This window comes from Paenibacillus ehimensis NBRC 15659, from assembly GCF_004000785.1.
GTDB classification, from domain to species: Bacteria; Bacillota; Bacilli; order Paenibacillales; family NBRC-103111; genus Paenibacillus_G; species Paenibacillus_G ehimensis.
In genome coordinates, this window is the sequence record NZ_BILX01000033.1 from 1 (window position 1) to 55778 (window position 55778).

Genomic DNA, 55778 nt, shown 5'->3' on the forward strand with positions numbered 1-55778 from the left:
GCCGCCGTGCCAGCCGCTCCGCAGGAGATCAGCACCGAGCCGGAAGCTTCGGCCGATGGGGAAGCTGCTGCGGCAAGCGACGGCGCGAGTGTCCTGGTCGATACCAGACCACCCATTGACACGAGTATCCCGCTCCTTACCGTAACGGGAGTGGAGCGTTCATTTCCTGTCGGAGGACAGCAGCTTCATGTGCTCAAGGGAATTAATATGGAGCTGTATCCGATGCAGCTCGTTATGCTGAAAGGCCGGTCCGGCTCGGGGAAAACGACCCTGCTTAACATGATCGGCGGCCTGGACCAGCCGAACCGGGGACAAATCATGTTCAAGGAATACCCGTTCCATGAATGCAGTGATGATCAGCGGACGTACATAAGAAGAAAAGAAATCGGTTTTATTTTCCAATCTTTTGCATTAATGCCTCTTTTGTCTGCTTGGGAAAATGTGGAATTGTCACTGCGCATGGCGAAAGTTCCCCGATCCGAGTGGAAGTCCCGCGTCACCCATTGTCTGGAGCTGGTGGGTCTCGGCAAGCGGATGCACCATCGTCCGTTCGAGCTGTCGGGCGGGGAGCAGCAGCGTGTCGCGATTGCCAAAGCCATCGCGCACAAGCCCAGTCTGCTGCTTGCGGACGAGCCGACGGCGGAGCTCGATTCGCAAATGGGCGCGCAAGTCATGGCGGTATTCCGCGACATTATCCGTACCGAACGCATGACGATTTGCATGACAACGCATGATCCGACAATAATGGAGGTTGCCGACCGTGTATTCGAAATGGTGGATGGAAAATTTATCAGTGGTTAAAAAAACGGGCAGGCCGTTGCTGCTCGTTTGCATCGCCGCATCCCTGGCATTGTCGTCCGGATGCTCGCTGCTGCCAAAGGAGGACGAGGAGGAAGTATTGCCGGCCATTACCCCGCCCCAGCTGTCCAAAAAACCGGAGTATGTGGTCAAAACGGAGACGCTGGAGTTTGACGTTCCTCTCTCCGGGAAGCTGATGTCGACTGTAGAAGAAGATTTATATTTTACGGATGATGCCAACCGGCGGATTAAATCCTTCCTGGTCAAAACCGGAGACAAGGTTGAGCAGGGGCAATTAATCGCCGAGCTCGACGTCACGGAGCAGGAAAACAAATTGAGGCAGAAACGGCTGCAGACGCGCCAGGATGAGTTAAGTATGATCGAAAAGCTGCGCAAAGCCGACGAGACAAGCCCCGAGCAGCTGGAGCGGGATAAAATCGAATTCGAATTGAAAAAAGAAGAAGTTACCACGCTTGAAAAAACGATTGCCGGCGCCAAGCTGACAGCTCCTTATGCTGGTACGATTATCTCGGTTTACATGAAAAAAGGGGATACGGCCAAGGCTTACGATGCCGTCGCCACGATCGCGGATCTGTCTCAGCTTACGGTGGCTGCAAGCATTAGCGCGGATAACTTGACGAAGGTTGCCGTCGGCATGGAGGCTGTTGCGGACATCAACGGCGTAGGCAAGGTCAAAGGCAAAGTGTCGAAGCTTCCGAATCCGAAGGCCGAGAACAACGGCAACAGCGACGGCGGGTTCCCGGGCGGAGGCCAGCAGAGAAAGCCGGATTCGATCGACAACTATTTGCTGATCCAGCTTGACCAATTTCCAGAGGGGCTTGCCCACGGAACGCCGCTCGGAGTGAAAATCATTACCCAGCGCAAGGAGAACGCCGTAACGATTCCGCCAGCCGCTCTTCGTTCGTATTCGGGCCGCAATTACGTGCAGGTTGTGGACGATAAAGGCAACAAGCGCGAAGTGGACGTCGAGATCGGGCTGCAGACGTCAACGTCTGTGGAGATTGTGAAAGGTCTCACGCCAGGGCAGAAAGTAGTGGGACGCTAATGGCGATGCTCCGGTTTTTATTCCGTAAAATGTGGAACACGCGCTGGCTGACGCTCAGCACGCTCGCCGGCCTCATTATGGCCGTCGCTTTTACGACCAGCATCCCGATGTATTCCGACGGCTCGCTCAAGCGCGTCGTGTCGAAATCGCTGGAGGAGAAAAACAACGGGCTTTCCGCCGGTGCCGTCTTGATCCGTTTTCAAGCGTCCGGCAACGAAAAAGCCGATCTGAACGGGTTGAGCGACGTTGATCAATACATAAAGGAAGATTTGCCTAAAGACATCGCGTTTCCGTACGATGCTTATGTGCGGACGTATTCGATTCGCGGCTCGCAAATTACGCCGGAGGATAAGAGCAAGGTCGATCCGAGCAAACGCCGGCAGATGACGCTGATGGCCCAGAACGGCTTGAAGGATCAAGTCGAGCTGACGCAGGGGCAGTGGTTCTCCGAGCAGCCGAAGGACGGAATCATTGAAGCCGTTATTCACGAGGAAGCGATGTTCCGCAACGACCTCCATATCGGCGACGTCTTCATTTATCCGATTAGCGGCGGGAACGGCATTGCTCCGCTCAAAGTGAAAGTGACGGGAACGTTTAAGCCGAAGAACGAGACCGATCTGTACTGGTATCAGGGCATGGAAGGCCTGCTTACGTCCTTTTTCATGAGCGAAGCCGGCTTTAACGATTACGTGCTGAAAAGCAAAAAAATCCCGCTTAGCTTGGCCAACTGGTACTACGCTTTCGATTTGCGGGAGATTAAGACGAGCCAGCTGTCCTCGCTCGAAACGAAGCTGGAACGCTTGGATATCGTCTTGTTCCAAAAGCTCAAGAACACAAGGGTAGATATTTCGTTTATCCCGCTGCTGCAGGAATTTAAGGTGCAGAGCTTGCAGCTGCAAATGCTGCTCTTTACCTTGGCGGCGCCGATGATCGCGATGGTATTCTATTATATCGTCATGAACGCGAGACAATCGCTCGAACGTCAGCGCACCGTCATTGCGGTTATCCGCAGCCGGGGCGGCAGTACGAATCAAATCATCTGGATTTATTTGCTTGAAGGGCTGCTGCTTGGCGCGGTTGCGATGATCATCGGACCGCTGCTCGGCTGGTTTATGGCGAAGAGCATAGGCTCGTCCAGCGGGTTCCTGACGTTCGTCGACCGCAAGGCCGTACCGGTGGGGGTGTCGACCGAAGCGCTGCTATACGGCGTGGCCGCAGTCGTTATTGCTTTGATGGCCAGCGTCATTCCGGCCATTGTCTACGCCAAAGCCTCCATCGTCAGCTATAAGCAGAAGCTGGCCAGATCGGATCGAAAGCCGTTTTGGCAGCGCTGGTTTTTGGATGTGGTGCTGATCGGTCTGGTGGGCTACGGGTACTACCTGTTTCACGACCGGCAGGACTTGTTTAGCCGGACCGGGCTTACGACCGACCAATTAAGCGTGAACCCGCTGCTGTTTTTTATTCCGGCCTTGTCGATCATTGCGCTTGGATTGTTTTTCCTGCGCATTTTCCCGTGGCTGCTTCGCTTTGGCAACTGGCTGGGCAAAAGGCTGCTTCCGGTTCCCGTCTATCTGACGCTGACCCAGCTTTCGCGTTCGTCCACGGCATATTATCCGCTCATGCTGCTGCTCATTTTGACGCTCGGGCTCGGGATCTACAACGCTTCTGCGGCCCGGACGATCGATTTGAACTCGACGGAGCGGGTGCTTTATGCCTACGGTACCGATGTTATTATGAGAGCGGAATGGATCTCCGTATCCGAAGAGCTGCCAGCAACGTCCAACCCGAACAAGGGCGGGCAGGGCCAAGGGCAGGGGCAAGGCGGAGCCGGAGGGAAGAATCCCGGACAAGGAGGCGGCGGTCAGCCTGGAGGTCCGGGCGAAGGCCCTCCGCCGAAAACGCGCTTCATCGAGCCTCCGTTCGAAGTGTTTCGGGAGCTGGAAGGCGTCGAACACGTTGCCCGTGTGCTGCAATCGAAGGGGAACGTGGTCGTTTCCGGCAAGTCGCTCGGACAGGGCATGCTAATGGGCATCGATAACGTCGATTTTGCGAAGGTGGCCTGGTTCCGCAAAGACTTGTACAAAACGCATCCTTACAACTACTTGAATTTGTTGGGGCAATACGAGCAAGCGGTCATCATTCCGACCTCTTTTGCCGATAAACATCATATCAAGGCGGGGGATTTGATCAGTATTTCGGTTTCCAGCCAGCCGGTCGAATTCGTCGTGGTTGCCACCGTGCCGTACTGGCCGAGCCAGTATCCGGATCAAACGCCGTTTTTCATCGCCAACCTTGATTATGTATACGATCAAGGGCCTGTCACACCTTATGACGTATGGATGAAAATGAAGGACGGAGCCAAAGTGGCGCCGATCATTGATGCGCTCAAAGCCAAAAATATCGGTATTGCCAGCGTCAAAGACGTCCGCAACGAACTGATCACGCAGAAAAAGCACCCGGCGCGCGGCGGCGTCTTCGGCATCTTGAGCCTCGGCTTCCTCGTATCCGTTCTTGTCTCGTTGATCGGCTACATTTTATACTGGTTTTTCAACTTGTCCAGCCGGGTCGTTCAGTTCGGCGTGCTGCGCGCCATGGGATTGTCGCGCCGGCAGCTTACGGGCATGCTGCTGCTTGAGCAGCTATTTACCGCCGGGCTGGCCATTGCACTTGGTCTCGGCATCGGCAAACTGACGAGCTACTTGTTCCTGCCGTTCCTGCAAACCGCGGAGAACGTCAAGACGCAGGTGCCTCCGTTCCGTGTTATATTCGATGCGAGAGATACCGATCAGCTGTATGTCGTCATAGCCGTTATGATGCTGACCGGTGCCGGGTTGTTGTTCCTCCATATCAGGAGGCTGCGCGTACACCAGGCCGTGAAGCTGGGAGAGGAGAAATGATGCAGTGATTCATTGCGACGGACTCGTCAAAATATACAAGACCGACGATATCGAGGTCGTTGCGCTTCAAGGGCTGAACATTTCCGTCGCCCAAGGGGAAATGATGGCGATCATCGGAAACAGCGGCAGCGGCAAGTCGACGCTACTGAACATTCTGGGGGGGCTGGACCGCCCCTCCGCCGGCCAGGTGCGCGTAGGCGAATGGAACCTGCTGAAAATAACGGATGATGAGCTGGTACAGTATAAGCGCAAAACCGTCGGGTTCATCTGGCAGAACAATGCGCGTAACCTCATTCCTTACTTGACAGCGCTCGAAAATGTGGAAATGCCGATGATGCTCAGCGGCCAGTACGACCGCGCCTATGCGAAGCAGCTGCTGGAGTGGGTCGGCCTCAAGGAACGGGTCAACAACAAGCTGCAGCAGTTGTCCGGCGGTGAGCAGCAGCGGGTGGCGATTGCCATTGCGCTTGCGAATCGCCCGTCCTTGCTATTGGCCGACGAGCCGACCGGTTCCGTCGATACGCGTACGTCGGATATGATCATGGACATTTTCCGTCATCTGAATTCCGAGCTTGGCGTGACCATCGTTATCGTAACCCACGATATGGCGCTCGCCGGTAAAGTGGACCGTGTCGTCGCTATCCGCGACGGGATGACGAGCACTGAATTCGTCAAGCGCAACCCGAACCTGGACGCCGAAGGCGAAGCGGCGGCATCGCACGGATCGATTCACGATGTCCATGAAGAATATGTCGTGCTCGACCGGGCGGGAAGGCTTCAAATTCCGAGGGCGTATTTACAGGCGCTCGGAATCGAAGGAAAAGCATCGATGGAATTTGACGGCGAGAAAATCATTATACGTACGCCGAAGTCACTGGATTAGGCGTTGAAGCGATGGCAAAGCGAGGGGGATGCCATGCTTCGGAAGATGAAAGACAATCCGAATGCGCCTGTCGATCATTAATCCTGTTGAAACTTCCTTGATTGATACATAGAAACTAATCCGGAGGGATCCTGAGAATGCAAAAATATGTTAAGAAGACGGTAGCTGCATCGCTCTGCGTCGGCCTGATGGCACCGACACTGGTGGCTTGCACGAAATCTGACAGCGGGGACAACAAAACCGAGAAAGTGCTTCGGATCGCAACCAGCATGGGATATGGCGGCGACAACGAGTATTTCCGCCAACGCTTTACCGAATTGTTCGAATTCGCGAATCCGAACATTAAGCTTGAATTCATCTCGACATCGGACGACCGTTATATGTATGGAGGCCGGCCGGATCCGAAAGAGAAGCCGAAAGACCCGATGGATAAACTTAAGGAAGTAATGACAGGCGACAATCCGCCAGATGTCGTAATGGTTGGCTACGATCAGCTGCCGGAGCTGATCAGCAACAATATGCTGAAGCAGCTTGATCAGGACATCGCGAAGGACAAATTCGATACGTCCGATCTCGTTCCTGCCGTCATCGAGGGCATCAAAAAGGCGGGTGACGGCAAAATTTACGCGCTGGCGCCGACCTTTTATTCTTCCGCAATGATCTACAATAAAAAAATATTCGATGAAGCCGGAGTTCAGTACCCGACCGACAAGATGACTTGGGATCAAACGTTCGATCTGGCCCGCAGATTGACGAAAGGGGAAGGGGAGAACCGCAAGTACGGTTTCTCATTCTCACCGCATAACATGGGCGATGATATTTTCTATGCGACACAAATGTATACGGCGCCGCTTGACCTTAAGACTTTCGACGATAAAGGCGAGAAGATGACCGTCGATTCCGATCAATGGGAAAAAGTGTGGAAAACGCTGCTGCAGCTGAAAACCGAGAAAATTTTGCCTGAGCCGGTCGACTTCTCCAAGCGGCGCAACCCTGGGCCCAACGAAGACTTCAACCCGTTCATGGACGACGATTTCTTATCCGGCCGTGTAGCTATGTCCATTATCAGTTATGGCCAAATTAGCCAGTATACGAACGTCATGAAAAATTCGGCGAACATCAAAGGCATCACTCCGTTCGAGTGGGATGTCGTTACGGTGCCGGTACATCAGGAAGCGCCGGAATACGGCGGCAATATCGGTTTGGAAGGGCTGATGGGCATTAACGCCAAAGCGCAAAACGCCGAGGATGCCTGGAAATTCATCAAATTTATCAATAGCGAGGAATGGGCCCGTCTGAAAGCCAGCAGCACCTACAATCTGGTGTCCCGCCAAAAGTACATCAAGCCGAAGGACGGTGCGGAGTTCAATATCAAGGCGTTCACAACATTGCTTCCTGCGCCAAGCCGGGACTACAAAGTTTATCGTGAAAAACCGGGCTTGTACGATGTAGAGCGCCTCGGCTCCCAAAAATTCCAGCAAGTCGTCCAGAATAAGCTGCAGGTGCGCGATGCGCTCAAGCAATGGCAAACGGAAGGCGATGCGATGCTGCAAAAAATTAAAGAGAATCCGAATGCTCAGTTTGATTCGATGATGCAGGGGGGATAAGATGTCCCGTCTCAGCAAGAATGCGAGCAGTACGTTCGGAGTGAAACTCAACAAGGAGGAACAACAAGATGAATTCCAAACGCAAACGTTATAAAACTTGCATAGTTCTGCTGGCCGCCGTACTTGCCTTCGGGTCCGCGCTCCCCGCCTTTGCGGCGGAGAGCGGCGGCACGACCCCGCCATCAGGAACAACGGCATCCATCTCGACGGGGACCGCTCCGGCGATCGGACAGGTAGCTCTTAATGCGACCAGCTATTTCGAGCTTAAAAATGTGGTCATGATGCCGGAGCAAGGCAACAAAACCGTGACGTTCACCGTAGGTGTCCACAATGGAGGGACGACCGACCTGCAGTTCATCGACTACTGGCCGCGGCTGAGGACGAAAAACGGCAACCAAATTTCCGTACGCGTCCTGCCGCAGGACAAGGATAAAAACCGCATACCTGCCAAATCGAGTCAAGACATCAGCTTTTACGCAACGGTGAACGAATCGACGGACCTGAAGGATCTTATTTTTGAAATTATCAAATGGGACTTCAGCATGCCGGAGGCGGATTTCGTGCGGAAAATCGGAGAGGTGAGCGTTCCCGATGATTATTCCGTCGTTACGCCGGCCGGAACAGCGCATACGATTCAAATGGCCAACAATCCGGTCAAAGGCGTCATCAAAAAAGTGTTGATGAGCAAGAACGAGAAAAATTACACTCCGACCATCGTTCTTAATCTGGAGAACATAGGCTCGAAGAGCGTAGCGGTGCCCGGATATCAATATTTGCTTCGTACAAGCGAAGGGTACATGTATCCGCTTGACGCCAAGGCCGTAAAAGATTTGACCATCAATCCGCAAACGAACAAGGATATCGATCTTACGGGCTCCGTCCCGGTCTCCGTCTCAACGGAAGGCTGGCAGCTCGTGATCGTTCAGAACGCGCAGGATTTAAAGCTGAATCTGCCGATTGCTTTCTTCGCTTTGCCGGCCGTATCGGATACGGACGGAGTGGACACGGGCAAAGCCTTCAGCTTCACGAACAAAAAGGGTACTTATACGGCTCAATTGAACACGGTCCAACGGCTGCCTTGGGAAGACCAGGATATTTTGACCGCAGGGTTTACGCTTTCCAATAAAGGTCCCGAAGCGCTTCCGATTCCTGATCTGACAGGGTACTTCAAGCTGGACGACAATGTGAAGGTGGAGGCGAAGCTGGTTCGGACGGACAATGTGATCGGTCTGGCGCCGAATGCGGAAGCTCAATTCCAATTTATTGGCAAAATCCCTTACACGTCGCAGTTCGGCAAGGTGAAGCTTGTGCTGCAAGAAAAAGCGGACAGCGGTAGCAGCGACGGCAAGACAGACCAGCAGACGGCGGCGAACGATTTGCTTGAGTTTGTACACCGCGCGGAGTTGATGAATGTTCCTTATAATAACTTCGGCGAAACGTATAAAGTGACAAGCATCGGCCGAAGCGCGAACTATAAGGTACGTTCTGTTAGGACGTACGGCGGTAAAATGAATGATACTTTCACTGCTCTCCTGGAAGTCAACAATCTAGAAAAACGGCCATCGGATATTACAAAATTGGTTGCTTATTTCAAGACAGCTGAAGGTACATATCCGGCCACCATTTCCGAAATAAAGTCGAAAGTCAATCCGAACGGAACGGCCATGCTGCTGCTGTCCTGCAACGTGGGCAAGGGGGCTCCGACGTCCGGTATGAGTTTATTGATTGGTGAAGCTGTGACCGAAGGGAAATTGACGGAAGCGGACAAAAAACCGGATGCTTATGTAAATGCTGCGGCGTATTGGCTCCCGGAAGAGGATTTCACCGTTCAAGATGGATTTAAAGATATCAATCTCGATCCATATGAACTATCTATTAGCAACATTCGTTCTACCATTGAATACGTCAAAGATTCCGATGTCACGCCAGTCAAGATAAAATTCGATTACAACCTAACAAAAGATTCAATGTTCGTTTCGAATATGGAAGGCCGTCAGTTGATTATTGAGCTTGAAGATTCCGACGGTAAGACAAAAATGAAAAGGGCGCTTGACTTTAAAGACTTTGAGGGTATCTCATCCGATAAGCAAAGCACTACAACTCAGACTGAAACAAAAGAAAAAATGACCGTAGGGGAACATGTAGATTTTGAATTTACGGAGTCCATAAAGGACATAAAGTATAGGATCAATCAGTTGAAAAGCTTTAAGCTTAACCTCTACGATTCGTTCCAAGGGCAAAAGAAATTGATCGCTACCAAAGAGGTCAATTGGTTCGAAACAGCGGAATAATATTTTCACTTTTTTTGGTTGGACGAAACCGTTTCTGTATCAGTTGCGTAAAACTGTGCAGAAGCGGTTTTTTGCTGGGAACTCAACTATTTCTATGATGAATTGGTTAAATGTTCTTTGGGGGGCTTGACAGTTTTTTCAAGACGCTTTATGTTATTTAAGTTAACAACATTCTTAACGATGTTAATCCAAAACCAAGGAGAAGATAATGAGTAAACCGCACCACTCGTTCAGTGAATATAAATGGACGGTCACCCAGCAAATGTCCCGGACTTTTGAATTGGAAGGATTCAGCCCGCTTGTCGGCAAAATATTCGGCCTGCTTTTATTCGCCCCCAAGCCGGTCAGCCTGCAGGAAATCGCCGATCAGCTTGGCGTAACGAAAGCGGCCGTCAGTGTTCAAGTCCGTGCGTTGGAGAAATACTCCATGTGCCAAAAAGTTCCGGTGAGAAGTGACCGCAAAGACTACTATTACATATCCGACGATTTCACACTGATCAGCATGCGGGCCAGCAAGCAAAAAATCGAATCGATTACGAAGCAGTGCGAAGAACTGTTGTTTACCCTTAAAGGAATGTCTCAGATCGATGAGGCGGAAAAAGAATCCTTTGAGGTTTCCAAACGAAGGTTTGCGGAAGTTTCCGCCATGTACCGGATGTTTTTATCGAGATTGGAGGGGATCGAAGAGGAGTGGATCCGATTAAGGGAGCAGCTGTAACGAGATAGACGAAAGACGAAGCGCCCGGATTTTTTTTATGTTATGACTTTTTTCACCTTACAGCCGTTAACGAACCAAGCTATACTGAAAAAAGATTTGTGGAAAATGAAGGGGTAACCGGAAACGCCTCGTCTAAGTAGTCAGCAATCGTAATGGAGGAGTAGAGAGATGAATTCATTAACAAATTTTTCGATGAAGAACATCGCCGCAGTAATCATTATTGTGCTGATGTTGTTTGGCGGCGGTACTTATGCGGCATCCATCTTGAAGATGGAGCTCATCCCGAGTACTACGCAAACGAGGTTCAATATTACCACCCAGTATACGGCTCCTCCTAAAGATGTTTTGGAGCTGGTGACGAAACCTGTCGAGAAAGCCGTGGCGGGACTAGACGGCATTAAATCTTTAAAGTCTACCTCCAGCGACAACTTCTCCATGGTTACCGTTGAACTGCAGCAAGGAAAGAAGATCGAGGATGCCAGAAGGGACGCCGAAGGCTTGCTTGCGAACGTCAAGCTGCCCCAAGGCGCGGAAAAACCGAAGGTTCAGACCTCAAGCGCCGAAGCGAGCGCCATTTACTACCTCTCGGTATACGGCGAGAACAACATGAGCCAGCAGGAACTGGACAAAATTTACAAGGATATCGTCCAGCCGGGCTTTGCAGCCATTAAAGGCGTTGACCGCGTCGAGGGGGTCGGGAATAAAGAAGCGGTTCTGACCTTAAGGATGAACGGCAACGCCATTAGCAGCTACGGATTGACACCGGCACAGGTGTCTCAAAGCATTCAAGCTGCCATTCTGACAAGTCCAGCCGGATTAGTCGACTTCAGTGGGAACACTCAGATGGTGCGCGTCAAGAGCGACCTCAATACGATTTACAGCTTGGAAAACATGAAGATTACGGCGCCGGGAGGACAAACGCTTCTTCTGAAAGACATTGCCAAGGTTGAAGCGATTTCCGAGTCCAGATTCATTTCGCGTCTCGATGGCAAGCCGGCCATCGGTGTGACGATTTACAAAACCAAAAACTCAAACGACGTACAATTGGCTAAGGAAGCAGACGCTTTGATGGCCAAATGGAAGCAGGAATTCCCGAACATTACGTTTAAAACGCTCTTTGCTACATCGAGCATGATCCAGGATTCGATTAACGGGATGGTTAAGGAAGGAGCGCTTGGCGCCCTGCTTGCCTCGATTATGATTTTGCTCTTCCTTAGAAATGTTCGGATGACCATCATTGTTTTGGTCTCTATCCCATTGTCGTTGTTGATCACGCTTCTCATCATGGCTCCGTTGGATATTTCACTCAACATCATGACGCTGGGCGGGATTACGATCGCGATCGGGCGTGTCGTGGACGATAGTATCGTCGTTATCGAAAATATTTACAGCGAGCTCGTGAAAGTTCACGAACGCGGAGAATCGGTCATTAAGAGAGCGACCGCGCAAGTCGCTTCGGCCATTACGTCCTCCACACTTACAACGGTCGGGGTATTTGCTCCAATCGCCTTTGTCGGGGGAGAGCTGGGGGATCTGTTCCGTCCGTTCGCCATCACGCTTTCCGCTGCCTTGATGTCTTCACTGCTGGTAGCTGTAACGGTAATCCCGATGCTTGCCAAGCTGCTCGTGCTGCGTTCCAAAAATATTAAGGTCCACGACGAAACGCAAGTCGGCAAAGTGTCCGGTGCTTATCTGAAAGTACTGAAATGGTCGCTTAACAACCGCATAAAAACGATGCTGCTTTCCTTGCTGGTATTTGTTGTGGCTATCGTAGGTACGATTCCGTTCCTGGCTGTGGAATTCATGCCTTCGAGCGATTCGGATAAACAAATGTTTATTATGATCAAAATGCCTCGGGAAACTTCGCTTGCGTCCAACGATTTGAAAATGAAAGAAATCGAAGCGATGATACGCGAAACGAAAAACGAGGCCGGTGAGCCCGCTTTCGAATACATGCAATCCTATGTAGGCGGCGGTTCTACGGACAATCGCATAGACTACGAAAGTCAATTGATTGGCGCGGCATCGCAGGGAACGAACGCCAAGAAGCTGCTGGATGCAACCAAGGAAAAAATATTGTACCTGCTTCCCAAAGGCTCTGAGGTAAACGGCATGCTGCTTAGCGGCGGCGGACCTGGAGGCGGAGGAGACTTCTCCTATATGCTTAAAGGCGACGACCTGAATCTGCTCACGCAGGGAGCCAAAATGGTGAAGGATAAGCTCAAGGAAATTCCGGAATTCCGCGATATCAAAGACAGCTTGAGCGAATCGAAGAACGAAGTGGAAATCGCAGTAGATCAAAACAAAGCCAGATTATATAACTTGTCTTCCGGACAGATCGTCGAAACCGTTAATTCTTGGCTGAGAGAGGAAAAGATCGGAGATCTCAAATTCGACAATACGACATTCTCCACCAAGATCATGCTCGACAAGAGCTTCAAGGATTCCATTGATAAAATCGGCAACTTCCTGATTAAGACTCCTACGGGAGCAACCGTCAAGCTGAACGAAGTGGCGAAGGTTCGCCAAATCGAGGCTCCGGCATCGATTACCCGGGATCAGCAGGTCCAATACGTAACGGTAACGGCTACGATCGAATCCAGGGACAAGGGCGGCGTTAGTGCCAAAGCGGCCGAAATGCTGAAAGCCGTGGAGCTTCCGTCGGGAGTTCGTCCTGAGGTCAAAGGGGTATCCGACGATATTCAGAAAAACTTCATGCAAATGTTCGTAGCCATGGCCGTCTCCATCTTTATTGTTTATCTGATTATGGTTCTGGCTTTCGGAAATGCCAGTGCGCCGTTTGCGATCTTATTCTCTCTGCCGCTTGCGGCGATCGGAGGCTTGCTCGGCTTGCTCGTCAGCGGCGAATCGCTCAACCTTACCTCACTGATCGGGTTCCTGATGCTGATCGGTGTCGTGGTGACCAATGCGATCGTGCTTATCGACCGCGTGCAGCAGCTGCGGGAAGCGGGACAGTCCGTACGCGACGCGCTTTTGGAGGGAGGCTTATCCCGGCTTCGTCCGATTATCATGACCGCAGGGGCTACCATTATTGCCCTGCTGCCGTTGGCCCTTGGATTCTCTAAAGGTGCGCTTATCTCCAAAGGCTTGGCCGTTGTCGTTATTGGCGGATTGACCACTTCGACATTGCTCACGCTGGTCGTTGTACCGGTCGTATACGAAATCATTTACAATACCAAGACCCGACTCGGCCGCTTGTTCAGCAGAAAGACATCGGACTCCAAGTCAACGCCGGTGACGAATGCGTAAGAAAGCATTTTATTCAGATAGATAGAGAGTTCCATAAGGGAAAAAGGAGAATCAGCCCATGAATCCGATCATTTCAAAATCTTTCAAGCAAAGTACCAAAGTGATGGGGGCCGTCGTTATTTCGACGGCGCTCCTCGCCGGCTGCGGCGCCCAGCCGCAAGCTGCACCGACGGCTGCCAATGCCTCGGACCCCCAGCTCAAGACGGTTAAAGTCTCGAAGATTGAGAAGCAAAGAATCGGCGATCCGCAGGAGCAGGTAGCCGATGTCATTTCGTCCATCCAGATTGACGTGGTGACCAAGGTAGGCGGAGACGTCATGGAAGTGTTGAAGAAACGGGGCGATATTGTAGAAAAAGGCGATGTCATTTTCCGTATGGACCCGACAGATGTGAACCTTAAAAAGGAAAAAGCCCAGATTGACGTTTCCAGCAGTCAACAGCAGTTGGAAAAAGCAAGACAAGAATTGGCAAACAGCAAGCAGGAGATGAAGAATGGAATCAAGAAGCTGGAAGATTCCATTAAGGAGACCGAAAAGAACTATAACAAAATGCGTAACGATTACGATATGGGTCTGGTTACAAAATTCCAACTTGAGCAAATGGAAACACAGCTTAACAATCTTAAGCTTGAGCTGGAGAACAGCCGAAACAAGCAGAAGACGCTGGAAACGACGAACTCCTTGGCCCAGTTGGAGCAAGCCGTACAGTCCTCGAATCTCTTGATTCGTGAAGCCGACCGGACGCTCGAAAATATGGAAGTGAGAGCGACGGTAAGCGGCGTCTTAACGGATCTGCCGATTGAAGTGGGAATGTCTTTGAATGCCGGTTTCCAAGCCGGTAAAGTGCAGCAGCTCGATCCGATCAAAATCCGGGCGGAGCTGACCGAGGAAACGGCCAATTTGGTACGCGGCAAGCAGGAGCTGACATTTTACGTCCCGGGCACACTTGACAAGACAAAAGCCAAAGTCAGCTATTTGGCTGACGTGATGAGCGCCAATTCCAAGTCTTACACGTTGGAGCTTGAGTATCCGAACACGGAGCGTAAGCTTAAGCCTGGTATGAAGGCTCAAATTCTGGTGACGGAAGAAGCCGACCAGATGGTAGTGACCGTACCTACAACAGCTATCGTACGCGAAGGCGGAGATACGTTCGCTTTCGTGCTCGTAGGCGATACGGCGGAGAAACGCAAAGTGGCTTTAGGCCGTCTGAACGAAACGATCCAAGAAGTGCTGTCCGGTCTCAAAGAGGGAGAACAGCTCATCATTTCGGGTCAGAACCAATTGAAAGACAAAGAGAAAGTCCAGCTGGCCAAGTAACCCGCAGCTGACCTGACAGGAGGAAAACCAAGTGAACAACAAGCTAAAAAAAACCGTAGCATCCGTCGTTATTACCGCCTCGCTCATGAGCACAGGTTATTCCGCTCTGGCAGCAGAGCCTACAGGAAGTGAGCCTGCGGCGCAAGCTGTCGTAACCTATAAACTGACCGACCTTCTCGATGTGGAAGTCAAGGGCGTATTAAACGAACGAATTCAGGACGGTACCCGTCTCGGTGTCGTCATTCGAATGAAGAATAACGGGACCGGCTCGACGCGGGTACCGGACTACGAACTGCGGTTGAAAACCAGCGAAGGCATCGAATATACGCTGCAGCCAAGCGTTTCGAATGTGAAGTCGATTCAGCCGAAAGCGAACACGGAGCTCAGCTATATGACCGTCATTGACCGCACCGACACCGTAAATCTGGCCCAAGTGAATTGGACCGATGTCGATTACTACGTGTATCCGAAGAAGGAGACGCTGATTGTGGCAGCCCCAATTACAGGGGAGCCTTGGAAGGGCAGCGATACGCCGATTACCGATCCGAGCGCGATTAAGAAGTGGTCCGATTCCTTTACGATCCCGACCTTAACCTCGCCGATTCAATATACGCCGGCGGCGATCAACAAGGAGTCGACGGAAAAGGGTACCGTATACGTCGTGCAATTGCTTGCTTATAACCCTTCGAACCAGCGCGAAACGATTCCGGCTTTTACAGTAGACGGCAAGGCGGCGGGAAAAGTATTTTCCGGAAGTCTGGTAGAGCAAGGAAACGTCACGTTGGAAGCGAAGGAAGAAAAATACATTCACTTTGCGATTCCGACAGACCAAGATACGATCTTGACCAGTCTGAACGTGCTGACGCCTGAAAAATTTGCTGTAGCAGGCGCAGCGGGGATCGGCGGAGGCGCAGGCAGTGCAGGAGCCGGGGCAGGCGGTGCGGCTGGAGCAGGAGCGGGTGCCAATGCCGGTGCAGCTGCTGGTGCGGCCGGCGTATATAACGTAGGGCGACTGAACATTTTGCTGCCGTCGCAGCAAACCGGAGAAGCGGTCCTGTCCTATAAGCTCGGCACTCCAATGTCGCTGGACAAACGGAGCCAACTGATTCATCCCGATATGGATGTTTCCGTTATCGAATTCCATATGTTTGACAACAAGGAAGAAGGTTCGAAAACCGTCTCGGCCAAATTCAAGCTTACCAATAAGACGGACCGACCGCTTGCCGTTCCGGCATTTGCGACGGATCTGGTCAGCTCGGACGGTTATGAGTACAACGGCAGCCGTCAAAATATTACGACGCCGAACGTGCTTCCGAATTCTTCGCTCACCGTGAACTACTTCTATACGATCCCGGTTTCCGAAACCGGAAAGGGTCTGTCACTGAAGATCCAAGATACGAAGACGGCTGCTCCGTACAAGTCGACGATTGGCGCTTACAGCATTGCGCTTCAAACCGAGGAGAGCAAGGATACGTTTGCGCTGTATCCGTTTGAGATTAAAGTGAACAACTGGCAAATCGGTACAAGCTTCAATGCCATGGGAGCGAAGAATTACCAGTACAAAGCGAAATTCTTTATGGAAGTCAGCCGTCACGATCAAGTCCAAGTGGATCCGAGCTTCTCGGGACTGCTGTTCGAGCTGTACGATTCTGCAGACCGGTTGATCGGAACAGGCAATGGATCGTTTGTCGGAGCTAACCGTCTGACTACCGGCGAAAACAATATCACCTTTGACGGCAGCACGGAACAATTCGATTACCCGCTGACGGTTCGGATTTACGAACAGTTTACGACGATTGGCGGACAGAAGTCCAAGCGTCTGCTCACAGTACTTAAGCAATCTTAATTCATCATCTTTTGAAGCAAACGAAAGCCGGCCTCTGGGGTCGGCTTTTCCCCAACTATCACCAGTTGTCCCATAGTATGCGAATATGGACCATGGTATAATGATAGCATTTCCATTAAAGGAGCGATTCTCATGAAACGTCAGGTTCACAGCAAAGAAATAAAAGCCGCGGTATATCAAAAGCTGGAGGAACGCGGCGTTACGATGGAAGATATAGCCCTGATCGTCAGAGAAATGCAGCTTCCTTATCATCCTGATTTGACGCTGGAGACTTGTCTCGAATCGGTCCATGCGGTTTTGCAGAAGCGGGAGCTTCAGCATGCGATACTCGTCGGTATCGAGCTGGACGTATTGGCTGAAAAAGGTCTGTTGTCCGAGCCGCTGCAATCGATTATCGAAAGCGACGAAGGGCTGTTCGGATGCGATGAAACGCTGGCTCTCGGGTCGGTGTTCGGGTACGGCAGCATCGCACTTACGACTTTTGGCCATTTAGATAAACAAAAAGTCGGAATTATTAAGCGCCTTGATACCAAAAACGGAAACGGTGTACACACCTTCCTGGATGATCTGGTTGCCAGCATCGCGGCATCGGCATCAAGCCGTCTGGCCCATCGGCAGCGGGATGCGGATGAACGGGACAACGTCGTAGCTTATATTGCCCCGTCGGGAGAAAACGTGGGCTGAAGCCGCATTTTTGTTATATATTGGAGAAGCTTCCTTGTGCAAATAAGGGAGCTTTTTTTGGGTTAAGATACTAACAAAACTTCATCTTCATTCGATAAGCGGAGTGAAAATAATATGAACTGGGTGTATTGGGTGAAATTGTACGACAGCAAGTTTCAAGCCGGGTGCCTGGCCAAGCGGATGGAGGAAGACTGGTGGATTTACGGTTACGAATGTCCAAGCGAAGTCCAGGTGTTCCGCTCCAAAAAAGGCCGTTTCGGCGTCCGCTATACTGTCTAATTTTTTTACTTGACTCCGGCGTTTAAGTTGGTGTATAGTTATCTTTGTCGCTGTCATTATACAGTGTGGATTTTCTGACGCGGGGTGGAGCAGCCCGGTAGCTCGTCGGGCTCATAACCCGAAGGCCGCAGGTTCAAATCCTGCCCCCGCAACCAAAGCTTCAAGGGCCCTTAGCTCAGTTGGTTAGAGCGGTCGGCTCATAACCGATTGGTCGGGGGTTCGAGTCCCTCAGGGCCCACCAAACAGAACTGCGCCGGAGTGGCGGAATTGGCAGACGCACAGGACTTAAAATCCTGCGGTAGGTGACTACCGTACCGGTTCGAGTCCGGTCTTCGGCAGTTCCAGAAAGCAGCAGCATACATAAAGAGTTTTGCTTTGATTCGTTCAGAGCAAAACTCTTTTTCGTTGGAGGAGGAGATTTTTGCTTCGGAGCCTCATATACTTTAGAACACCATCAGGAAGGAGGGCTCCCATGCCTTCGATTATTTTGGCTCCGATCAAAATTACCGGTGCCGACGGGGAAATCATATTTGGCGATGTACTCCAGGTGAACCCGAAAAGCACATCAAAAGCAAACTCGGGTGCGGGTGGCAGCAATACCGGCGATTTCAGCGCAACGTTCTCACTTGTCAGCTTTACCAATAATTTTGATCCGGACATTGCCGATTCCAATAACGCGGCGAATAATTAGGGTACATAGACAAACAGGGCCCATTGGATTACGACCCATACTGTACGTCTCAGACGGCCGTTTCGCGCCGGATTTGGGACGTTTTTGTTTGTGGAAAAGAGCTACATAAACCGGATATTGACGTCCGTATAGGGATGGTCAAGGGGCTGCTTGCGCATGTGCAGCTGAAGAATGCCGTTTTTATAAACGGCTTTGCAGCTTTCCGGTACTATCTGGTTAGCGAGCCGGATCGTTTGCGTTTTGTCGTCCGGCAGTCCTTCCAAATGGATTTGGTAAGGATTGAGCATCAACCGGATTTTGCGAGCTTGTACTTTGTCGGGGATATGGATTTTGGCGATGACATTGTTATGGGTGTCGAAGATTTCTGAATGGAAATGATGCTTAAGCGCCTGGACTTCGACGTTGGGCAATGCCCGGTTTAGAACGTCTTTAATATACCCCTCCACCCAGGATACGGGGTCTCCGTTGTCGCCGCTCAGGGAAGGGGTAGGGAACGGCAGCTTCCCGTTAAAAAACTGCTCGAACTGTTTCCAATTCATATCGAAAAACGAGTTGTTATTTTTGGAATCGCCCATGTTTATCCACTCCTTACTCATTCCAGTATATGAGCACGAAGCGAAAACCATGAGTCCCCGTTATCTGTCGAAAACATACTTCTTCTCCTTGGATCATATACTACAATAAAACCATTTGAGTTAGGGTGCTGCCTCATGCCGGCTATCGTGGGCGCCATCAAAATTGTGAATGTCGGTACAGGCTCCATCGTGCACGTAGGAGATTCGATTCAACTGGCTCCGAGCGTAACGTCCAAAACGTTTGCCGGGGCGGGTTCTTTCAATACGGGAGATCATTTGCGGGTCTGCAATATGGTCAGCACCACCAATACTTACGACAATGACGTCGCTGACTCGAATGTGGCTTCCGCGGATAAGGCAGGTGTCGTATAAACCGCCATGCAGCTAATTATACATCAAAGCATCGTCATTCAAAATTTCAAGATCGGCGCGGTATCGAACTCTTCCGTGCTTCAGATCGGGACTGCCGGTACGATTCGCGCGCTGGCCAATCTATATAATACCGGAGGGTTTACCGGCCCTGCCCCGCAATTTACCGGTCTGACGGCCACTCCGCAAGCGGGGCAGCAGGGTGTGGTAGAAGGTCCCAGCCCTCTCTCCTTGGTGCCGCTTCCTACACCTTCCAGGTAAACGGAGGTATGACGGATGTATTCATCTTACCCGGAATCTTACTTTCAAAAGCTGAACGACTATTTAAAGTGGCAGACGAGCCGCATCCGTTCCTTGGAAAATAAGGTCGAGTCGCTTTCCCAAGAGCTTGAATCGGTAAAAAAGCAGCGGGGGGTGACGATCGAACGAATCGAGTATAAATTCGACCAGTTGAAAGTCGAGAAGCTCGATGGGACACTTAACGTCGGACTATCACCTGCCGGACTTGGCGAACAATCGGTCGAGGATATGGAGGTCGGTGGTGAAACGATTCAAACCAATACGGCCAGATCAGAGTCATTTGCACGTATCCAACAGCGGGTGACGGATTATTTGCAGCATTCCTGTCCCGCCGAATTGGTTCAACTGGAAGAGAAGCACCAAGTGAAGCTGGATGAGGATGCGACGGAATCCATCATTGGCGATCTCCAGGGGCAAATCGGGCAGCGGATCGATTATTATTTAAAATACGGACTCGACCCGGACGTCGTGATCTTGACGACAGAGCAGGAACAGAGCATCGCGGACAAGGTAATCCGGGATATTCGGCTTGGGCTTGAACAATATTTCTCAAAACGAAAAACCGGAGGTGGAGCTCCGAATGAATCTGCAGGTGGAGAATAAACAGATTTGTGTCGGCAATATCCAAGTCGAGGGTGTCGCCAGCTCGTCGGTTTTCCTGATTGGCGACGCCGAGGTGATCAGTTTGTCCAGCGTGTTCGATACGCCGCCCGAATCGCTTATTATCGGGCCGCTCGTACCGCTCGCATCCGGGGGCGCCTGATGGCTTGCGTTCCGCGCACATCCGTTGTGCGAAGCTTGAAGGTCAACGATACGGGTTATGGCTCCGCTATTTTTGTGGGGGACTTGGTCGATTTTTCCCCGGTCTCCTACGTTTATGCCGTTCAAAGGGAAATTCCGGTTTTTTACGGAGATGAAGGGAATTTGAGCGCTTACCCCATCTATTCCGCCTCTCTTCCTAAGGCCCGTCAGGAGCCGGCAGTGCAGATGGACGTGACCAACACGTGTCCGTTCATCTGTGCCGGGGATGTGCGGGTGGAAGCCATTTCTACAGCGTCCATGGTGCAATTCGGATCGGTCCGAACGATTCGTGCGGATACCCGGGTGAAAAACATCCGTCAATTGCTGCGGGGACTTCCTCCGAAATGAGGAGGAGAAAGCTGGATAGAGAGCTTATCAATTTGTTGAGTATGCACAGGCTTTCGTAGGCTTCCGTTTCCGTTCTGTGATATAATCGTTTTGTTAGACTGGAAACGAACGGATAAGGGAGAGAAGACGATGGCACGCAAAAAAATAGAGCACGTAGGCATTATGGTCCGAGATATCGACACATCGGTTCAGTTTTACAAAGACGTCGTAGGCCTGGAGCTGAAGGATAAGCTCGTTCATACGAACGGCGTCGTCACGCTGGCTTTTCTCGGTTTCAACGCGACGGGTGAAACGGAGCTGGAACTCGTCCAAGGCTATAACGACGGGCTCCCGGCGGAAGGCAAGGTGCATCATGTCGCTTTTACGGTAGACGACATTGAGGAGGAGTTCGCCCGCATCAAAGAACTCGACGTGCGTTTGATCGATCAAGAGATTACGACGCTGCCCAATGGCTCGCGTTATTTCTTTTTCTACGGCCCGGATGGCGAATGGATCGAATTTTTCCAATCGACGAGATAGGCGCGCATGAATTCCGGAAAAGCGATGCCCAATCCGAAAATAAACTGTTTAAAGTGCAAGCACTTTTATGTGACTTGGGATCCGGGCTTTCCCAGGGGCTGCCGCGCTTACGGCTTCAAAACCGCGGATATGCCCTCCGCTTTGGTTCTGCGTTCCTCGGGCAAGCCTTGCTTGTCCTACGAAGAAAAAATTAAGTAAACGGCAGGGGAAACGACATGCTGTTCAGTAACCGTCAAAAGAAGCTGATCCTCGACGTTCTGCTCAAGGAGCGCCGGCGCCTGTTTTCCAAGCATAAGGGCGAGCTGCTCGACAAGACGATCGAGGACTTGTCGCAAATGCTGCGCAACGAAGAAATCAATGCAGAGCCTAAAGATAACGTCATCGATTGGAGCAGGAAAGGCGGCAAACGCCGCTAGGCCCCGGTCGATCATAAGGCATCCCGTTCCGGGGTGCCTTTTATTTGCGTGTCAACCGCAAAGTCAACGCTTGTTCCTCCAATAAATAAACGGCTCGCCCAAGCCGATTTCCTCGTCCTGATCTCTTTTCATTCCTCTAGTTTATCCCGGCACAAGAATTTTCCACCACTTGAATTACGAACGCATGTTTGGTATAAAATAAAGATAGAAGAACAAATGTTCTTGTTTCGGGGAGGAGGGAAATCGTGTTTCCATGGCAAAAGTACACAGGGCGCATGGTTGAGATCATTTACGGGGACCGTTCCGGGCAATTTAGCAAGCGGAGGATCATCATTCGCTCCGTGCAGCCTGCTTTCATTCGGGGTTATTGCATGGAGCGCGAAGCGGTCCGATGCTTTGCTATCGATCGCATATGGGCCGTACAGCCGGTTACATCCACGAAACGAACGCCGTCGACATCAGCGAGACAGCGGGAACTGGCTTAAGGAGAGGGATGGATGTGAGAAGCAATCTGTACGATGAGTTGAAAGAGTCGCGCCACGGGGATCAGGAGCGATTACGGAAGCTGATGGAAGAGATTCGTATGTTGATGGAAGCGAAAAAAAAGCGCTCTCTGCTGGACCGACTTCGTACGAAACGTCCGAATACGAAGCCGAAAGCTTGGGATTAACGGGCGGTAAGCAAGTTCCCAAGAGCAGCAGGGCGCTGAAAAAAGCAAAGTCCGGCGGCATGTACAGCCATTAAGCGGATACCGGGTTTACACTAACGTTTTCTTTCGAATCGGAGACAACCTGACAAATTCCTGCGTTATATTTGATCGAATGGATGAAATGAAAACCTGTCTTGAAGACGACGTATTTCTTGAGCGGGTTCGGCTTGTGAAGCTTTTGGCAAGCGAGGCAATAGTACATAGGTTTTCTCCTTTTCGAGTCACGATATGACAATTATAGACACATTATATGCGCAAAAATCTGAAATATCACTCAAAATGGTATAAAGTTTTACTAAAGATTATCCAGTTGCCATTACCCGATAAGAAATTCAAGGATTAGATAGCCCAAGACGATCCGCATGTGACGAAGGATTAGGAAGAAAAACCGCGCAGACGCTTAACCGCACGGTTTTTCCGGACGAGGAGAAGAGGGGAGAAGGTGCTGTAAATCGGGGATCGAGCTTGACTATCAGGATTCGACAAACGAAGAGGAGATAAGGTTAGTTTTATTTTATCTTCTTTATTTTGCATAGGCCTTCCATCAGGTTGTGATGTTATGGTACCCTGTAATTGTCCAATAGAGCTGGGAATAGAGAGAGTGTTACATTTTTTCGGAGAAGGTGGAGAGCTGAATGAAGCATTTTGAGGAATGGGTCATGCAATTTTACGGACAACGGAACTGGACGCAATACGGCGTCTTCGAGCGTATGGGATTTCTAATGGAAGAAACGGGAGAGCTGGCGCAAGCCGTGCGTACATATGAAATCGGTCGCGATCGTCCGGACGAAGCGGTAAAGCCCGAGCCGGTTTTGAAGGAGGAGCTGATGGGGGAGCTCGGAGATATTTTGGCGAATCTGGCTATTTTGGCCGATAAATACGGATTTACCTTGGAGGATGCCGCCAAGGCTCATCAGCACAAATTATTGAAGCGATTCGAAGCCGAGCCGGTGAATTGAGCCGCTCCGCTTTGCGCCAAGTATAACGATACGCAGAAGGTGGACAAACTAGATAAAATTTCTCAAGCAGGAGAGAAGAATGCTCGCAGTCATCTTTGATGTAGAGACCACGTATGTAACCGTAAAAGGCGAAATCCCCGAGATCGTAGAGATTGGCGCATGCAAAGTGAATCTGAATGCGTATGACCCAGGCGAAACCGGCAAGGATTGTTTTCAATGCTATACGTTCCCTGAAATTAAAGGACGTTTCGGCAAAAAGACGTTAAAATTTATCGGCTTGAAAGAAGAGGATCTGGGCCAGGTAGTCCCGTTTCGCGAGGGGTATGACCGTTTTATGGAATGGATCGGTTCCGAGCTGGTTTACTTCTGCAGCTGGGGGATCGATGACCGCAAAATTTTGCTGGAGCATTGCAAGCGATTCGATTTGCCCCAAAGCTGGCTGAACCATTACCATGACATTCAGAGGCCGATTTCGCAGCTGCTGGTCAAGCGCAATCAAATGAAGCTGAAGGATGCAATTGAACAAGCCGGAATCGAGAAAGAAGGCAGACTCCATTCCGCCTTGGTCGATGCGATCAACACGACGAAATTGTTTGTCCGGTATTACGATCAGCTTAATTTAAGGGCAGTGATACGGGGATAGTATCAAGATGTACAATTAAATAGCCATAAAAACCCCTTAAAATGGACATTGGAAAAACTCTTGGTTTATCCGATGAATTCTAAGGGGGATATTTTTATGGCGTTTAAAGGGCAAGGTTCGTTTTATAAGAAAAAAACCTGCACATAATGCAGGATGTAAAGAATTTATACTTCTGCTAATTCTGGTCTCTTCACCTGTAATGGGGGAGGGATTAGCCAACCTTTTTCTTTGCTCATTCTTAGTATTTTTAAGCCGAGAGCGGCCTTTGTGGCATGGTACTTGGCGAACAATGTTCCAATGTCTTCTCTAATTGACATGCCCATAATTTGACTGCATGCCACCAAGCCCATTGAAGTATCTGCTGCAATCATTGGTGCAATTTCTTGATCAGTAAATCTGGCCCCGATGGGGATATCTTCGAGCTTGGCTTCCGGTTTTAAAGGCATAACTGGAGAAGGAGCAATGCCATTATGAGTGAGTATTGTATCGCATTCACTTACTTCTAGTTCAGCTTGATTAATTAGATCGCCAAGTACTTTTTTTAGGTCACCATCACCGGCGTGATATTGATAAACTCGATATGCGGAAACACAACCCTTAGCCTTCATTGAGAATTGCCACAGATTAAAAATTTCACCATAGTGTAGAGGCTCGTCCTTTGGATTACCACTTAAGATCCCCATGTGCACATCTCCTTTTTAGTGAATTGAATTCAATGGTAATATGTCCAATTTATATATTTTTACATATTTAAAATTTTCCAGAAACGCTTTCGTCAGAAAAAATGAATGATGTGATAAGCATTAAGTAAAAAAATTAAGTTTTTCGTAAGGTAAGCTTAAAGTTAATATCATAATCCTTCTTTATAATGTTACTTACAAACTTCATGAGTAACCTGAAGGAGGAAATTCATATGAGATATATTGACTTAAACTTGAACACGAAAGTGGATATAAACATGTATTTGGATGAATACAACGATTACTTGAGGCTATATGAAATGTTTGGCGATGCTAGATATCAGCTTGAGGCAAGGAAAATAAAAGATCGTGTACAGAGAATGTTGCAGAGACAAAAGAACTACGAAAAATGTATTGAAATGTTAAACGGCTCAAAAAAGGCTTCGTGGTCAAGTAAGCAGACTGGATAACTAAAGAACCATTGGAGCAAGGAATGGTCGCTAGTTAGAATGGCAGCCGTTTGATGTGGTGATGAAGGAGCGAAATAGAAAAAAGCCCGTAGAATCGAAAGATTCTCGGACTTATTCATGATGACCTGTAGTGGGCTCGAACCACTGACCCCCACCCTGTCAAGATGGTGCTCTCCCAGCTGAGCTAACAAGTCACGTTTTTATCGCTGCAAAAAGTAATATACAGCAAATGAAGGAAGAAGTCAAGAGGAAAAAATGAAAAAATACCCGCAAAGCGCCGGACGCTTTACGGGGCATGGTTTTGATGAGGCGGGGGAGCCTATTGGAATGTGACCATCTGGTAGACGGTTCGTCCGTCGCCGGTAACTTCTATGGCTTGCCCTGTGGACGTCTTGGCTTTCATTTGGGAAGAGCCGCTTCCGTCCAAAAATATGCCGTCAACCAAAGTGCCGGAGCCGATTTTTTCTTTGATGGCGGTACGGAATTGCTCGGGGGTGCAGGTCGTATTGGTGACGACGAGCCAAATGTTTCCTCCCGAGTTGTAAACCAGCGCCGATCGGCCGGAGGCTGTGCCGTTAACGCCTCCCGGAATATTTTCAGCGGTCGCTTGGCTTTTCCAGGTCGAGTCGCTGCTTAAGCGCATGCTGATTCCCCCTTGCGCCCAATAGTTGGACGTATCCGAGACCTTCAGGTCGCTGGCCCATTTGACGACTTGTACCGAATATTTGCTTGCTTTGGCGTCCCATACCAGAGTCCCGCGCGCGTAACCAACGTTTGCGGCGCCTTTATAAAGCTCGCCGATGGACCCGCCACCGGCCGGTACATGATTATTGACTGCAATCGACAGCAGAGTTCCGCCGGAACCGAAAAAGCCGCCGTTGATGCCGTAGCTGCTTTGATTTTTTAAATTGCTGCTGATCGCTTTTAATTTAATGTCGTTGGGCGAAGCTTTCATCGCATGCAATACGACACCATTGGAAGCCGTTACTTTGGAGTATGTGTAACTGGCAGCCGAACTGACAGGCGTAACGACGGCCAGTAAGAAGACCAGCGCAAAGATGAGGGATTTTTTGAACATCTCCATACCTCTTTTCTTCGATTCATCTATTAATAGAAGATCGGCGCCTTCTTCAATTAATAATTTGATTATAGTAGGTTTATAGATTTGAAAAAATAGGAATATAATAGCTTAATGTGGTAATTTGATTGCTTTCGCTGCAGTAAAGTTAGACAATCTAAAGCGGTTAGAAGGGCAATAGCTTTGCTGGGGCAAAAAATGAGGGAATAGAAAAGAGCCTGTAGAATCAAATAATTAGAGTCCTCTTTCTTATGTGTAACTTAAGGTTTTCAAAAGTCTATACCAATACTGTTATAACTATGCGCTACTGGGCATTTCAATATTTCATCTCTAATCTAATATTTGATATTCCTGATTTTGTAAGTCAATCCCTCTATTCTATGTTTTTAATGGGCATAAAAAATCACCTTTTGATCGCTTCAGGAAACTTTAAACATACTCGAATAGGACTAAAGGCTCGCTTCCAAATTTTCAATAGTCAAAAATGTGCTTATTTTGAACTATTTATAGTCTTATTAACTCTTTATGATAAATAATAATTGTGATAAAATACCAGTAAACAGTATAAAATAAGAAGAGAGTCGTGCTCGCAACACGACTCTCGCACAATAGCCGCTTTTAAGGGCGGTTGGCTCAAGGTAACTGGAAGTGAAATAGACCGCATACCTCATCACAAGGGCGGTCTATTTCTTTTTGTTTTGGATAAGAGCGACGATGATGTTAACTATCAGTGCGAGTAGCGCTATAAGCAGCATCCCGAAGCCGATCATCAAAGTCAAAGTGTCCTTAACCTCCACAGGCATCACCTCCCTTCCGGGAGACTAGCCGACCGCCCATAAAGCCAAATCTATTGTGATTGGATTATTATACCATGGTTTTAATAGGAAAGGTAGATTCAGGAACTTTCATTTTTCTTATTGCATTCCTCACACTCGCCCTCTGGTAACGAAGAAGGTACCTCACAGTCGAATAACAAATTGAAATCTTGAAGTCTCATTAATAGTTCTTCCCTTTGTCGGCTCACTGAAATCCTAATGTACTCCTTTCGATTCTCAATATGAAATTGCTTCATTACAACAATCTCAACATCATCAAATACGTCACGAACCATTGACATGTGAGGCTCATCTTGGAGCCTTTGCACTAACTGAATAATTCTAAAATTTATTTCATCAGTGAAATGAATATTTTCATACTTTATTTTCTCAATATAATCGGGATACAACCTCATATTTCACCTATCCAATCATCACATTAGAGGCCCCAGAAGTTACCGACCCAATCCCATTAAAATGATTTACCACATCTCCACTACATGCGATTGCAGTGCCATTGATATAAACATTTCGAGAAGCTGTAACTGATCTAGAGCCACTATAACCGCCAATATTATCGTAGCCTGATGGACAAGTTTGCATTTTCACTTGTACTACTTCCATTAATAGCAACTTGAATCCCATTGACAAATACATTAGATGCTCCTGAAGAAACAGAACAACTAATTGTTGCAGAACTGTAGTTGTAACCCGTACAAGTTGAACAACCAAATGGACCACAATTACATGAATAATAGTATGTTTGTCTACAATGTTGGCTTCCGGTTGTGCCGCTAATTGTAGATCCTACTAGAGCTATCTGAGCCATTTAATCACGCTCCATTTACTTAATTCTCATTTATTGCAAATAAAAAAGCCACTCAAATAAATGAGTGGTAGCTACTGATATCGTAAAATCAGTAGCTTTTTTTCTTAAGTAATAAAGTAAAATACACATAAAAAAATTTACAATATAAACCTAAATATAGAAATGATCTAGCAGCGGGCATATTTAAAGATAATGGACATCCAGCAATTAAATAAATTCCTAAATGATACAATGGGATATTTAGTGTATCAAGAGCGGATCATGAACTGGCTTGTAGAATTCTGTGGATTTAGCATGGCAGAGTCAGATACAGTAAGACGTGGTATGTCAAAGAAAGAAAGTACCGAAAAGTTCTTACCTGAAATACGAAGAAGATTTATTGAAACGATGAAAGTTAGATATAGAGAGGATGATGAGGAAAAAATAATTGGCATCCTTGAACCATTTGAAATGTTTTCTAAGCTACTTGTGGATATTGAAGAAAAAACATCTGTTAACTCAAGGCAACTTGATATTCTTATTAGATTAAATTTCTTTTCAGAGTTTGGCGAAAACAATGAATTGCTTGAAAACAGAAATGCATTTTTTACAGGTAAAGATGCATATTAAAAAGGATTAAAACAAGAAACAAAGTTAAAACGATTAGAAAAGATCAAAGAAAAAGAACGAGAAATTCGAAAAAATTTAAAAGATAAAAAAATTCCTGTTTACGATCAAGTTATGTTTCAAAAAGAAATGCTCGGTTATTCGGATATCAAATATCCAGAGTTAAAAGACGATTAGTTGCCGAGCGAGTTGGACATAAGGACAGTAGAAAAATTTGGAAGTATGTTCTTTCAGAGATCATTTTAAATTGGTATCCAACGATACCAAAAATTTTTAGCCTCTAAACATTAAGTAGCATTATCAAGTGTTAAAGAAAAGTTAGATAGAAAGGATACCAAAATGATACCAACTACAGTTAGAAGGGCAATATCTTGATGTGGTGAGGAAAAGGCGAAAATAAAAAGAAGCCTTATGTTTCAAGGCTTCTCGGCTATGACCTGTGCAGGGCTCGAACCTGCGACCCCCACCCTGTCAAGATGGTGCTCTCCCAGCTGAGCTAACAAGTCATGTTTCATATCTTGCGGGGACGTTTTTCATAATACCAAGATAGCCTCATATTGTCAAGTGATAGGAAGCAATTTTTTTTGTTTTTGTAAATATGCGTTCATTCCGCCATCGCTCTCTCTTTTATCCCTATCCGTTCGTTATGATATAATAGAGTCAGTTAGACATGCATTTGAAAAGAGGGGACTTTGATGAGAGATTTCCGATGGGCGCATCTGCAGCCGCATATCGCAGGAGGAGAGAACGAGCAGCCGGAACCGGAGCAGGAGGCGCTGGATTGGGGCGAGCAGGAATGGGGGACACACCGCTACCACGTCAATCGGCTGGTCGAGGACTCTGTATCGCTGTTGTCTATGCCGGAGAAAGCCGTTGTACTGGGAGCAGGGAATCACGGCGATGTCGGCCTGCCTCGGCTTTCCGCCCATTTTCAGCAGGTGACGGCGCTGGATACGGAAGATAATATGCTGCAGGAATGGCTCGATTCGGCCGGAGGAATCGCTAACAGCCGGGTGCGTTCGTTAACGCGGGTCGACTACACCCGGCTGGACCAAATTTCCTTCTATGAAACGTTCGAGGAGCTGCTGGCGGAAGGCAAAGCAGCCGGGGAAATAACGGATTACTTAAGGGACTGCGCATTTCGCGTGCGCGGGCTGGAGGCGATGCCTCACTTGAAAAAAACGTTTTCGCTTGTCGTATCCTCGGGTGTCCATACGCAATTATTTTATCCGGATGCGCTCATGCAATTTTACGGTTACATGGAGAAATACAATGAAAATGAAACCCGGCAAATTGTCGAGGCGCTGGGATACCTTCGGAACAGCCTGATATCGGATTATAACCGGATGCTGCTGTCGCTTGTAAAACCTGACGGCCGGGTAACGGTATGGACGGACATGATTCTGCTGGACGAGGACAAACAGTGGATCGCCGAGGAGTTGGACCGCCGGCGAAACGACAAGGAGAGGACGAGCTTTTTGTTCGAAGCGTTCGGGCAGTACGGGATCGAAGCCGCGGTGCTGGGTCTTAAAGATCTTCACGACTGCCTTCGGCCGGAACAATTGTTGTTCCGCAGCTGGGTCGGGTATACCGATTCGGGTAAAACGTATTTGATCGCCGGGCTATCTGGCCGTCTCCGCCTGTAGTATTCCGAATTCGGCCAGATCTTCTTCCGTACAGAAGCTGCACTGCGGGATGACGGTGGTTTTGCGAAGCTTGATCGCTAATTGATTGATCATGCTGGCCAACGCCGCCGTCTCCTTTTCGTTATGTGAAAATTGAATGCCGTATTCCGGATGACCGGTTTCTGTCTGTCCGGAGCGAACAAGCGCCCCCAGCGTGCGGTATTCTTTGGCCAGTGCGGTGAACTTCAGCTCGATCAATAAACGGCTTTCATCCGGCAGCGGGGTTGCGGTAAAAAAGCGGGCTCCACCGGCGCTAAGGTCCAGTATGGCGGCTTTCGTCGTTTTGAATTCCGGCTCAAGATCGGCCATTCCGATAATTTTCAATTCCGCGCATAGCGGCTGCTGAAAGCGCAATCGAAAAAAGCTGCGCTTGTTTTTTTCCATACTCATCTCCAACAGTCCTTTGCAGCAGGGTGAAGAGCAAATTAACGTTTACTATAACAGAGCGTGCCTGGCTTAAGCAACCGCTTTCCAGTAAAAAGCCGCTCAGGAGCAGAGCGGCAGTTGGACGCTGATGTTCTGATTCTTGCTGTCAGAACGGCGCTTTTCCGATAACTTCAATTCGAATTGTGGAGTAAGGGAGGGCTCTCGTTCGAGGTGGTCCTCCCTTCCAAATTCGGATAAATCTATTATACAATATTGTGCGAGAAAGAACATTAAAACTTTGTTACATTTGTTGACATCCTATAGGGAGAAATAGAGAGATGACCGGAAAAGAAAAGGAACGAATTGTTTCGATTTTACGTCGCTACGGGGATCAAGAGTCTTGGAGCGTTAAGGAAATCGAAAACGGCTTGAACAATACGACCCGCTTCGCCCGGTACGGCAGCCAAGATGTTGTGCTGCGCATCTATGAAAACCATGCGGACCGCAATAAAGTGGCCTATGAGCACGAAGTGTTAAGGCAGCTCCAAAACGCCGGTTTGTCGTTTGCCGTTCCCGTAGCTCTTGCGGCGCAAGACGGGAACACTTATATCGATACGGGGGACGGTAAGCTGGCCGCGTTGTTCCGGTACATCGAAGGCGGACGGGCGGAGCTGGCGCTTCCGGCTCATGCGAGAGCGATCGGTCAAGCGGCCGGCGAGCTCGTTACCGCATTGGAGCGGGTAACGGTTCCTTGGCCTCCGTCCTATGCTCCTTATTATAACCTGGATGCGATTCATCCATTGGTAACCCGCAAGAAGCTCGAAGTCTGGTTGTCGGAGGTCGGTAAAGGGGAGCTGGAGTCCGCCGCGGACGGCTTTCGCGAAGAAATGGCGCTGCTCAAGGCCCGTTTGCCGGACTGGCTGCAGCAGCTTCCGCAGCAGCACGTGCACTCGGATATCGTTTGCGACAACGTGCTTGTAAGTCAGGACCGGGTGACGGCGATTTTGGATTTTGAATTTGTGATGGTCGATTTCCGGGCGCTTGAGCTGGCTGTACTGCTTTACGAATGGGTGGATATGACCGAGAACGGAAAGCTCAGCGATTTGGCCTGGGAGGCGATCGAGGCGTGCCTTGACGGGTACGGGAGAAGCGCGAGCTTGACGGAAGCGGAAATTCAGGCGCTCCCTCAGCTAATCGTATTGCGGTGCATGGTACTCACGCTTCATTTTCTCGGGCGATACTGGTCCGGACTCGAACAAGAAGACGCCACGCGTTACTTAGTGGAATTCGCTCAAACCCGCAGCAGGCTGCGGAAGTACGGACCTGACTTGATTAAACTGGCAGAACAATATATTGGAACGGAGAATCGCGAATGAAAAAATTATACAGTCAAATGACCAAAGCCGAATTGGAACAGGAAATGAAGGGGCTGCGGGAAGAGTTGGACCGGGCGGAATTTCCAAGCCAGCGCTCCGTGATCGAGCGCAAATATTATACGGCGCTAGCTTATACGCTCGATCCGTCCGATTTTCCGCCAGGGGTATATAAGGTGGAGCATGTACAGCTTCCGTTTATTTTAAGCTATGTGAACGGTATTATGGCTTGGGGGACATTAGGGGAAGAGCCGGATGCCAGCTTCCCGATTTCGATGCTGACCCGGCTCTAAATGCGGCACATATCTACCGGACAATTCTCGCATTGGCAGATGTCGCGGAGATAAGGCAAATCTTTAATGACGATGTAGTTGTTTTCCATAGCAATAATGTTGGCACGTTTCAAATCGCCGAGCATCCGGTTGACGCTCTCCCGGGTGGCACCGATCATGTCGGCAAGCTCGCTGTTCGTAAGCTTTTTGGTAATAACGATTTCCGATCCGTGATTTTTGCCGTACGTATTGCACAGCCGGATCAAGGTCGAGCAGAGAGCGCCGGGCTTGCCGAACATCATCAGATCGCGGAATTTCGTTTGGGTCATCCGATGCATGAGTCCCATCCACTTCATGAACTCTACGGCAAGATCTCCGTGCTGCCAAAGCAGGACCTCCAAGTCTTTTTGCTGGATGACCCCGATGATGGAGTTTTCCGTCACTTCGGCGTTAAAGCTGTGAACGGAATTTTGAAAAGGATCGACCTGTCCGAACAAGTCTCCGGTATTATAGACATAAAGGATGAAGCTTTTTCCTTCATCGCTGGCTTTCGTAATCTTTACTTGACCGCGCTTCAAAAAGTACAGCTTATCGGCCGAATCGCCTTCCCAGAACAAATGATTGCCCGCTTCGGCTCTCATTTCATACATAATTTCCTTAAGCTTCGTTAAGCTTTCTTCCGTAAAGCAATCCGAATTGGCCACTTGGCTAACCGGTTTTCGTTGCAGCGTATCCGTCATGGTACATACCTCCGGCGTCGGTCTGGTTAAGACCTCTGTAGGTTTTGTTGTATCTAACATACCCTATTCCGTAGGATTTGTGATGTGATTTACATCACACTTCCTTAAATCTTCATATTTTTTTGTGATCTTTGTAACATGCAGCGCTTCGCCCGACGTGTATAGTGAAGATAAGAATCACATTACATGGGGGAAGTGAAAACGTTATGATGACCGGAGTGCTATTGGCGGGCGGTCACCCGCGGCGGATTGAAGGACGGCCCGCGGAACTGTTGGTATTGGCTGGTGAAACGGTCGTAGCGAAGCAAATCCGCGAAATGCTCACGATCTGCGGAGAAGTCATTATCGTAACGAACGAGCCCAAAATTTTTCTGGAACATGTCCCCCGGTCCGTACGCATCATTACGGATTTTTACCCGGGCCGCGGACCTCTCGGCGGGCTTCATGCGGCGCTCACCCTGTCCAGATACCCGGAGCTCTGGGTAACCGGCGGGGCCATGCCGTTCATTTCGGCAAGAGCAGCCTCTTTTCTGGCGGAGCACCGGAGCGTCTTCGGCTACGATGCCGTGCTGCCGGAGGTATCGGGACGTCCCGAGCCTTTGCATGGCATATACCGCCAAAGCTGTCTCGCAGCATTGACGCCGCTGCTGGAATCGGGAAGCGACGTACAGCCGGGCTGGATGACGTTCCTGCGCAAGCTTCGTTGGGGCTGCGTCGAAGCGGATATGCTGCGCAAGCAAAACTTGGGGGATGCTTTTACATTTCGGATTAAAACCGAAAAGCAGTATTCGGAAGCGGTTTCGCGGGCGCAGGCCCAGGTCCGAAGCGTATATCGGTAACAAAGGGGCGGGAGCTTTTCCGCCTTTTTATTTTTCCAGGGTCGTGCTGAAAGTCTGGAAGCGAAAAACAAGTATAGAAACAGCGGCGGATTACGATGCTAAGCTTGAGGTGATGGCTCATGAATCGGGCGTTATGGACGTCCCTTGCCGCTATAGGTACGGCACAAGCGCTGAAAATACCCGACCGGATCCGTCAGAGCGGCGGCCGTTTCGAGTGGCTGGATCTGTTTCGAACCGGGGGCATGCCGAGCTCGCATTCGGCTGGGGTCGTTTCGCTTGCGACTTATATCGGGCTTAAGAAGGGTCCTTCCTCCATTTCGTTCTCGCTTGCTGCCGTATTGAGTCTGATCGTAATGTACGACGCCATGGGGATTCGCCGTCATGCCGGTATGATCGCTTCGGAGGTAAACCAGTTGGAGGATGTGCTCGTTAAATTAACGGAGCAGCATCCTCGTCATGTGCATCAGAAAGACAAAGAGCTGGAGGAACGATTGGGTCATCTGCCGGAAGAGGTGTTGGGAGGGGCAGCCGTCGGGGCGGCAATCGGCTGGCTCAGCTATATGATGGAGTTCCCCAAGCACCGCCCGGGGAATGCTTGGGCCTCTTTTATACGGAAATCGTTGTACACGCTGGGCTCTCGTATGGTTCCATAAGATCGTTTGTCCCGGACGTCGGCAAAGTAATCGTAAATTTGGTGCCTTCGTCCGGCACGCTCTCTACTTCTATGGTCCCTTCATGATCCTGAACGATTTTATGGCAGATGGATAAGCCCAGACCCGTTCCGGAATCTTTGGTCGTATAGAACGGGATAAAAATTTTATCCAGCTCCGACTCGGGGATGCCTTTGCCGGTATCGGAAATTTCAATCACAGCGTCGGACCCGGCGGCAAACAGCCGGATTCGGACGATGCCTTGTTCGGGCATGGCTTCAAAGGCGTTTTTCACCAGATTCAACAGCAGCTGAAGCATTTTATCTTGATCCATCAGCATTTGAATATCCCGATCTTCGTGTTCGAACCTTATTTGGTGTCCGAGTCTCGTCGTCTCCGAATCGAGAAGCGAGAGAACCCGGTAAATACAGCCTTGAATCGATTGAATTTTATACTGGGTGACGTGCGGCTTGGAAAATTGCAAAAATTCGGCGGTCAGCATGCTCATCCGGTTAATTTCGTCCATAATCAGCTCATACCAAGGCTCAATGTTGTAATCCCCGGCTTTGGACAACTGCAGAAACCCCTTGATCGTCGTCAGCGGATTGCGGATTTCGTGCGCCATGCCCGAAGCCAGCTCGCCGACGACGCGCAGCTTCTCCGACCGCAGCATATGCTCCTCGCGTTTCAGCCAGCTTTCCCGCTTCATCATATACAGCCCGTGCTCGGCGACGACGATCAGATCGTCCTTGCTCACCCCGTCCCGCGAATAGCAGGCCATGCCGAAATTGATCTCGATGCCGGTCAGCTTGGGAAATTCGGAAGCAAGCAGTTGCGTGACGGCATTGACCGTCTGCTGCATATCGTCCGATCGGAGTACGATCGCAAATTCGTCTCCCCCATAGCGGCATATCAACAAAGCGTCGGGAAACATGATGCGCAGCAGTTCGGCCGCTTGTCTTAAAATTTTGTTAACGCCCTGAAAACCGTTTGTCGTGTTCAGCGATTTGAGATCCTTGCAGTCGATCAGCACGAGGATGACCGGCTCTTTTTGTTTAACGAGCTGCTCCATTTGTTTATGAAATTCCTGAAAATTATATAGGCCTGTTAGCGAATCGTGAGTACTCAGATGCTTCTTCTCCTTGGTAAGCAGCTGTTTCTGCTGCTCGATATCATAAATGTATTTGCGGAACATAAAAGCAAGCAGCAGGCAGGTTCCCGCCGTAAACACGACTTCGATCAGCGTGCTCCAGCTAAAGGAGCGGCCGGCCATCGAAATGAAGATATAAGCTAGCGTCAGGGCCGCATTGGCGCTGACCGCATAGCGAAAAGGACCTGTCCCGTAAAACAGCTTGCACATATGCAGCAAATAAAGCGGAAAGCACCAGTCGCTCAAGCTTGCCGCATGGAGCGCGACGAGAAGACCGAGTTGGACGGCAAGCTGCGCCGATATGAACGTGTGAACGGAACGGATATGCGTGAATGCGTAGCCAAGGGATGCGAGAACGAGCAGCAGCGGACTTGAGGTTTGATCGTGATAGAGGGAGGAAGCGCAAACCAAACCGGTATAAATGAGGAAGATCCAGCTACCTTTCATATTGGAACTCCAACTCCCGACTGATCCGTAGATTTTATTAGTACTAAAAGAAATTCTGTATTGGAGGAGGAATTCCTGCTTGAACTCCCAAATTCAGTAAAAACTTTTTTTGGAGGTTAAAAAAGAAAACCAAGCGGAATGCCGCTTGGGCTGCGCTTGGTTCTCCGGTTTAAAATCCGGGCAGGTTATCGAGGTTGTTGCTTGGGTCTCCGTCGGCGTTGGAACGCAAATGCTCGTCCCCGTCTCTTCCGCGGAATACGTTCACGTTCTCAAGCTGCCCGTTCTTGGCGAGCTGCTGCGCTTCCAAGTAATCGACCACCTGGCCGGAAGACAGCTTCAATTCGACGATGTCTCCGTCGCCGTTTTTGCGTACGGCTACGACTTGCTGTTTGTTTGGTTCCATGCGGAATCGCCTCCACGGACTATCATGCGCCGGATGGAGACATTTTATGCTTCGAACGTATAGGTTTTGAACTGCTCGATAAACGTCATATCACCCGTTTTGCCGATGAACTGCGGCATATCGTCGCCATAATGCATCAGCAGCGTCTTTTGCTGAATCGGCTTCGGCAGGGTAAGCAGCTCGTCCAAGCTGGCGTGAACGAGGCCGGGGGAGAACAGCTGGCAGTCATGCAAAAAAGCGGTGCAGCCCTTATGGTGAAGCTCGTGCAGCAGCGGCCCGTTGAACCGGGTATCGGCGCTGAAGAAAATTTTGCCGTTAAGCAGGACCGAATAGCATGGTTTGCCCGGAATATGATCGGCCGGGAGAAGTTCGACCGTCAGACCGGGATGGACGGCTGTCGGCGTATGCTCGTCAAGTGCAACGACATCGAAGTAATGGTTAAGGGTCGTAACGTTCTCTGCAAGATTCTCCAGTCCGCCGCGCAGCGATTGCTCCCAGAGGACCGTTTCCAGATCGGAGGATACGAGCAGCGGTATCTTTCTTTTAAAAGCATACATATAGCGAAAGGCGAGCTCTTCGAGTCCTCCTACATGGTCCGCGTGAATGTGGGAGATGAGCACCGCATCGATTTCATCCAGCGAGACGCCGAGCTCGTGCAGAGCTCTTGGCGCGGTATAACCGCAGTCGATTAACAGCGTGAAGCCGCCGGCATAAACCAAGGCATTATTATTATAGTACGTTTTCGCAAAAGCGCTTCCCGTACCTATCATTTGAATTTGCAGACTCACTTGGTTCCTCCGCTCATTAGGCTTCCAGCCGGATATGCTTTTAAATTTAACATGGTTATCTTACACGATTCAAGATGGGTTTGTCACATTTTGGGTAAATTTAATACATCTTCGCCCTCTTGTAACGGGAACAAATGTTCTATATAATAAATTCAAATCTTTATGTCAATCCGGCAGGTGAGGGAACATGCGGAATACGACAGTGGAACCATGGGTGCATCAGTATGTCGTCACGCTTTATTTGCTTAAGGCGCTTGAACGCGACCGGAGGCATGCCGAAGCGATGAAGCTATCCAGAATATGGGGAGGTTTTTTCGAACGGCTGCTGCTACGGGCCGAGCGGGAGCATAATCAGGTGAAGCAGCGACTGCGCCGGAGCGGCTGCCGCATCGTTCTGGAGGAAATGACCCCGGAGCGTCACTACCATGTCATGTATGTATTCCAAGGCTACGAGTTTCATTGCTCGATGATGCCTGTCGTCCTGAAGGGCAAATGCGAAGAAAAGCTGCAGGAGCTCCTCGGGAGCGTTAGCTGAAATTTCCCGGGCAAGCGCATGAATCGTCACGGCTCGCCTTGTGGGAGCATCGTTCGACAATGGCGGCTTTGTTGGCATATTTTGTATAGGAAATGGAAAAAAATCTTCTTCACACACAACATCTAGAGTGGCACTTGAAAAAAGCTGAAAGTTTTCTGGACGAAGCGCGCAACTCTTACCGCGCTATGGAGTATAAGATAGCAGAACGAAGAACATGATGGAGGTTGCTGGAAATGAAGGTGCCGCGATTGCTGACGCTGGTGCTGTCGCTTTCCTTATTCGGAACAGCGGGAGCGTTCGCCAGCTCCATGTGGGGCGATTTCGAAGGTTTTCCGAAAGTAAAGTTGATGATCAATAATGCGGAAAAGCCGTTCAAAGACGGTGAAACTCCCGCTTTTGTCGCGAAGGGAAGCGCCGTATTCCCCGTTCGTGTGTTGTCCGAATCTTTGCAGGCGCTCGTGAAATGGGATGACGCTGCGAAGACCGTTTCCATTCATAAGCCGAACGTACATATGTTTGTTGCGAAGAAGGTCAATGACGACTATTCGATCAAACAGCCGTTCGGCGGCGTGAAGAAGGGCGACCGTCTCGACTTTGCCGTGTTTGCGCAAGTGGACAGCTTGACGACGCCAATCTCTTCTTTTAAAATCTCGATCCATGCTCCGAACGGGGAGCAAGTGGCGGTCCATGAGAAAGCCGTCAACGGCCAGAAGGAAAGCTTCTGGTATCCGTGGCCGTTTAACGTCACATTCGCCGAATCCGGTAATTATGTCGTGAAGTTCTCAATCAAACCGGACGAGCGCAGCGATTACACGGTCGTCTCGGAAAAGGTGATCGCATCCGAATAAGGCCGGCGGACGGTTGGCGGACCCCGGTTCATTGACTTCGTCTTATCGTGCGTGGTACGATACGGGAGAACATTAAATTAAGATGAAATGAGGTTTTCCCATGAGCGATCACATTCATGACGCTTCCTGCGATCACGATCATAATCATGAGGACGATATCTTTATCGTGACCGACCAAGACGGAGTCGAGCATGAGATGGTGATGGTATACACTTTCGAAGCTAACGACCGGGCCTATGCGGTACTTCTCGATCGTAACGATATGGAGGCGGACGGCGTTATTTTCCGGATAGACGAAGAGGACGGCGAAGCTTTTCTTGCGAGCATTGAAGACGAAGAAGAGTGGGATCGCGTTGTTCAAATCTACAATGAAATTGTGGAAGAACAAGAGCAGCAATAACGAATGCCGTAAAAAACCTTTCTTGCTTGCAAGAAAGGTTTTTCGTGTTTTTTCAGCGGCTGCGACGGGCAGGGGAAAGAGTCGAAAAGACCGTTTCTGCCAAAGGCTGAAAACGGTCTTTTGGGACGTCTATTTACGCGGATTGAAGTACATGGTTCGTCCGTTGAATAAATGCAGTTCCGCTTTCCATAGCTTGGCGAGATACTTGCAAAATTCGTTGCCCTTGGCTTTGTCGCCGTGCGTGGCATCCTCGGGAAGAACAAACTGGACGTAGTGTCTTTGCGTCTCGCCTGACGTCTCCGATCCGACTCCTGCCACAATATATTTGTAGCGCGGGCTTGTTGCTTTTAAATAAAACCACTTGCCTTCCCCTTCGGGTTTCGTTTGAATCTCATACGGAAATCCGGCTTCGTCGTATTCCCAATTGAGCTGTTTGCCGGTCAGCGCAAGCTGCTCGCGGTAATGCTCCAGCTGGGCCTTCAACTCATCTAACGTCAGGGAGGAAACGGCGGACCCTTCGACGAACTTGATATAAGCGCTTTGCGCCATGATGAATGCACCTGCCTATACATATGGACTGGAACGATTTTCTTGTTTGAAGTACCATGAACATCATAGCATTAAGAAAAATCAAATACAATACTTGTTCCGGCAGCGTTAAACGGGCAGGGAAGAGGGAGAGAGAGATGACAGACAGAAGATTTGAAGGGTACTTGCTGGTCACGGATATGGATGGAACGCTGCTTGACAGCGCCAAGCAAATCAGCGGGGAAAATCGCGCCGCCATCGAACGGTTTACGGGCATGGGCGGCCGGTTCACGCTTGCAACGGGGCGGATTGCCGGCTCGGTCCGGCCCTTCGTGGAGCAGTTGCCCGTGAATGCGCCGGCCATTCTGTACAACGGAGCGGTCATTCACGATTTCAGCCGCGGAGAGGCCATCTGGGAACGGACGCTGCCTGCCTCGGCTAAAGAAGCGGCGGGGCGCGTTCTTGAGCGTTTTCCCGGCATCGGCGCGGAATTGTATGTGCGCGGAGGAGCGGCGCCCTATGTACTGCAGGAGAATGAGGCGACGGAGCGTCACCGGGCCGTGGAAAAATTTCCGCTGCAGCGGCTGAATTCGTACAACGACGTCTCCGAGCCGTGGATCAAGCTGCTGTTTGCCTGGGAGCCGTCGCGACTCGATGAAGCCGTACACGAGATCGTGCGGCTGACGTCAGGGACGGGGGTCGTCTGGGTTCGTTCGGACGATAAATATTTCGAGATGCTGCCCCCGGAAGCGACGAAGGGGCATGCGCTGGAACGGCTTGCGGCAGAGCTGGGCATCCCGATGGAGCGCTGCATTGCGCTTGGAGATCATCTCAACGACCTGGAGATGATACGCCGTGCAGGCATCGGTATCGCCGTCGCCAATGCGCATCCGGAGCTTCTGGGCGCTGCCAAGCGCCACGGCAAGCACCATAACGAGCATGCGATAGCCGACGCGATCGAATGGCTGGAGGACCAAACCCGGCAGGGGACGTTGGGGTAAAATGGAAAAGCTTCTCCAGAGGAGAAGCTTGAATTTTTTTTCTAGAAAATCGCGGGAGCTTCGACGATGACCTTGACGTATTCGATACTGCGGTCTTCCGGTCCCTTGACCGGCAGCCCGACATCGATATGCTCGGTAATGTAGTCGATAAGATCCTGCGAGATGACTTCGCCCGGGAGCAGAATCGGGATGCCCGGCGGATAGACGTAGATGAATTCGGCGATAATGCGGTCGGCCGATTCCTTGAACGGGATCAGCTCCGTGTCTCCATAGAACGCGTCGCGCGGAGCCAGGGCGAGCTGCGGAATTTTCGGAATTTTGATGACCAGTTCGTTGGCCTGACGAATGTTGTAGTTCTCCTCGGACAGCCGGCGCAGCGCGCCAAGCAGGGTGTCGATGTTTTCACGTGTATCGCCCGGCGTAACGAGACACAGCACGTTATACATATCGCTGAGCTCGACTTCGATATTATAGTGCTCGCGCAGCCAATTTTCCGCATCGTAGCCCGTAATGCCGAGATGGCGCACGTGGATGTTGACCTTTGTTGGATCGTAATCGTGGGTTGCTTCCGTGCCCAGAATTTCTTCTCCGAAGCATTCCAGTCCCGGGATACGGTTGATTTCCTCGCGGGCGTAGTTCGCCAGCTCCAGCGCCTGCTCCGCCATCCTATGGCCGTTCAGCGCCAGGTTCCGCCGCGCGCAGTCGAGCGATCCGAGAAGAATATACGACGTCGAAGTCGTCGTCAGCATACTGATAATCGTCTTCGCGCGGCGCACGTTCACGCGTCCTTCACGAATGTTCAGCACGGAGCTTTGCGTCATGGAGCCGCCCAGCTTATGCACGCTCGTAGCGGCCATGTCGGCGCCGGCCTGCATGGCGGACATCGGCAGCTTGTCGTGGAAATGAATCAGCACGCCATGGGCCTCGTCCACCAGCACCGGAATGTTGTAGCTGTGCACGATATCGACGATTTCCTTCAGGTTCGCGCACACGCCGTAATACGTCGGATTGATAACCAGCAGCGCTTTGGCATCCGGATGACGCTCCAAGGCGCGTTTGACGGAGGTGGTCGTCACGCCGTGATCGATCCCGAGGTTTTCGTCGCGAACCGGCTTCAGGAAGATCGGCTTCGCCCCGGCGAAAATAATCGCGCTCATGATCGATTTATGAATGTTGCGCGGAACGATGATTTTGTCACCTTGGGAGCAGACGGTGAGAATCATCGTCATGATGGCGCCGCTTGTGCCCTGCACGGAAAAAAACGTATGATCGGCCCCGAACGCGGCTGCAGCCAGCTTCTGGGACTCTTCGATGACGCCTGTCGGCTGGTGCAGGTCATCGAGCGGCGCTATATTAATCAGGTCGATGGATAGCGCGTTATCGCCGATAAACTCCCGGAACTCGGGGTCCATACCGACACCTTTCTTATGTCCTGGAATGTGAAACTGCACCGGATTGCGCCCGGCATGCTCCTTAAGTGCGGTAAACAGGGGAGTTTTCGTTTGATCCACGGTCATCCCTACCCTTCGTGTGTACAAGTTTAGTTGGCTATGCAGCGTTTGCCGGGAAAAAAGCAAACAAAATGAGTATAGCAAAAAGCGACACGGATGCAAGCGGTTTTTGGTAAATAGTTTGTTAACCTGACCGAATAATTAACCGCGCAGGCGAATGGAGGCGGGGAAAGCCTTGCCGGGCGCGCTTTTCAAAGGCTCCCGCGCGCAGGTTTGTCGATTTTGTTAATCTTGAAAAGCTTTCGTTTCCATCGTTAAAAAAGTTATGGTACGATAAGAATAATTTCTGCCCATGGCTTCGGCCGAACCCGCGGCTCAGGCCGTCTTAGGATCAACCAACAAATCGGGAGGAACAGTTACGCATATGAAAAAACAGCTGGCTATTATTATGGTACTGCTAATGACGATATTTATCGGCTTCGGCATTATCATTCCGGTGCTTCCCGACGCTGTCACCGGATCGGGGGCCGACAGCTATCATCTCGGCATGCTGTTGTCGGTCTATTCTTTGGCGTCGTTTCTGATGTCTCCTTTATGGGGCGGATTATCGGACCGGATCGGGCGGCGCCCGCTTATCATGACCGGGGCGCTCGGCTTTAGCGTCAGCTTCTTCTTGTTCGGCATTGCGGGGGACAACCTCGTGCTGATGTATGTGTCGCGGATATTGGGAGGGATGTTCTCGGGGGCAGCTACCGCGTGCGCCGTCGCTTATGTCGCCGACATTACGACCGAGGAGAACCGCACCAAGGGCATGGGGCTTGTCGGGATGTCGATCGGTCTGGGCTTCATCTTCGGCCCGGCGTTCGGAGGCTTGCTGAGCCACTTCGGGCTGCAGGTGCCGTTCTTCGCGTCTTCCGTGCTGGCGCTGGCCACCTTCGCCTTCGCCTTCTTCATGCTGCCGGAGTCGCTGACCGTGGAGATGCGGACCAAGCCGAAGGAAGCGAAAGCTTCCCGTTGGAGCGCCTTCGTCGGTTCGCTCAAATATTTGTACGTGCTTTCGTTCTTCGTCTCGTTCACGCTGGCGGGGCTGGAAGCGACGCTGCTGCTGTTCGAACGGGACCAGATCGGCGCGACGCCGACGCAGCTCGGCATCATGTTCGCAGTAAGCGGCGTAGTCGGCGCATTGATTCAAGGCGGCGTAGTCCGGCGGCTGATCAAAAAAGGGCAGGAAGCCCGCGTGATCGGCATCGGCCTGCTGCTGTCGGCGCTCGGCTTCGTGCTGATCCTGTTCTCCAGCAGCCTGCTTACCGCTTCGCTCTACTTGAGCGTTTTCGCCGCGGGGAACGCGCTTATTCGTCCTTGCGTTACCTCGCTGATTACGCAGAAGACCAGAGTCGGACAAGGGGTAGCCTCCGGTTTAAGCTCCTCGATGGACAGCCTTGGCCGCATTACGGGACCGCTGCTCGGGGCAGGCATTTACGATTATAACCACAGCGTGCCGTTCGTGACCGGAGCGGTCCTTTCCATCGCCGCTTTGTATCTGCTGTACCGTTTTATCGTTGCGGATCGTGCGGATACCCGGACAGCGGGACAGACCGTATAACGAAGTCATCAGGAACGCAAAGAAGCCGCCGCATGCGATTGTTCGCTGCGACGGCTTTTTCTTTTTCACTCCGGATGGCTCAGCACCGAATCCGCCCGGTCGCCGGCAGCCGGGGGCCATTCCTCCCGCGTCATGGCATAGATCGCATGATCTTCCCATACGCCGTGGATCTGCAAATAGTTGCGGGCCAGGCCTTCCAGCCGCATGGCGTTTTTTTCGGCGACCCGAATCGATCCTCGATTGCGGGGCATGATGGCGGCTTGAACCCGGTGAAGTCCGCAGCTCTCGAAAGCGAACCGGAGCGCAAGTCCGACCGCCTCGGACATGTAGCCCTGCCCGTTGAAGCGTTCGGAAATGTAATACCCGAGATTGGCGTTCTGCCACGGCCCTCGAACGATGGATGACAGCCTGACCCGGCCGATAAGCTCGTCCGTGCCGTTCAAAAAAATTCCGAAGGCGTAGGCGCTGTCCTGCTCCCGTTCGGCGATCGTCTTCACCAGAGATTCTCGTACGGCGTCAAGGGTAAAAGCGTTGCTGTCCTGCAGAGGCTCGAACGGACGGAAGAACGATTCGTTTTCCGCCCGCAGCAGATGAAGTGCTGGGACATCCGGTAAATCAAGAGGTCGGATATAGATCCGGTCTCCGTGTACAATCATGAAGCTGTCTCCTTTGGAACCCGAGTATGAAGCGTATGTCTCCACAGCTTACCGAGTGGCGAGTCCGTGCATAATAAAGCGGATGCACGTCTCCGCTTCTTCTTCCTCGTCCCATTCTTGTTCCGGTACGAGCAGGAAACGGGTAATCAGGAAGCCGATAATGACCGAGGCGGTCAGCCGGACCACGGTGGCGGCAGGAAGGGGGATAATCTGCCCTTCTTGTTGAAAAAAAACAATGACTTTCTTGATTCGCGATAATACTTCGTTCATGACGTCTGTTTTGAACTGCTCCTGAAGGTCGGGATGAAACGGAATCTCCTGCATCAAAATTTTGATCATGGGCCAATGCTGGCGGGCGAACTCTAGCCGGTTGCGGATGAGCGACCGCAGAAAGTCCTCGTACCGGGTATACTTCGCCTCCAGCACCGGTGTGAAATTACGGAGGACGAACGGGGCGACAAGCTTGGCAATGACCGGACGGACGATGGACAGCAGCAAGTCTTTTTTGGTTTTGTAATGACGGAAGATCGTGCCTTCCGCGACGCCTGCTTTTTGCGCGATTTCACTGGTAGAAGCTGCGGCGTAACCTTTCTCGGCAAAAATCTCGATGGCCGCATGCAGGATTTTCGTTTGTTTTTCCGTCATTTTCGGTTCTTCGTCGCTTAGCTTAAGCAGCTGCTCGATCCAATCTTCGTTCGATTCGGGTAACATGACTCACACCTCTTTGATGCATAGTTCGGGAGCCTCATATATTATACACCAAAATTGCCCTGAAGTGTGAACGAGCGTTCGAAAGCGGTCCCGCCACGCACATTCCCGTAAAGATGCCGTGTTGAAAAAGCAAAAAACCGCCCCTGCCGGGACGGTCCTGGTACCTAAGTACTATGGAGCGGTTGGAGCGTTGTTCGTTTCAGGCTTGTTCCTGTCCTGCGAAGGCTTGCGGTCGACCATGCTCTCAATCCACGGGGTCATCTCGTCCTTGATTTTGGCGACCAGCTGCTCTTTGTTGATTCCCTTGCTTTGTGCGATGTCGGTCAGCGATTTGCCCGATTTCAGCTCGGTTTTCAACTGGTCCGCAGTCATGCCGAGAATGATAGCGAGCTTGTCCGGCGCGATGCCCAGGTGTTTTTTGCCCGCATGCATGCCGATGTGGCCGCCTTTGCCGTCAAAGGTACGGTTCACCATCGTTTTCAGGTGCTCCGCCATGCGGCTCTTGAGCTTCTCCGCTTGTTCGGCGGTCAGCTTCCCGGAGGCTGCGGCTTCGTCGATCGTTTTGCTGCGCGCCGCCTGCAGCTTGGCGATCAAATCGGTTTCGCCGATGTTTTTGTCCGCGGCCAGCTGTACGAGCGTTTTGTCTTTAAGCGAGGCGATCAGCGAGGCTTTGTCCGTGCCGAGAATGGCAGCGGCTTCTTCGAAGATCGGCATGCCTTTGGCGGAAGCGCCGGACTCCTTGGAGCCGTCATGCCCGCTTCGCTTGCCGAACCATTCCTGGAATGGGTCGGCTTTCGCTTTCGCTGCGGACGGCTGAGCGGGCGCATCCTCGGCGTGGGCCGATTGTCCGGTTCCATACAGGACCCCGCCTCCAAGCAGAAGCGCAAGAGCCAGCGAGGAGACGATTACCCGTTTCGCATACGTTTGCTTCATGCAGGTTCACCTTCCTGATGTTGGATTGGTTTTGCAACCATGCTTAGGATAGGCAGCGAGGCTTAAGCTTACTTTAAAGCAAGCTTAGGCTAAAATAAAATTTGAGCAACGACGAATAGACCGCCGGTCGGGCGGTCTGGTCGGACGATATAAGAAGTCGTTTTATTTCACTATCAACACGGGAACCTTGGCCTGCTGCACGACGTTATGGCTGACGCTGCCGAGAAAGAACTCGCGGATTTTGCCGAGCCCCCGGCTTCCCATGACAATCAGGTCGCACCCGATCTCTTCCGCATGCGCTAGGATGGTGTAAGCCGGCTGCCCCCGGGTCAGCGTATATTTCACGTTTAGCGTCGACGGGATCAGCGCCTTGGCTTCTTCAATCGTCGCTTCGGCTGCTTCGATGTAATTGCTGTTAACCGCATATTCGCTTCCGATAAAGACGGGAATGGCGTACACATGAATAATTTCGAGCCGCGGAGGATGCAGGCTGTGAGATTGTTCCTGGACCAATTCGACCGCACGTTTCAAGGCTTTCTTCGATAAATTCGAACCGTCATAGGCAACAAGGATTTTAGAAAATAACATCATCCTCACCTCATTTGCGGTTTAGTAGGTTACGATTTCATTATACCACAAACAAGCGCTTACATGACGGAAAATTCAGAAAATTGTTAACAATTTTTAAGACTCCGCGTTCATATTATAAAAGTTCAGGAGGACCGTCACAACGCCAAGCACCAGAATGAAGAAGGTCATCCCCAGGCCGAACGAGAATACGAAGGGCATCATCATAAACCAAACGCCTGCCAAAAACGCTATCCAATGCTGCCACGAGCTCCAGCCGGTTTTACCCAATGCCAGCAGCGAGAAGGCGAGTTCAATGAAGCCGGCGCCCATACTGCTCCACAGGGCTCCGGAATGGCCGGAAAAACCGAGAAGCCACGGAGCGCCCACAAACCAAAGACCAATTAGCGCAGCCAGCAGGTTTCGCACCGCATTTTTCGTCATGCCTACCCCTCCCTGAAATGAATGCCGTTCTATGTTAACTATATGCAATCGATTTCAAAAGGTGTTAAATTTCAGCTAATTATTGTAAAAAATGTGAGCGGCATGGGGGGAGGCGGGGCAATCGCTGTGAAACATAGAAAAAGGCCCCCATCATCGGCTTGAGCCGAGGGGAGCCCTTGTCCTTGCTTACAGCTTGGCCATCTTGTATAAAGGCAGGGCGGAGAGCATGGTGTCTTTAGCCAGTTGGAGGAAGGCTTGTCCGTCCGCCAGCACCGGATCGCCGGCCGGAATGTTGCGGCCGACCAGCAGCTCGGTCTTCTTCACGTCGCGAAAACGGCGGAGGGCCTGCTCCAACTCGCTATCATCCAAGTCGCGGACCGCTACCGCGTCTTTTTTCATATGATCGAAGGAAAGCACGAAATCTTCGGGCAGCGCGGAGCGGACCTCCGGCAGACGGTCCAAATACGTTTGGGCAATCGCCTGCTTATTCGGCAGCTCGTAGATCAGGGCCAGCCAAATGAACACCCGGTCGTCGAACAACCCGATCTGAAAATGGGGGAGCTGCTTGTAGCCGCGCTTGCTGCTGGAGAACGACATCCACGTATCGACGGGCGGGTTCACCTTGCGGCGCGCATGTTTGGCGATGTGCAAAAACAGCTCTTCTCCCGCCTCCACGGCAATCTCATCCAGCAGCTCCCCGCTGATGGCGCCGAATTTGGGCTGAATGCGCGAGCGGATCGCGTCCATCCGTCCCTCCAGGCCTTCTATCGTAAAGGTTTCAAAATCCGTTTGGGTAAACCCGGTAAACTGCATGACTGAAGACTCCTTTTTTTATCGATGACAACAATATAGCATAAAATGGGACGTCCGGGCACGCGTTCGACGACTAACGACATTTTTTTAGCCCGAAGCTAAAAAAAACACAAGGACGAGAAAAGACATTCCATTGTTGAAAGCGTTTTTACGGAGTAGGATGAAACTACATTACAAGACGGAACAAGGAGGGGGCACGCATGGCGGTAAAAATGCAGGCAGTGAAAAACATCGGCTACCAAGCCGGGACCCGGAAAAACGTATTGCGGTTCATGTGGAAATACAAAACGCTTTATTTGATCTCGCTTCCGGGGATCGTCTATTTTTTCATTTTCAAATACATTCCGCTGCTCGGCTCGGTGATCGCCTTTCAGGACTACAATATTTTTCAAGGCATTCCGGGCAGCAAATGGGTCGGTCTCGCACATTTTAAACGGATGTTCGCCCATTACGATTTTTTGAACATCCTCAACAATACGCTGCTGATCGGATTGTACGACCTGCTTATCGCGTTCCCGGCGCCGATCGTCCTGGCGCTGCTGCTCAACGAGCTGCGTCTGGTGCTGTATAAGCGGGTGCTGCAAACGGTCGTCTATATGCCGCACTTCTTGTCCTGGGTCATCGTCAGCGGCATCGCCATCGGCATTTTGTCGCCGTCGACCGGAGCGGTGAACCAATTCATCAGCTGGCTCGGCTTCGAGCCGATCTACTTCCTCGGCGAAGAATCGTGGATTCGCACGGTGCTTATCGGCTCCGGCATCTGGCGCGATTCGGGGTACGGGACGATCATTTTCCTCGCGGCGCTGGCGGGCATCAATCCGGACCTGTACGAGGCGGCCGAGGTGGACGGCGCAAGCCGCTGGCGCCAGACGCTCTCCATTACGATCCCGGCGCTGCTGCCGACGATCATGATCATGTTTTTGCTCCATATCGGCAAATTTCTGGATTTCGGCTTTGAGCGCGTTTACGTGTTCCTGAATCCGCTCAATAAAAACAACGGCGAAATTTTGGACACGTACATTTATCAGGTCGGTCTGCTCGGACAGCAGTTCAGCTATACGACGGCCATCGGCTTGTTCAAATCGGTCGTCGGTCTGGTGCTGATCGTGATCGGCAACATGTTCAGCAAGAAAACGACCGGGGAAAGCTTGTATTAACGGCTGCGGGAAGCGGGAGGTGTAAAACTTATGAAGAAAGCAAGCGCAAGCTGGCAGGTGTTTAATGCGGCGAATCTTATTTTTCTGACCTTGCTGGGGCTGGCGATGTTTCTGCCGTTCCTGGGCGTGCTGGCGCAATCGTTCAGCAGCTCCGAAGCCGTCATTGCCGGAAAAGTATTGTTCTGGCCCGTCGATTTCACCTGGATCAACTATCAGTATGTGTTCAGCGACGCTTCAATCTGGCGTTCCTTCGGAATTACGGTGTACATTACGGTGGTCGGCACGCTCATCAATCTGATTGCCACCGCTTCGCTCGCCTATCCGGTATCGAGGCAGGAATATGTGGGACGGAAGGCCGTCGTCGTCATGGTGCTGATCACGATGGTTTTCAGCGCTCCGCTCATTCCGAACTTCATCTTGATGAAAAGTCTCGGATTGACAAATACGCTGTGGGCGCTGCTGCTTCCGGGCGCGATCAGCGCATTCAACTTTTTCATCATGCGCTCGTTCTTTATGCAGATTCCCTCGGAGATTATCGATTCCGGGCGGATCGACGGCTGCACCGAGCTGCGGATGATCTGGAGCATCGTGATGCCGCTCTCCAAGCCCGTCATGGCGTCTCTGGGCATTTTCTACGCGGTAGGGCATTGGAATACGTATATGAACGCGCTGTATTACGTGAACAATCCGGCCTTGAGGCCGCTGCAGGTGAAGCTTCGCCAGCTGATCGATTCGAACGAGATCAATATCGACCCGTCGGCTTCCCAGTTCAGCTCGCTGGCCCATATGGACCCGGAAGGCATCAAGATGGCGACGATCATCATTGCGACGCTGCCGATCGTGCTTATTTATCCGTTCCTGCAAAAGCATTTTGTCAAAGGCATGATGGTTGGCTCCGTGAAATCTTAACCTTCGGCATCCGGTACAGGAAGCTTTTACACCGGTAAAACAGGACGTTGCTTCCAAAAAAAAGCGCAGCCCCGGGCAGGCAATATGCTATGCTCGGAAGGAGTCGTCCTTTTACACTAAATGCAATCGCTCCATATCATTTCTCAGAAAAGAGGGGTACGTATGAAGAAATGGATGAAGGTCGGGCTTGCCTCGGCCGCAGCTGCGAGCATGCTGGCCGCCTGCGCCAAAACGTCGGAGCCGCCGGCGGCGGAAGGAACCGGCAATACGAACGAAAAAGCGAAATTTTCCATCTCGATGAGAACGCTTGCCTTCAATCACGTGGAGAAGTCGCCTAACATCAACGAAGACAAATGGGTGAAAAAGCTGGAGGAGCTGACCAACACGGACTTGAACATCGTGCTCGTCCCGCACAAGGAATTCGAGCAGAAGATGATCCAAATGTTCGCCACCAACGACATACCCGATGTCGTGCAGGGCAGCGGCGGCGTAGCGGGCAAGGAGATGGCCGGCTCCGTTCAGGCGGGCGTCTTTCTGCCTCTGGACGATCTGCTGCAAAAGCACGGGCAAAACCTGCTGAAGAAAATTCCGAAGGAGGCCTGGCAGAAAGAGACGTATCAGGGCAAAATTTACGCGATTCCCGAGTTCCTCTCGAACCCTTCGCGGCGCGCGACCGCGATCCGCAAGGATCTGCTCGACAAAGCGGGACTGCCGGTGCCTAAGACGGTCGACGAATACTTGAACGTGCTGCGGAAGTTCAAGGAGCTGGGAGTCGAGCAGCCGTATCAGGGCCGCGAGAATTTCAAGTACGCGGATACGTTCTTTGGCGCCTACGACGCGTTCCCTTACCTCTCGATGCACATGCAGCAGGGCGATCAAATCGTGCCTAAGTTTTTCAACGTCGATAACATGACGAAGGCGCTGCAAACGTACAAAACGATGTTCGACGAAGGCCTGATTTCCAAGGAGTTTGCAACGATCAACCCGACTGTTTACAAAAATAATATTTTGGCCGGCAAGGCGGGCATGTGGTCGATGAACGCCAACGAAGTGCTGCAGTGGGAGAAGCAGCTGCAGGCGAACGTCCCGACCGCCAAGATCGAGCTGATTCCGTCGCCGGTCGGTCCGGACGGCAAGGGCGGCTACTACTTGTACAACTCCGTCACCCGCGCCTGGTTCATCAACAAAAAGGTAAAAAATCCGGAGGCGATCATCAAATTTTTCGATTGGATGCTGTCGGACGAGGCGGAGAAGTTCTTTACGTTCGGCATCGAGGGCGAGACCTACAAGACGGTGGACGGCAAGATCGAATACAAATCGCCGACGGACCCGCAAGGCGTGGACGAAGAGCGCTACCGTCAAGCGTTCCTGTGGATGGTGCAGGATACGAAGTACAACAAAGGCACGCTTAGCCTGACGCCGGAAGGGCAGAAATTGATGGGCATCTATGATACAATGTTGGCAAACGAAGGACGCGACGGCATCCAATTCGAGCCGCGTTTGGAAGCGTATATCAAAAATCCGGACATTTCGCCGGAGTCCGATTTTGCCGCTCCGGTGCTGCTTCAGCATATGGTCAAAATGGTATACGGCAAGGAGCCGATCTCCGATTGGCCGAAGGTCATCGAGGAGTGGGAATCGAAGGGCGGCAATGATGTTGTCAAAGAAGCGACCGAGAAATTCAAAAGCAAAGATCCGAACGTGACGATCTCGATGCCGCGCCGTTAATTGCGTCTCTTCAATTCATGTTACGGTTGAAATGTAAGCGTTTTTCTCCTCCCGCCTTGCGTCTTGCAAGGGCGTGAGAATGATTCTTTATCCCTTTTGCGGAGGGAAAAGGCGGTTTGTGTGTGGGCGGGGTGCGGTGTCCTGCCGGAGGGCATGTATCGTTTCGCGGCGAGTTTTTTGTTCCGATCCCTGCAACTGAAATCTTTTATCCAATCGGGGGATCGGAACAAAACGTGTCTGAGCTGAAGCGAAACGATACATGCCCGGCTGCGAAGTTATACCCGGCCCTCATACGCACTAGTCTTTTCTCCCCGCCCCCCCTTCTGAAAGGAGCGTTCGCCATGTACCGAATCTTGATCGCAGATGACGAGCCGATGATTCGCAAAGGCCTGCAAAAGCTGGTGGAGCAATCCGGTCTGCCCATAACGAGCATCCGCACGGCTGAGAACGGCACGGATGCGCTGCAGCGGATTCGCGAAGAACGCCCCGATTTTTTGTTTACCGACATTCGGATGCCGAAGCTGGACGGGCTGGAGCTGTGCCGGCATGTGGCCGAGATGGACGCGGATATCCAGATTGTCGTCGTCTCCGGGTATAACGATTTTGAATACGCGCAGAAGAGCGTATCTTACGGCGTGAAGGAATATTTGCTGAAGCCGGTCACCATCAAGGGGTTTCAGGAGGTGCTGGAGAAGCTCGTGCGCTTCAGCGCGAAGCAGCGTTCCGAGACGTTCGTTCCCGTAACCCGGCTGGAAGTGTGGGCGGCCAAGCTGGATGAAGCCGTGTGGCTGCTGCTAGAGCAGGAGCTGCAAGCCATATTGGCGGCGATGCGCAGCGAGCTGGACGGCTTCGGCCTGAAGCCGAGCCGGCTGTGCGATGTGCTTGACGAGCTGCACGTTCTGCTGGTAAGCCGGATCAACAAACGGGACGTATTCACGCTGCGCGCCGGCTTGCAGCTGGCGGACGTTTCGGAGAAGGAGGAGGCTTGGCGGCGGTTTGACGGCAGCGTCCGCAGCTTGTGCGAGGAGCTCAGGCACAAGCGCAGAGGCAGACGCAAGGACCCGGTCGAGGAGGCGAAGCAGTACATCGAGGATCATTTGGCCGAGGAGGTTTCGCTGGAAGAGGTGGCGGAGCACATCGGCTTGAACGCCTCGTATTTCAGCCAGCTGTTCAAGCAGTCGACGCAGGAGACGTTCGTCCAATACCGGACCCGCAGGCGGATGGAAAAAGCGAAAAAGCTTCTCCAACAGCCGCATTACCGGATCACGGACATCTCGGGAGAGGTCGGGTACGCCGACCACCCCCATTTTACGAAGACGTTCAAGAAATACGCCGGGTGCCTTCCATCCGAGTACCGGCAAAAGATGGGCATCGAATAATGAAACGCAAAACGCTGTCCGGCCAAATTTACATTTACTTTCTCATTGTGATTGCCGTCTCTTTGATTACCGTTGGCGTCGTTTCTTACGTGCAGTCTTCCAAAGAGCTGGACCGCCAGGCCGAGCAGTACATGGAGCAGATCGTCGACAGCGCGGCATATCAGACGGATATTTATTTGCAGACGTACGAGCTGCTGAGCAATTCGTTCACTTCGAACCCCGACGTCCGGTCGTTCATGGAGATTGCGCCCGACGACGGATACGGGTATTACTATTACTCCACGCAGATCAAGAAGTTTGCGTCGAACTCCGTGCAATCGATCGCAACGCTGTACAAGCAGTTGAACATGATTTATATCGTCGGACAGCACCGGCGTTCCGTCATCTACGATAACCAGAACCTGATTTTTCTGGACCCTGCGGAGTATAAGACCAAGTTCGAATACCTTATGAAAAACACTCCCGACGACGGGCAGATGGTTCTGCTGAACGTGAGCCTGCGGTCGGAAGACCGGGGGACCGTCGTCACGATGGCGCGAAAAGTGCGCGATTCGGCTTACAACGATGCGAACCGCGGGGTTGTCGCCATTGAGTTTAAGCTTGCGGAGCTGGCGAAAATATGGCAGCGCGCGAACGTGGGCAAGGACGGATATTTCTTCATTATCAATGGAAAAGGAGAATTTATTTACCATCCGACTTTGCCGCTGAAGGAGACGAAGCTGGAACCGGAGCTGTTCCGGCATATGCAGCAGAGCGCGGGAAAATCGGTCATCGATCATTATGAGGGTCAGGAGCGGTTGTTTGTCTCCCGAGGTTCGAGCTACTCGGACTGGAGGCTTGTCGCCTCGATTCCGGTACAGGAGCTCCGTCGCCCGGCGTCCACGATCCGCACCACGACGCTCAGCGTCGGTCTGCTCACGCTCATTGCCGCTCTATGGCTCGCCTACCGTTTCGGCCGTTCGATCGTCGCGCCGATTCGCGAGCTGAAAGAAAGCATGCGGCAAACGGAGAAAGGGAACTGGCAGCACATCGACGAGATCGGCCGGACGGACGAAATCGGCGGATTGATTCACAGCTATAACCTGATGGTGACACGGCTGTCGGAGATGATCGAGAAGGTGTACGAAGCCGAGCTGCAGCAGCAAAAAAATGCGCTTGAGCTCGGCCGGGCGGAGCTGGAGCGGCAGCGGGCGGAATTTCAATCGCTTCAGCTGCAGATCAATCCGCATTTTCTGTACAACACGCTGGAAACGATCAACTGCTACGCCATCGTGCAGGATTCGTACGAAATTACCGAGATGGTGGAAGCGATGGCCTTCATGCTGCGCTATTCGATCCAAACCAATCTGGAAGAGATTACCGTGGCCAACGAACTGAACCACGTGCGCAACTACATGATCGTGCTGCGGCACCGGATCGGCCGGGAATTCGAAATCGACGTCGTCATTCCGCCTTCGCTGCTGCTGGAAAACATGGTGCGTTTGACGCTGCAGCCGCTGATCGAAAATATTTTTCAGCATGCGTTTCCCGGCGGCTTCGAGCCCCACCATGATATCCGCATCGATGCGCGCAAGCAGGGCGGGCTGTTCCAGGTGTCCGTGGAAGACAATGGCGCGGGCATCGAGCCCGACCGGCTGGAAGAACTGCGCCGACGTCTGAAGCAAAACCGGCTGGCCGACGAGCACGAGGGCGGGCGGCAGCGCGGGGGGATCGGACTGATGAACGTTCACCGGCGCATCCAGATGGTGTTCGGGGAGCAATACGGCCTAACGATTGAAAGCGAATGGGGGCGCGGCAGCCGCATTACGATGACCATGCCGGAAACGTCGGCACCGGCGCTGCGCTCCATAAAAGATCATACCTAACATTGACATTTATTTCATGGATACGGAGGAGCTTCCTATGAAAATCGATTTGACGGGAAAAATTGCTTTGGTTACGGGCTCTAACGCGGGGATCGGCCGTGCGATCGCGATCGCGCTTGCTGCGGGCGGGGCCAAGGTAGGCGTCAACTGCTTGCGCAACGTGGCGCAGGGGGAAGAGACGGTTGCCGCTATCCGGGCAGCCGGAGGTGAAGCGGTGCTCGTGCAGGCCGATGTTACGGACGCTGCGGAGATCGACCGTCTCGTATCGGAAGTCGAGCGGGCATTCGGCGGAACGGTCGATATTTTGGTCAACAACGCCGGCCATCTGGTGAAGCGCCAGCCGAACATCGACATGACCGAAGAATTGTACCAGCAGATCATGGATGTCAACCTGAAAAGCACGGTATTCATGTGCAAGCGCGTCCTCCCGGGCATGAAAGCGAAAGGGGCGGGCCGCATTATTAACATGTCGTCTGTTGCCGCACACAACGGGGGCGGACCGGGTTCGAGCATTTATGCCGCAAGCAAGGCGGCCGTATCCGCATATTCCAAAGGACTTGCCAAAGAAGCGGCGTCCAGCGGCATTACCGTCAATCTTGTATCTCCGGGCTTTATCGGCAATACGATGTTCCATTCGACCTTTACGACGGATGAAGCGCGCAAAGCGACGGTAGCCGGGATTCCGCTGCAGCGGGAAGGGACCCCGGAGGATGTGGCGGGCGCCGTCCTGTACCTGGCCTCCGATCTGGCTTCTTATTTGACCGGCGAAACGATTGAGATCAACGGCGGGATGATGATGCGATGAGTACGGGAATCCGGAGTAAAGCGGAAAAGCACGCCTGGGGGCGGCGGGTGCTGGCCGAGCTCAAGGAGGAGCTGGATCGGCTGGAAGCGGCGGACAGCCTGCATATTCCCGTAGAGCCGGGCGGCTGGTGGCACCAATACGTGTGCCCCCGTCACCATGCGGAGCTGCTGTTCGATCCCGCCGAGCGGGATGCGCAGTCGTTCCTCTGCCCGCACGGCTGCCGGATCGAAGGCGAAGCGTACCGCGGGGCTTGGCTGGTGTTCAAGCACC

At 51.3% G+C, this 55778-nt stretch carries 61 protein-coding genes and 5 tRNA genes (1 of these 66 running past the window's edge); 46 read left to right on the plus strand and 20 right to left on the minus strand.

Going from position 1 to position 55778, the window contains the following annotated elements; translation table 11 throughout:
- The first annotated feature begins 6 nt into the window (after window positions 1-6).
- The 16 genes from PEH01S_RS19150 (at window position 7) to PEH01S_RS19220 (ending at window position 18345) form a co-directional block, all read left to right on the plus strand.
- A complete protein-coding gene (locus PEH01S_RS19150) occupies window positions 7-801 on the plus strand; it encodes an ABC transporter ATP-binding protein (RefSeq protein ID WP_127487524.1) in 795 nt (264 codons plus the stop codon).
- Window positions 779-1864, plus strand: a complete 1086-nt coding sequence (locus tag PEH01S_RS19155; RefSeq protein WP_164827944.1) for an efflux RND transporter periplasmic adaptor subunit — start codon at window positions 779-781, stop codon at window positions 1862-1864. Before PEH01S_RS19150 ends, PEH01S_RS19155 begins: the two co-directional genes overlap by 23 nt.
- Entirely contained in the window at window positions 1864-4761 is a 2898-nt protein-coding gene (locus PEH01S_RS19160) for an ABC transporter permease (RefSeq protein WP_127487454.1), read from the plus strand. The genes PEH01S_RS19155 and PEH01S_RS19160 overlap by 1 nt, the downstream gene beginning before the upstream one ends.
- Window positions 4762-4765: 4 nt before the next feature.
- Window positions 4766-5644, plus strand: coding sequence for an ABC transporter ATP-binding protein (locus PEH01S_RS19165; protein WP_127487456.1), 879 nt, complete (start codon window positions 4766-4768; stop codon window positions 5642-5644).
- 137 nt (window positions 5645-5781) lie between these two features.
- A complete protein-coding gene (locus PEH01S_RS19170) occupies window positions 5782-7251 on the plus strand; it encodes an ABC transporter substrate-binding protein (RefSeq protein ID WP_025853348.1) in 1470 nt (489 codons plus the stop codon).
- 68 nt (window positions 7252-7319) lie between these two features.
- Complete coding sequence (locus PEH01S_RS19175; protein WP_127487459.1) at window positions 7320-9542, plus strand: hypothetical protein; 2223 nt, start codon at window positions 7320-7322, stop codon at window positions 9540-9542.
- Between the two features lie 208 nt (window positions 9543-9750).
- On the plus strand, window positions 9751-10260 hold the full coding sequence (locus tag PEH01S_RS19180) for a GbsR/MarR family transcriptional regulator (RefSeq protein ID WP_127487461.1): 510 nt from the start codon (window positions 9751-9753) through the stop codon (window positions 10258-10260).
- 168 nt (window positions 10261-10428) lie between these two features.
- Window positions 10429-13530, plus strand: a complete 3102-nt coding sequence (locus PEH01S_RS19185) for an efflux RND transporter permease subunit (RefSeq protein WP_025853345.1) — start codon at window positions 10429-10431, stop codon at window positions 13528-13530.
- 58 nt (window positions 13531-13588) lie between these two features.
- Window positions 13589-14845 carry an efflux RND transporter periplasmic adaptor subunit gene (locus PEH01S_RS19190; protein WP_127487463.1) on the plus strand — a complete coding sequence of 419 codons (1257 nt, stop codon included), beginning with the start codon at window positions 13589-13591 and terminating at the stop codon, window positions 14843-14845.
- Between the two features lie 31 nt (window positions 14846-14876).
- Window positions 14877-16691, plus strand: a complete 1815-nt coding sequence (locus PEH01S_RS19195; protein ID WP_127487466.1) for a hypothetical protein — start codon at window positions 14877-14879, stop codon at window positions 16689-16691.
- 132 nt (window positions 16692-16823) lie between these two features.
- The gene (locus PEH01S_RS19200) at window positions 16824-17375 is read left to right on the plus strand and encodes a phosphatidylglycerophosphatase A family protein (protein ID WP_025853342.1); all 552 of its coding nucleotides are present in this window, start codon (window positions 16824-16826) and stop codon (window positions 17373-17375) included.
- A gap of 114 nt (window positions 17376-17489) precedes the next feature.
- On the plus strand, window positions 17490-17654 hold the full coding sequence (locus PEH01S_RS34670) for a hypothetical protein (protein WP_010492025.1): 165 nt from the start codon (window positions 17490-17492) through the stop codon (window positions 17652-17654).
- Window positions 17655-17732: 78 nt separating this feature from the next.
- Window positions 17733-17809 (plus strand) — tRNA-Met (locus tag PEH01S_RS19205).
- 9 nt (window positions 17810-17818) lie between these two features.
- A tRNA-Ile gene (locus tag PEH01S_RS19210) sits at window positions 17819-17895 on the plus strand.
- An 11-nt stretch (window positions 17896-17906) separates the two neighbouring features.
- A tRNA-Leu gene (locus PEH01S_RS19215) sits at window positions 17907-17992 on the plus strand.
- Window positions 17993-18126: 134 nt separating this feature from the next.
- Entirely contained in the window at window positions 18127-18345 is a 219-nt protein-coding gene (locus PEH01S_RS19220; protein ID WP_025853340.1) for a spore germination protein, read from the plus strand.
- 101 nt (window positions 18346-18446) lie between these two features.
- On the opposite strand, the gene PEH01S_RS19225 is transcribed toward PEH01S_RS19220, so the two are convergent.
- Window positions 18447-18920, minus strand: a complete 474-nt coding sequence (locus tag PEH01S_RS19225; protein WP_025853339.1) for an Hsp20/alpha crystallin family protein — start codon at window positions 18918-18920, stop codon at window positions 18447-18449.
- A 135-nt stretch (window positions 18921-19055) separates the two neighbouring features.
- Between PEH01S_RS19225 and PEH01S_RS19230 the strand changes: the two genes are divergently transcribed.
- The 9 genes from PEH01S_RS19230 to PEH01S_RS34675 all read left to right on the plus strand — a co-directional run bounded on the left by PEH01S_RS19230 (window position 19056) and on the right by PEH01S_RS34675 (window position 22343).
- Window positions 19056-19292, plus strand: a complete 237-nt coding sequence (locus PEH01S_RS19230; protein WP_025853338.1) for a spore germination protein — start codon at window positions 19056-19058, stop codon at window positions 19290-19292.
- 6 nt (window positions 19293-19298) lie between these two features.
- Window positions 19299-19550, plus strand: a complete 252-nt coding sequence (locus PEH01S_RS19235) for a spore germination protein GerPB (RefSeq protein WP_025853337.1) — start codon at window positions 19299-19301, stop codon at window positions 19548-19550.
- A gap of 15 nt (window positions 19551-19565) precedes the next feature.
- On the plus strand, window positions 19566-20192 hold the full coding sequence (gerPC, locus tag PEH01S_RS19240) for a spore germination protein GerPC (RefSeq protein WP_025853336.1): 627 nt from the start codon (window positions 19566-19568) through the stop codon (window positions 20190-20192).
- Window positions 20170-20352 (plus strand): spore gernimation protein GerPD, encoded by a 183-nt coding sequence (locus PEH01S_RS19245; protein ID WP_025853335.1) that lies wholly within the window; start codon window positions 20170-20172, stop codon window positions 20350-20352. Before gerPC ends, PEH01S_RS19245 begins: the two co-directional genes overlap by 23 nt.
- Window positions 20352-20738, plus strand: coding sequence for a spore germination protein GerPE (locus tag PEH01S_RS19250; RefSeq protein ID WP_127487468.1), 387 nt, complete (start codon window positions 20352-20354; stop codon window positions 20736-20738). Before PEH01S_RS19245 ends, PEH01S_RS19250 begins: the two co-directional genes overlap by 1 nt.
- 129 nt (window positions 20739-20867) lie before the next feature.
- The gene (locus PEH01S_RS19255; protein WP_025853333.1) at window positions 20868-21257 is read left to right on the plus strand and encodes a VOC family protein; all 390 of its coding nucleotides are present in this window, start codon (window positions 20868-20870) and stop codon (window positions 21255-21257) included.
- A gap of 215 nt (window positions 21258-21472) precedes the next feature.
- On the plus strand, window positions 21473-21673 hold the full coding sequence (locus PEH01S_RS19265) for a hypothetical protein (protein ID WP_025853329.1): 201 nt from the start codon (window positions 21473-21475) through the stop codon (window positions 21671-21673).
- A 245-nt stretch (window positions 21674-21918) separates the two neighbouring features.
- On the plus strand, window positions 21919-22158 hold the full coding sequence (locus tag PEH01S_RS19270; RefSeq protein WP_246062994.1) for a hypothetical protein: 240 nt from the start codon (window positions 21919-21921) through the stop codon (window positions 22156-22158).
- Window positions 22159-22172: 14 nt separating this feature from the next.
- Window positions 22173-22343, plus strand: a complete 171-nt coding sequence (locus PEH01S_RS34675) for a hypothetical protein (protein ID WP_164827939.1) — start codon at window positions 22173-22175, stop codon at window positions 22341-22343.
- 70 nt (window positions 22344-22413) lie between these two features.
- Here the strand turns inward: PEH01S_RS34675 and PEH01S_RS36170 are convergent, their stop codons facing one another.
- The gene (locus PEH01S_RS36170) at window positions 22414-22584 is read right to left on the minus strand and encodes a DUF3973 domain-containing protein (protein WP_164827942.1); all 171 of its coding nucleotides are present in this window, start codon (window positions 22582-22584) and stop codon (window positions 22414-22416) included.
- 433 nt (window positions 22585-23017) lie between these two features.
- Here PEH01S_RS36170 and PEH01S_RS19275 point away from each other — a divergent pair, with 433 nt between their 5' ends.
- Together PEH01S_RS19275 and PEH01S_RS19280 are read left to right on the plus strand one after the other, a co-directional pair.
- Window positions 23018-23341 (plus strand): MazG nucleotide pyrophosphohydrolase domain-containing protein, encoded by a 324-nt coding sequence (locus tag PEH01S_RS19275; RefSeq protein ID WP_127487470.1) that lies wholly within the window; start codon window positions 23018-23020, stop codon window positions 23339-23341.
- A gap of 79 nt (window positions 23342-23420) precedes the next feature.
- On the plus strand, window positions 23421-23984 hold the full coding sequence (locus PEH01S_RS19280; RefSeq protein WP_127487472.1) for a 3'-5' exonuclease: 564 nt from the start codon (window positions 23421-23423) through the stop codon (window positions 23982-23984).
- Window positions 23985-24148: 164 nt separating this feature from the next.
- Here the strand turns inward: PEH01S_RS19280 and PEH01S_RS19285 are convergent, their stop codons facing one another.
- Window positions 24149-24667 carry a DUF3231 family protein gene (locus PEH01S_RS19285; RefSeq protein WP_025853325.1) on the minus strand — a complete coding sequence of 173 codons (519 nt, stop codon included), beginning with the start codon at window positions 24665-24667 and terminating at the stop codon, window positions 24149-24151.
- Between the two features lie 230 nt (window positions 24668-24897).
- Here PEH01S_RS19285 and PEH01S_RS19290 point away from each other — a divergent pair, with 230 nt between their 5' ends.
- Window positions 24898-25134 carry a hypothetical protein gene (locus tag PEH01S_RS19290; protein WP_127487474.1) on the plus strand — a complete coding sequence of 79 codons (237 nt, stop codon included), beginning with the start codon at window positions 24898-24900 and terminating at the stop codon, window positions 25132-25134.
- Between the two features lie 121 nt (window positions 25135-25255).
- On the opposite strand, the gene PEH01S_RS19295 is transcribed toward PEH01S_RS19290, so the two are convergent.
- The 3 genes from PEH01S_RS19295 to PEH01S_RS35840 form a co-directional block, all read right to left on the minus strand.
- Window positions 25256-25328, minus strand: a tRNA-Val gene (locus PEH01S_RS19295).
- Between the two features lie 125 nt (window positions 25329-25453).
- Complete coding sequence (locus PEH01S_RS19300) at window positions 25454-26212, minus strand: hypothetical protein (protein WP_025853322.1); 759 nt, start codon at window positions 26210-26212, stop codon at window positions 25454-25456.
- Window positions 26213-26895: 683 nt separating this feature from the next.
- Window positions 26896-27015 (minus strand): putative holin-like toxin, encoded by a 120-nt coding sequence (locus PEH01S_RS35840; protein ID WP_275452177.1) that lies wholly within the window; start codon window positions 27013-27015, stop codon window positions 26896-26898.
- A gap of 1033 nt (window positions 27016-28048) precedes the next feature.
- Between PEH01S_RS35840 and PEH01S_RS19305 the strand changes: the two genes are divergently transcribed.
- A complete protein-coding gene (locus tag PEH01S_RS19305; RefSeq protein WP_127487476.1) occupies window positions 28049-28465 on the plus strand; it encodes a hypothetical protein in 417 nt (138 codons plus the stop codon).
- Between the two features lie 430 nt (window positions 28466-28895).
- Here PEH01S_RS19305 and PEH01S_RS19310 read toward each other — a convergent pair.
- Window positions 28896-28968 (minus strand) — tRNA-Val (locus PEH01S_RS19310).
- A 189-nt stretch (window positions 28969-29157) separates the two neighbouring features.
- Here PEH01S_RS19310 and PEH01S_RS19315 point away from each other — a divergent pair.
- Entirely contained in the window at window positions 29158-30108 is a 951-nt protein-coding gene (locus PEH01S_RS19315) for a hypothetical protein (RefSeq protein WP_025853319.1), read from the plus strand.
- On the opposite strand, the gene PEH01S_RS19320 is transcribed toward PEH01S_RS19315, so the two are convergent.
- The gene (locus PEH01S_RS19320; RefSeq protein ID WP_246062996.1) at window positions 30085-30531 is read right to left on the minus strand and encodes a PilZ domain-containing protein; all 447 of its coding nucleotides are present in this window, start codon (window positions 30529-30531) and stop codon (window positions 30085-30087) included. The two genes, PEH01S_RS19315 and PEH01S_RS19320, sit on opposite strands and share 24 nt — an antisense overlap.
- A gap of 320 nt (window positions 30532-30851) precedes the next feature.
- On the opposite strand from PEH01S_RS19320, the gene PEH01S_RS19325 reads away from it, so the two are divergent.
- Complete coding sequence (locus PEH01S_RS19325) at window positions 30852-31889, plus strand: phosphotransferase (RefSeq protein WP_127487480.1); 1038 nt, start codon at window positions 30852-30854, stop codon at window positions 31887-31889.
- On the plus strand, window positions 31886-32179 hold the full coding sequence (locus PEH01S_RS19330) for a DUF1811 family protein (protein WP_025853315.1): 294 nt from the start codon (window positions 31886-31888) through the stop codon (window positions 32177-32179). The genes PEH01S_RS19325 and PEH01S_RS19330 overlap by 4 nt, the downstream gene beginning before the upstream one ends.
- On the opposite strand, the gene PEH01S_RS19335 is transcribed toward PEH01S_RS19330, so the two are convergent.
- Entirely contained in the window at window positions 32176-32898 is a 723-nt protein-coding gene (locus PEH01S_RS19335; protein ID WP_025853314.1) for a Crp/Fnr family transcriptional regulator, read from the minus strand. The two genes, PEH01S_RS19330 and PEH01S_RS19335, sit on opposite strands and share 4 nt — an antisense overlap.
- Window positions 32899-33104: 206 nt before the next feature.
- On the opposite strand from PEH01S_RS19335, the gene mobA reads away from it, so the two are divergent.
- On the plus strand, window positions 33105-33737 hold the full coding sequence (gene mobA / locus PEH01S_RS19340) for a molybdenum cofactor guanylyltransferase (RefSeq protein ID WP_025853313.1): 633 nt from the start codon (window positions 33105-33107) through the stop codon (window positions 33735-33737).
- Between the two features lie 119 nt (window positions 33738-33856).
- Window positions 33857-34390 carry a divergent PAP2 family protein gene (locus PEH01S_RS19345; protein WP_127487483.1) on the plus strand — a complete coding sequence of 178 codons (534 nt, stop codon included), beginning with the start codon at window positions 33857-33859 and terminating at the stop codon, window positions 34388-34390.
- Here PEH01S_RS19345 and PEH01S_RS19350 read toward each other — a convergent pair.
- The 3 genes from PEH01S_RS19350 to PEH01S_RS19360 form a co-directional block, all read right to left on the minus strand.
- Complete coding sequence (locus tag PEH01S_RS19350) at window positions 34344-35984, minus strand: ATP-binding protein (RefSeq protein ID WP_127487485.1); 1641 nt, start codon at window positions 35982-35984, stop codon at window positions 34344-34346. The two genes, PEH01S_RS19345 and PEH01S_RS19350, sit on opposite strands and share 47 nt — an antisense overlap.
- 169 nt (window positions 35985-36153) lie before the next feature.
- On the minus strand, window positions 36154-36387 hold the full coding sequence (locus tag PEH01S_RS19355; RefSeq protein ID WP_025853309.1) for a DUF3892 domain-containing protein: 234 nt from the start codon (window positions 36385-36387) through the stop codon (window positions 36154-36156).
- 44 nt (window positions 36388-36431) lie between these two features.
- Entirely contained in the window at window positions 36432-37175 is a 744-nt protein-coding gene (locus PEH01S_RS19360; RefSeq protein WP_127487488.1) for an MBL fold metallo-hydrolase, read from the minus strand.
- Window positions 37176-37362: 187 nt separating this feature from the next.
- On the opposite strand from PEH01S_RS19360, the gene PEH01S_RS19365 reads away from it, so the two are divergent.
- From PEH01S_RS19365 to PEH01S_RS19375, 3 genes are all read left to right on the plus strand, one after another.
- Window positions 37363-37710: a hypothetical protein gene (locus tag PEH01S_RS19365; protein ID WP_127487490.1), complete on the plus strand. Its 348-nt coding sequence runs from the start codon at window positions 37363-37365 to the stop codon at window positions 37708-37710.
- A gap of 233 nt (window positions 37711-37943) precedes the next feature.
- Window positions 37944-38558 (plus strand): stalk domain-containing protein, encoded by a 615-nt coding sequence (locus PEH01S_RS19370; protein ID WP_025853304.1) that lies wholly within the window; start codon window positions 37944-37946, stop codon window positions 38556-38558.
- Window positions 38559-38658: 100 nt separating this feature from the next.
- Window positions 38659-38958: a DUF1292 domain-containing protein gene (locus tag PEH01S_RS19375; RefSeq protein ID WP_025853303.1), complete on the plus strand. Its 300-nt coding sequence runs from the start codon at window positions 38659-38661 to the stop codon at window positions 38956-38958.
- A gap of 129 nt (window positions 38959-39087) precedes the next feature.
- Here the strand turns inward: PEH01S_RS19375 and PEH01S_RS19380 are convergent, their stop codons facing one another.
- Window positions 39088-39507 carry a DUF1885 family protein gene (locus PEH01S_RS19380; RefSeq protein ID WP_025853302.1) on the minus strand — a complete coding sequence of 140 codons (420 nt, stop codon included), beginning with the start codon at window positions 39505-39507 and terminating at the stop codon, window positions 39088-39090.
- Between the two features lie 137 nt (window positions 39508-39644).
- Between PEH01S_RS19380 and PEH01S_RS19385 the strand changes: the two genes are divergently transcribed.
- A complete protein-coding gene (locus tag PEH01S_RS19385) occupies window positions 39645-40487 on the plus strand; it encodes a Cof-type HAD-IIB family hydrolase (protein ID WP_127487492.1) in 843 nt (280 codons plus the stop codon).
- 41 nt (window positions 40488-40528) lie between these two features.
- Here PEH01S_RS19385 and PEH01S_RS19390 read toward each other — a convergent pair whose 3' ends face one another.
- Window positions 40529-41998 (minus strand): aminotransferase class I/II-fold pyridoxal phosphate-dependent enzyme, encoded by a 1470-nt coding sequence (locus tag PEH01S_RS19390; RefSeq protein WP_456320092.1) that lies wholly within the window; start codon window positions 41996-41998, stop codon window positions 40529-40531.
- 364 nt (window positions 41999-42362) lie between these two features.
- Between PEH01S_RS19390 and PEH01S_RS19395 the strand changes: the two genes are divergently transcribed.
- Window positions 42363-43541, plus strand: coding sequence for an MFS transporter (locus tag PEH01S_RS19395; RefSeq protein ID WP_025853298.1), 1179 nt, complete (start codon window positions 42363-42365; stop codon window positions 43539-43541).
- A gap of 65 nt (window positions 43542-43606) precedes the next feature.
- On the opposite strand, the gene PEH01S_RS19400 is transcribed toward PEH01S_RS19395, so the two are convergent.
- From PEH01S_RS19400 to PEH01S_RS19425, 6 genes are all read right to left on the minus strand, one after another.
- A complete protein-coding gene (locus PEH01S_RS19400; RefSeq protein ID WP_127487497.1) occupies window positions 43607-44197 on the minus strand; it encodes a GNAT family N-acetyltransferase in 591 nt (196 codons plus the stop codon).
- 48 nt (window positions 44198-44245) lie between these two features.
- Window positions 44246-44908: a TetR/AcrR family transcriptional regulator gene (locus PEH01S_RS19405; protein ID WP_127487499.1), complete on the minus strand. Its 663-nt coding sequence runs from the start codon at window positions 44906-44908 to the stop codon at window positions 44246-44248.
- Between the two features lie 171 nt (window positions 44909-45079).
- On the minus strand, window positions 45080-45841 hold the full coding sequence (locus tag PEH01S_RS19410; RefSeq protein WP_127487502.1) for a hypothetical protein: 762 nt from the start codon (window positions 45839-45841) through the stop codon (window positions 45080-45082).
- A 162-nt stretch (window positions 45842-46003) separates the two neighbouring features.
- Window positions 46004-46429: a universal stress protein gene (locus PEH01S_RS19415; protein ID WP_025853293.1), complete on the minus strand. Its 426-nt coding sequence runs from the start codon at window positions 46427-46429 to the stop codon at window positions 46004-46006.
- 96 nt (window positions 46430-46525) lie between these two features.
- Complete coding sequence (locus PEH01S_RS19420) at window positions 46526-46852, minus strand: SPW repeat domain-containing protein (RefSeq protein ID WP_025853291.1); 327 nt, start codon at window positions 46850-46852, stop codon at window positions 46526-46528.
- A gap of 186 nt (window positions 46853-47038) precedes the next feature.
- Window positions 47039-47665: a DUF1054 domain-containing protein gene (locus PEH01S_RS19425; RefSeq protein ID WP_127487504.1), complete on the minus strand. Its 627-nt coding sequence runs from the start codon at window positions 47663-47665 to the stop codon at window positions 47039-47041.
- Window positions 47666-47865: 200 nt separating this feature from the next.
- Between PEH01S_RS19425 and PEH01S_RS19430 the strand changes: the two genes are divergently transcribed.
- The 7 genes from PEH01S_RS19430 to PEH01S_RS19460 all read left to right on the plus strand — a co-directional run.
- The gene (locus tag PEH01S_RS19430; protein WP_127487506.1) at window positions 47866-48822 is read left to right on the plus strand and encodes an ABC transporter permease; all 957 of its coding nucleotides are present in this window, start codon (window positions 47866-47868) and stop codon (window positions 48820-48822) included.
- A gap of 30 nt (window positions 48823-48852) precedes the next feature.
- Window positions 48853-49731 (plus strand): carbohydrate ABC transporter permease, encoded by an 879-nt coding sequence (locus tag PEH01S_RS19435; RefSeq protein WP_127487508.1) that lies wholly within the window; start codon window positions 48853-48855, stop codon window positions 49729-49731.
- A gap of 162 nt (window positions 49732-49893) precedes the next feature.
- A complete protein-coding gene (locus PEH01S_RS19440; RefSeq protein ID WP_025853284.1) occupies window positions 49894-51459 on the plus strand; it encodes an extracellular solute-binding protein in 1566 nt (521 codons plus the stop codon).
- Between the two features lie 341 nt (window positions 51460-51800).
- Window positions 51801-52838: a response regulator gene (locus PEH01S_RS19445; protein WP_025853283.1), complete on the plus strand. Its 1038-nt coding sequence runs from the start codon at window positions 51801-51803 to the stop codon at window positions 52836-52838.
- Window positions 52838-54703 (plus strand): cache domain-containing sensor histidine kinase, encoded by a 1866-nt coding sequence (locus PEH01S_RS19450; RefSeq protein WP_025853281.1) that lies wholly within the window; start codon window positions 52838-52840, stop codon window positions 54701-54703. Before PEH01S_RS19445 ends, PEH01S_RS19450 begins: the two co-directional genes overlap by 1 nt.
- A 37-nt stretch (window positions 54704-54740) precedes the next feature.
- Window positions 54741-55508 (plus strand): SDR family NAD(P)-dependent oxidoreductase, encoded by a 768-nt coding sequence (locus tag PEH01S_RS19455; RefSeq protein ID WP_025853280.1) that lies wholly within the window; start codon window positions 54741-54743, stop codon window positions 55506-55508.
- Window positions 55505-55778, plus strand: partial view of a heparinase II/III domain-containing protein gene (locus PEH01S_RS19460; protein ID WP_127487510.1) — the 5' portion only. It continues 1859 nt past the right edge of the window; only the first 274 of its 2133 coding nucleotides appear in the window; its start codon is at window positions 55505-55507; its stop codon lies beyond the right edge, outside the window. Before PEH01S_RS19455 ends, PEH01S_RS19460 begins: the two co-directional genes overlap by 4 nt.

Coding starts and splice junctions, on each gene's coding strand:
- PEH01S_RS19155 (WP_164827944.1), top strand. CDS start 779: ATGGAAAATTTATCAGTGGTTAAAAAAACGGGCAGGCCGTTGCTGCTC.
- PEH01S_RS19160 (WP_127487454.1), top strand. CDS start 1,864: ATGGCGATGCTCCGGTTTTTATTCCGTAAAATGTGGAACACGCGCTGG.
- PEH01S_RS19170 (WP_025853348.1), top strand. CDS start 5,782: ATGCAAAAATATGTTAAGAAGACGGTAGCTGCATCGCTCTGCGTCGGC.
- PEH01S_RS19175 (WP_127487459.1), top strand. CDS start 7,320: ATGAATTCCAAACGCAAACGTTATAAAACTTGCATAGTTCTGCTGGCC.
- PEH01S_RS19180 (WP_127487461.1), top strand. CDS start 9,751: ATGAGTAAACCGCACCACTCGTTCAGTGAATATAAATGGACGGTCACC.
- PEH01S_RS19185 (WP_025853345.1), top strand. CDS start 10,429: ATGAATTCATTAACAAATTTTTCGATGAAGAACATCGCCGCAGTAATC.
- PEH01S_RS19190 (WP_127487463.1), top strand. CDS start 13,589: ATGAATCCGATCATTTCAAAATCTTTCAAGCAAAGTACCAAAGTGATG.
- PEH01S_RS19200 (WP_025853342.1), top strand. CDS start 16,824: ATGAAACGTCAGGTTCACAGCAAAGAAATAAAAGCCGCGGTATATCAA.
- PEH01S_RS34670 (WP_010492025.1), top strand. CDS start 17,490: ATGAACTGGGTGTATTGGGTGAAATTGTACGACAGCAAGTTTCAAGCC.
- PEH01S_RS19220 (WP_025853340.1), top strand. CDS start 18,127: ATGCCTTCGATTATTTTGGCTCCGATCAAAATTACCGGTGCCGACGGG.
- PEH01S_RS19225 (WP_025853339.1), bottom strand. CDS start 18,920: ATGGGCGATTCCAAAAATAACAACTCGTTTTTCGATATGAATTGGAAA.
- PEH01S_RS19230 (WP_025853338.1), top strand. CDS start 19,056: ATGCCGGCTATCGTGGGCGCCATCAAAATTGTGAATGTCGGTACAGGC.
- PEH01S_RS19235 (WP_025853337.1), top strand. CDS start 19,299: ATGCAGCTAATTATACATCAAAGCATCGTCATTCAAAATTTCAAGATC.
- gerPC (WP_025853336.1), top strand. CDS start 19,566: ATGTATTCATCTTACCCGGAATCTTACTTTCAAAAGCTGAACGACTAT.
- PEH01S_RS19245 (WP_025853335.1), top strand. CDS start 20,170: ATGAATCTGCAGGTGGAGAATAAACAGATTTGTGTCGGCAATATCCAA.
- PEH01S_RS19250 (WP_127487468.1), top strand. CDS start 20,352: ATGGCTTGCGTTCCGCGCACATCCGTTGTGCGAAGCTTGAAGGTCAAC.
- PEH01S_RS19255 (WP_025853333.1), top strand. CDS start 20,868: ATGGCACGCAAAAAAATAGAGCACGTAGGCATTATGGTCCGAGATATC.
- PEH01S_RS19265 (WP_025853329.1), top strand. CDS start 21,473: ATGCTGTTCAGTAACCGTCAAAAGAAGCTGATCCTCGACGTTCTGCTC.
- PEH01S_RS36170 (WP_164827942.1), bottom strand. CDS start 22,584: ATGTACTATTGCCTCGCTTGCCAAAAGCTTCACAAGCCGAACCCGCTC.
- PEH01S_RS19275 (WP_127487470.1), top strand. CDS start 23,018: ATGAAGCATTTTGAGGAATGGGTCATGCAATTTTACGGACAACGGAAC.
- PEH01S_RS19280 (WP_127487472.1), top strand. CDS start 23,421: ATGCTCGCAGTCATCTTTGATGTAGAGACCACGTATGTAACCGTAAAA.
- PEH01S_RS19285 (WP_025853325.1), bottom strand. CDS start 24,667: ATGGGGATCTTAAGTGGTAATCCAAAGGACGAGCCTCTACACTATGGT.
- PEH01S_RS19290 (WP_127487474.1), top strand. CDS start 24,898: ATGAGATATATTGACTTAAACTTGAACACGAAAGTGGATATAAACATG.
- PEH01S_RS19300 (WP_025853322.1), bottom strand. CDS start 26,212: ATGTTCAAAAAATCCCTCATCTTTGCGCTGGTCTTCTTACTGGCCGTC.
- PEH01S_RS35840 (WP_275452177.1), bottom strand. CDS start 27,015: ATGCCTGTGGAGGTTAAGGACACTTTGACTTTGATGATCGGCTTCGGG.
- PEH01S_RS19305 (WP_127487476.1), top strand. CDS start 28,049: ATGGACATCCAGCAATTAAATAAATTCCTAAATGATACAATGGGATAT.
- PEH01S_RS19315 (WP_025853319.1), top strand. CDS start 29,158: ATGAGAGATTTCCGATGGGCGCATCTGCAGCCGCATATCGCAGGAGGA.
- PEH01S_RS19320 (WP_246062996.1), bottom strand. CDS start 30,531: ATGGAAAAAAACAAGCGCAGCTTTTTTCGATTGCGCTTTCAGCAGCCG.
- PEH01S_RS19325 (WP_127487480.1), top strand. CDS start 30,852: ATGACCGGAAAAGAAAAGGAACGAATTGTTTCGATTTTACGTCGCTAC.
- PEH01S_RS19330 (WP_025853315.1), top strand. CDS start 31,886: ATGAAAAAATTATACAGTCAAATGACCAAAGCCGAATTGGAACAGGAA.
- PEH01S_RS19335 (WP_025853314.1), bottom strand. CDS start 32,898: ATGACGGATACGCTGCAACGAAAACCGGTTAGCCAAGTGGCCAATTCG.
- mobA (WP_025853313.1), top strand. CDS start 33,105: ATGATGACCGGAGTGCTATTGGCGGGCGGTCACCCGCGGCGGATTGAA.
- PEH01S_RS19345 (WP_127487483.1), top strand. CDS start 33,857: ATGAATCGGGCGTTATGGACGTCCCTTGCCGCTATAGGTACGGCACAA.
- PEH01S_RS19350 (WP_127487485.1), bottom strand. CDS start 35,984: ATGAAAGGTAGCTGGATCTTCCTCATTTATACCGGTTTGGTTTGCGCT.
- PEH01S_RS19355 (WP_025853309.1), bottom strand. CDS start 36,387: ATGGAACCAAACAAACAGCAAGTCGTAGCCGTACGCAAAAACGGCGAC.
- PEH01S_RS19365 (WP_127487490.1), top strand. CDS start 37,363: ATGCGGAATACGACAGTGGAACCATGGGTGCATCAGTATGTCGTCACG.
- PEH01S_RS19370 (WP_025853304.1), top strand. CDS start 37,944: ATGAAGGTGCCGCGATTGCTGACGCTGGTGCTGTCGCTTTCCTTATTC.
- PEH01S_RS19375 (WP_025853303.1), top strand. CDS start 38,659: ATGAGCGATCACATTCATGACGCTTCCTGCGATCACGATCATAATCAT.
- PEH01S_RS19380 (WP_025853302.1), bottom strand. CDS start 39,507: ATGGCGCAAAGCGCTTATATCAAGTTCGTCGAAGGGTCCGCCGTTTCC.
- PEH01S_RS19385 (WP_127487492.1), top strand. CDS start 39,645: ATGACAGACAGAAGATTTGAAGGGTACTTGCTGGTCACGGATATGGAT.
- PEH01S_RS19395 (WP_025853298.1), top strand. CDS start 42,363: ATGAAAAAACAGCTGGCTATTATTATGGTACTGCTAATGACGATATTT.
- PEH01S_RS19400 (WP_127487497.1), bottom strand. CDS start 44,197: ATGATTGTACACGGAGACCGGATCTATATCCGACCTCTTGATTTACCG.
- PEH01S_RS19405 (WP_127487499.1), bottom strand. CDS start 44,908: ATGTTACCCGAATCGAACGAAGATTGGATCGAGCAGCTGCTTAAGCTA.
- PEH01S_RS19410 (WP_127487502.1), bottom strand. CDS start 45,841: ATGAAGCAAACGTATGCGAAACGGGTAATCGTCTCCTCGCTGGCTCTT.
- PEH01S_RS19415 (WP_025853293.1), bottom strand. CDS start 46,429: ATGTTATTTTCTAAAATCCTTGTTGCCTATGACGGTTCGAATTTATCG.
- PEH01S_RS19420 (WP_025853291.1), bottom strand. CDS start 46,852: ATGACGAAAAATGCGGTGCGAAACCTGCTGGCTGCGCTAATTGGTCTT.
- PEH01S_RS19425 (WP_127487504.1), bottom strand. CDS start 47,665: ATGCAGTTTACCGGGTTTACCCAAACGGATTTTGAAACCTTTACGATA.
- PEH01S_RS19430 (WP_127487506.1), top strand. CDS start 47,866: ATGGCGGTAAAAATGCAGGCAGTGAAAAACATCGGCTACCAAGCCGGG.
- PEH01S_RS19435 (WP_127487508.1), top strand. CDS start 48,853: ATGAAGAAAGCAAGCGCAAGCTGGCAGGTGTTTAATGCGGCGAATCTT.
- PEH01S_RS19440 (WP_025853284.1), top strand. CDS start 49,894: ATGAAGAAATGGATGAAGGTCGGGCTTGCCTCGGCCGCAGCTGCGAGC.
- PEH01S_RS19445 (WP_025853283.1), top strand. CDS start 51,801: ATGTACCGAATCTTGATCGCAGATGACGAGCCGATGATTCGCAAAGGC.
- PEH01S_RS19450 (WP_025853281.1), top strand. CDS start 52,838: ATGAAACGCAAAACGCTGTCCGGCCAAATTTACATTTACTTTCTCATT.
- PEH01S_RS19455 (WP_025853280.1), top strand. CDS start 54,741: ATGAAAATCGATTTGACGGGAAAAATTGCTTTGGTTACGGGCTCTAAC.